This window comes from Phaeobacter sp. G2, assembly GCA_025163595.1.
Classification (GTDB): Bacteria; Pseudomonadota; Alphaproteobacteria; order Rhodobacterales; family Rhodobacteraceae; genus Pseudophaeobacter.
Window position 1 is genome coordinate 1 of the sequence record CP104104.1, and the last position, 56459, is coordinate 56459.

The following is a 56459-nucleotide window of genomic DNA, read 5'->3' on the forward strand; positions in this document are numbered from 1 at the left end:
GAAATGAAGTGAAATAGCCGCCCTTCGGGTTTGACGGATTTTCCCGCTGGACGCGTCACATCTGATTGAAATAGTACCACTATTCCTGCGCAGATGCTCCTAACCAGCGAAAAAATCTGTCAAACTGAGCACGTAAGATTTATGGGCCCAGAGCCTAGGCATCCAAAGATCGCGTGTCAGATCAGAGGACCGGGCGGGCCACAGGTGGCTGGCCTTCGGCCCCGTGGGACAAAAGGCCAGGGTGTTTTAGCCGACAATCATCTGCTTGAGTTGCAACGCTTCATATTCCAACTCATTCAGGCGGTAGTTCACCACATCGCCAATGGTCAGCATGCCACATAGCTTGCCATCCTCAACCACGGGCATGTGGCGGAAACGACCTTCGTTCATGCGGCGCAGGACAGTGACCAGAACATCAGAAGGAGCGCAGGTTTCTACCTTGGCGGTCATGTTCTCACCCACGGTCTGTGGCAGGGTTTGCCCCGGCGTTTCCGCCAGTTTGCGCACGATGTCGCGCTCTGACAGAATGCCTTCCAGCTGGCCATCTGTTCCAGTGACCAGCAGGGCGCCAATGCGTCGGTCGCGCAACACCGAGACAGCGGTGCTGAGCGTATCGGAGGACGAGATCGTATAGGTGGTGCCACCCTTTTTGCTGATCAGCTGTTCGACTGTTGCTGTCTCATGCGAGATATTGCTTTCAACGGACTGGCTGTGGCTTGTCTTTTTGGCCTGATCCCCGCGACTGGGGGACTGATACGAACTTGGCATGTTGAAATGCTCCCTGTTGTTGCTGCGCCTGGTTGTCTATTGGTCCTGTGCTGTGTCATGCAGATCGACAGACGATATGCCTTAGGGCAGCTTAGACGACAAATTGCCTTTGGGGGAATACCTTGCTTGCCTCGCAGATCACACTGACGCCGCTGAGCGCCACGATTTTGATTTTTCTGGCGGTGCTGGCGGGCAACCGCTATCGCCGGGTCTGGAAGGCTGAGGGGCCGCGCTGGCAGCTGTGGCTATTTGGCCTGATTGCGGCGGCGGCGCTGCTGACACTGGGTTTTGTCCCGATGGCGCCGGGCTAAGCGGCGCATCAGGCACAACAAAAGGGCGACCGATTGGGCCGCCCGCGTCCTGACTGTCTTAGATCTGCTGTCTGTTTGAAGGCTCAGCTGCCGGTCTGACCATCTGCGCGCATCTCGGCTTCCATCTGTTCGACCATTTTGCGGGCGCGTTTACACTGCAGCTTGTCGCGCAGCGGGCTGTTGGGGTCGATGTCCTTGCTGCAGACCACACATTTGTCAGCGCCGGAAATGGCGTTCAACCCACCGCAGCTGCCCTTGATGGTTTTGCCCATCAGCAGAACGCCCAGTGACATGCCCAGCATGATCAGTGCCAAAAGCCCAAAGGTAAAAAGGAATGTGGCCATCAAGATCTGCCCTTATTGCTTGGCTTGCAGCTTGGAAAACTGCGAGCTGGTGGTGGTTGCGAACCCTGTCTCACCGGAATCGGCTCGGCGTGCAATGAACAAAACCGCGAGGCCTTCGGTTTCGGCGATCTTGAGCCCGCGGTCCTGACCCAGTGCCAGCAGTGCGGTGGCCCAGCCATCGGCCATCATGGCGTTTTCTGCCAGCACCGTCACCGAGGCGGTGCCATGGGTGATGGGGCGGCCGGTGACACCGTCAATGATGTGGGAATAGCGGATGCCATCCTGTTCAAAATAGTTGCGGTAATCCCCCGAGGTGGCCATGCCAAGCCCCGAGACATCGACAATTTCCTCAATGGTCTGGCTGGCGGCATCGGGGCGTTCGATGCCAATGCGCCAGGCTTCGCCATTGGGGTTCAGCCCGGCAGTGACCAGATCGCCGCCAATTTCCACCATATAGTCGGTGATACCAGCCTCGGCCAAAACGGCGGCAACCTGATCGACGCCGTAGCCCTTGGCAATGGCGGCCAGATAGACCGAGGTCTGCGGCAGGCTTTTGCGCAGGGTCAGGGGATCCTGCGACAGCGACAGGATTTTGGCCTGCCCGACCTGTTGCATGGCTGCGGCAATGGCCGTTTCTGTGGGCACCGGGCTGTCGGGGGTGCGGGCACCAAAGCCCCAGATTTCGATCAGCGGGCCAAGGGTCACATCAAACAAGCCCTCGCTTTTCTGGTGGATCGCATTTGCCGCGGCCACAACGTTGGCCAGTTCGGGCGAGATCGCAATGGGATCGGTGGAGGGCTCTGCGTTGAACCGGGAAATCTCGGAGTTTGGATCCCAGTTCGACATCTGGCTGTTCACTTTTGTCAGTGCCGCGGTGATGCTGGTTTGCAGCGCATCCGACGACAGATCCGCCGTTTTGTCGATTGCCACGATGGTGTAGGTTGTGCCCATGGTCTCGCCGCTGAAGGTCAGCGTGACGGGATCTGATTTGCAGGCTGCTACAAAAAACATCATAGCGACAAGAAAGAGACGTGCCATTTATCCACCTACCCTTGAAACGCCCTTCTATTGTACGCTATTCGCGGCCCTGTCAATCAAGGTTGGATATGGTCTGAAATGGTACGGAAACGCGCTTTTTCATTTTTCCCGGTGGGAACTTGGTCCAGATCAGACTATTTGCAGGTCGAATCCGAACAAACGGCCCAGAGATGTTGGTTCTGACCGACAGCACAAGAAGAAGAGATAGAGTTGCGGCATTACAAGCTACGAAAAGGACTCGAACTTCCGGTAGCGGGCGCCCCCGCGCAGGAAATTCACGATGGTCCCGCAGTCAGGACCGTTGCCTTGCTGGGCAGCGACTACCTAGGTTTGAAACCCCGTCTCGCGGTGCAGGAAGGCGATGTGATCGCTGCCGGCGCCCCGGTCTTTGCCCATAAGGATACGCCTGATGTGCAGGTGGTCTCACCTGTGTCGGGTCGGGTCAAAGCGGTGAACCGTGGCGCCCGCCGGGTGCTGGTCAGCGTCGAGATCGAAGTGGACGCCACTGCGGCAGAGCCAGTCGATTTCTCATCGGTGGGAGATGTCTCCACCGCTGAAGGCCTGGCTGAGCGCCTGTGTGCGGCGGGTCTGTGGACTTCGTTCCGCACCCGGCCCTATTCCAAGGTGCCCGCATCCGATAGCCGCCCGGCGGCGATCTATGTGACGGCGATGGAATCAGAACCCCTGGCGGCGGATGCCAGCGTCATCATCAATCAGGCGGCGGATGACTTTGCGGCGGGGCTCAAGGCCATTGCCATGCTGAGCGAAGGCAACTCCTATCTTTGCCAATCTGGCGATGCGTCTATCCCCAGCGCCGATGGGGTTGAGGTTGTTGGCTTTGACGGACCGCATCCTGCGGGTCTGGCTGGCACCCATATGCATTTCATCGAGCCCCCCACCTCCACCAAAACCGTCTGGAGCATTGGCTATCAGGATGTGATTGCCATTGGCCGTTTGCTGAACACAGCTGTGGTGAGTGCCGAACGCATTGTTGCCCTGTCGGGACCGCTGGTGAGCAAGCCACGTCTGGTGCGGACCACTGTTGGTGCCTCGATGGCGGATCTGCTGGCCGGTGAGCTGGACAGCTCGGTGGCGCCACGGGTGATTTCCGGGTCGATCCTGTCGGGTCGTGCGGGCCAGGGGGCCGATGGCTATCTGGGTCGCTACGCGCGTCAGATCACCGTGATCGAAGAAGATCACAAACAGATCCCCATGGGCTGGATTCGCCCGATGGCGAGCAAATATGCGGTGCAGCCAGTGCTGGGATCGCTGTTCTCGAACAAGCTCTATGCGCTGACATCGAACCTCAATGGCGGACGTCGCGCCATGGTGCCCACCGGCACCTTTGAGCAGCTGATGCCGCAGGACTATCTGCCAACGCAGCTTTTGCGTGCGCTTTTGGTGATGGATACCGACCAGGCCCAGGCGCTGGGAGCGCTGGAACTGGACGAAGAAGATCTCGGGCTGGTCGGCTTTGCCTGCCCGGCAAAATACGAATACGGACTGGCGCTGCGCGACAGTCTGACGAAGATCGAAAAGGAGGGATAGTCTCTTGGGTCTCCGTAACTTTTTTGACCGCATCGAGCCGAACTTTACCAAGGGCGGCAAGTGGGAGAAACTGTTCCCCATCTATGAGATGGTGGAAAGCTTCCTCTACACACCAAAGACGGTCACCACCGCAGCACCCCATGCGCGGTCGTATATCGATATGAAGCGGATCATGACCTATGTGGTCATCGCAACGATCCCCTGCATTCTGTTTGGCCTTTATAACACTGGCCTGCAGGTCAACACCGCGCTTGGCGCCTACGAGGCCACGGGCTGGCGCGTCGCCGTTCTGGAATTCCTTGGCATCGGCTTTGATCCCAGCAATCCGCTGGTCAATATGGCGCATGGTCTGCTGTATTTCCTGCCGATCTATATCACCACACTGGTGGTTGGCGGCATCTGGGAAGTGATCTTTGCCACGGTGCGCGGCCATGAGGTCAACGAAGGCTTCCTGGTGACCTCGATGCTTTATGCTCTGATTGTGCCGGCCAGCATTCCGCTGTGGCAGGTGGCCTTGGGCATTTCCTTTGGCGTTGTGATCGGCAAAGAGGTCTTTGGCGGCACGGGTAAGAACTTCCTCAACCCGGCACTGACCGGGCGGGCCTTTCTGTATTTTGCCTATCCGGCCTATATGTCCGGTGACAGCATCTGGACGCCTGTTGACGGATTTTCCGGCGCCACTGCGCTGTCGGTGTCTGCCTCGTCCGGGTTTGACCAGCTGGCGGCCAACGGGGTTGAGTGGATGGATGCCTTTATCGGCACTATTCAGGGCTCCTTTGGGGAAACCTCAACCCTGGCTTGCCTGATCGGTCTGGCCTTCCTCTTGGTGACCAAGATCGCCAACTGGCGTCTGATCATTGGTTGCATGGCGGGCATGGTGGGTTTCTCGCTGCTGCTGAATGCGATTGGGTCTGACAGCAATCCGATGTTTGCCATGCCCTGGTACTGGCATCTGGTCACCGGTGGTTTTGCCTTTGGCATGGTCTTTATGGTCACCGAGCCGGTTTCGGCCAGCCACACCAATATGGGTCGCTATATCTATGGCGCGCTGATTGGCTTCATGGTGGTGATGATCCGGGTGATCAACCCGGCCTTCCCCGAAGGCATGATGCTGGCCATCCTGTTCGGCAACGTCTTTGCGCCGCTGATCGACTACTTTGTCGTGCAGGCCAATATCAAACGGAGAGCGAAGCGTCATGTCTGAGCAAACCAAAAAAGGCGCGATCCAGCGCTTCCTTGAGGCCTCGCCTGATTCAACCGGAAAAACCCTGTTTGTCGCTGTGGCGCTCTGCCTCTGTGCCTCGATGATCGTTTCGGCGGCGGCGGTGGCTCTGCGCCCGACGCAGGAAGCCAACAAGCTGAAAGACAAGCAGATCAATATTCTGCAGGTCGCGGGCCTGTATCAGCCCGGCGTTAATGTGACAGAGGCCTTTGGCGCCTCCTTTGAACCGCATGTTCTGGAGCTGGCCACTGGCCGGTTTACCGAAGACTTCGATGTGGCGACTTTTGATGACCGCGCCGCGGCGGATGATCCGGCGACCTCGATTGCGTTGGAGGAGGATCCGGCCTCGATCGGGCGGCAGTCCAAATACATGACTGTCTACCTGCTGAAGGATGACGCGGGCGAGATCGACAAGGTGATCCTGCCGCTGCATGGCTATGGTCTGTGGTCGACGCTCTATGGCTTTATCGCGGTGGAAGAAAACGGCAATGACATCTTTGGCCTGCAGTTCTATAGCCACGCCGAAACCCCCGGTCTGGGCGCCGAGGTGGACAACCCCCGCTGGAAGGCTCTGTGGAAGGGCAAACAGCTGACGGATGAGTCGGGTGAGCTGCAAATCACCGTGGCCAAAACCGCGCCCGCCGCTGGCAAAGAGTTCCATGTGGACGCCCTGTCCGGTGCAACGCTGACCTCGGCTGGTGTCGACAATCTGGTGCGTTTCTGGATGGGCGAAACCGGGTATGCGCCGTTCCTTGCCAATCTCAAAGCAGGAGATATCTGATGTCCCAGACACGTAGGGAAATGCTGCTCGACCCATTGGTCGACAATAACCCGATCACCCTGCAGGTGCTTGGCATCTGTTCCGCCCTGGCGGTGACCTCCTCGCTCAAGGTGGCGCTGGTGATGACCCTCGCGGTGACGCTGGTGACGGCGTTTTCGTCCATGTTCATTTCGGTGCTGCGTAACCAGATCCCCAGCTCGATCCGCATTATTGTGCAGATGGTGATTATCGCGTCCTTGGTGATCCTGGTGGATCAGGTGCTCAAGGCCTATGCCTTTGAGATCTCCAAAACCCTGTCGGTTTTTGTGGGTCTGATCATCACCAACTGTATCGTCATGGGCCGGGCCGAAGCCTTTGCCATGAAGAACCCGCCAGTCGCCTCCTTTATCGACGGCATCGGCAACGGTTTGGGCTATGGTCTGATCCTGATGCTGGTCGGCTTTTTCCGCGAGCTGTTTGGCTCTGGCTCGCTGTTTGGGGTCACCATTCTGGAAACCGTGAACAACGGTGGCTGGTATGTGCCAAACGGGATGCTGTTGCTGCCGCCTTCGGCCTTTTTCATCATCGGTCTTTTGATCTGGGCCTTCCGCACCTGGAAGCCGGAACAGGTGGAAGAGCGTGAACATAAAATTCAAGTCGTAGAGGCCCACTGATGGAAGCGCTCCTCTCTCTCGCGGTCAAGGCGATCTTTGTTGAGAACCTGGCCCTCTCTTTCTTTCTCGGCATGTGTACCTTCATCGCCGTTTCCAAGAAAATCTCCACCGCCATTGGTCTGGGGATTTCGGTGATGATCGTGCAGGCCATTACCGTGCCGGCCAACAACCTGATCCTGACCTACCTGCTGGCGCCCGGCGCCCTGGGCTGGGCCGGATTTCCCGATGTGGATCTGACCTTTCTGGGGCTGATTTCCTATATCGGCGTCATCGCCGCACTGGTGCAGATCCTAGAGATGGTTTTGGACAAATACTTCCCGCCGCTCTACAACGCGCTGGGGATCTTCCTGCCGCTGATCACCGTGAACTGCGCCATCCTGGGTGGTTCGCTCTTCATGGTGGAACGCGACTACGGCTTTGCCGAGGCGGCGACCTATGGCATCTCCTCCGGGTTTGGCTGGGCACTGGCGATCACCGCCATGGCTGGTGTGCGCGAAAAGCTGAAATATTCTGACATTCCTGATGGTCTGCAGGGTCTTGGCATCACCTTCATCACTGCGGGACTGATGGCTATGGCCTTCATGTCCTTCAGTGGCGTGAAACTGTAAGGGGCTGGCACAATGGCTACTTTTGGACTTGGCATTGTCCTTTTTACCCTGATCGTTCTGGCGCTTGTCAGCATCATCATCGCGGCCCGTTCCAAGCTGGTTTCCACCGGCAATGTGAACATCACCATCAACGGCGAGAAAACCATCTCAGTCCCGGCCGGCGGTAAGCTGCTGCAAACCCTGGCGGCGGAAAAACTGTTTGTGCCTTCGGCCTGTGGCGGTGGTGGCACCTGTGCCCAGTGTCGGGTGCGCGTGCATTCCGGGGGCGGGTCGATCCTGCCAACCGAGGAAGGTCATATCACCAAGCGTGAGGCCGGTTGTGGTGACCGTCTGTCCTGTCAGGTTGCGGTCAAGCAGGACATGGAAGTGGAAGTGCCCGAAGAGGTCTTTGGTGTCAAAAAATGGGAATGCACCGTGCGTTCCAATGAAAATGTCGCCACCTTCATCAAGGCGCTTATTCTGGATCTGCCCGAAGGCGAGGATGTGAATTTCCGCGCGGGGGGCTACATCCAGATCGAAGCCCCGGCCCATGCGCTGAAGTACACCGACTTTGACATCGAAGAAGACTACCGCGCCGATTGGGATCGCTTTAACCTCTGGCAGTATGAATCGGTTGTGTCTGAGCCGGTTGAGCGCGCCTATTCCATGGCCAACTACCCGGATGAAAAGGGCATGATCATGCTCAATGTCCGGGTTGCCTCACCACCCCCCGGGTCTGAGGGCATCCCTGCGGGCATGATGTCGAGCTACATCTTCAACCTCAAGCCCGGCGACAAGGTCACCATCTCTGGTCCCTTTGGCGAATTCTTTGCCCGCGACACGCAAAAAGAGATGGTCTTTATCGGTGGCGGTGCCGGTATGGCGCCCATGCGCAGCCATATCTTTGACCAGCTCAAACGGCTGGAAAACCGCGATCGCAAGATCAGCTTCTGGTATGGTGCACGCTCCAAGAAAGAGATGTTCTTTGTTGAGGACTTCGACACCCTGGCAGCGGAGTTTGACAACTTTGATTGGCACGTGGCCCTGTCGGATGCGATGCCAGAGGATGAATGGACCGGCTACACCGGGTTTATCCATAACGTGCTGTTTGAAGAGTACCTGAAAAACCACCCAGCGCCAGAAGACTGCGAGTTCTACATGTGTGGTCCGCCGATCATGAACCAGTCGGTGATCAACATGCTGCTCGACCTTGGTGTCGACCGTGAAGACATCATGCTGGATGATTTTGGCGGCTAAGCTGCCTAGGAAAGTAATTAAAAAGCGGCTCCCGTATCGGGGGCCGTTTTTGTTTGGCGATGGACCAGGGGCACAGGGCAACGTGGGGCCCTAGGGTAAATCAGGGGCTGATTTGCCTAGCGCCTTGCGCGCCAGATCCAGAAAGGCCGCGTGCTCTTGTGGTGTCAGCGCCTGCAGCATTTCTCCCTGCATCTGTTCCACCAGCGGCAGAACCTCTTCAAATAGCCCCTGGCCTTTTTCGGTGAGCCGCACCTCGCGGGCGCGCCGGTCGCGCGCGCTGACGCTGCGGGTGACATAGCCTTTTTGATCCAATCGGTCGATCACCCCGCCAATGGTGGCACGGTCATAGGCGATCTTGGCCGCGACGCCTGCCTGGTCGATGCCGGGGCAGGAGGCAATGGCATCCATGGCCGCAAACTGAACCGGTGTCAGGTCGTAGCCGGTCGCCTGCATCTGTTTTGCAAAGATATGGGTGGAGACCTGGTTCAGCCTGCGGATCAGGTGGCCCGCCATATTCTGTACTCGCATCGCCTGTTCCTTCTGCTCTCAAGCGCTCTTTCCTGTGTAATACAGCTGAGGTCTGGATGATAGGAAGTGTACATACTAATTTCTTGACTCAATATAGTAAGCATAGATACTAATTGCAGCAACGCCAGGAGGCGTGGGTTCATATTGAAGGAGCATGGCAATGCAGTTTTACAAAGAAGGCTTTCGAGGCGGCAATCCGGATGTAAAACCCACGGCAGCTGATCTGCGCGCGCGGGGGGCCTATGAGGCGCTGCCGGACCGGGTCGATGTGCTGATTGCCGGCTGCGGTCCGGCGGGGCTGTGCCTGGCGGCGCAGTTGGCGCAGGCGCCCGAAATCAAAACCATGATTGTAGATCCCAAACCCGGTCCCATCGAAAAGGGACAGGCCGATGGGGTCAATACCCGCACCATGGAGATGTTTCAGGCCTTTGGCTTTGCCGAAACGGTCAAGCGGGAAAGCTACTGGGTCAACCAGACGGCTTTCTGGTCGCCGGACCCCAGGAACCCGGCGCATATCAGCCGTATTGGCCGGGTGCAGGATGTGCCCGAGGGCTCATCGGAGATGCCACATACCCTGATCAACCAGGCGCGGGTACATGAATTGTTCCTGGAGGTGATGAAAAACGCCCCAACCCGGCTGGAGCCTGATTATTCCTGGGCGGTCCGCGATCTGGAGATTGACCCAACGACCAGCGATCATCCGGTTACGGTTACGCTGGAAAACACCGGTATCAACGCCGGTGAGACCAAAACGGTCCGGGCCAATTATGTGGTGGGCTGTGATGGGGCGCGCTCGAAGGTGCGCCGTGCGATTGGGGGCGAGCTGCACGGCGATGCGGCCCATCAGGCCTGGGGCGTGATGGACATTCTGGCCAATACCGACTTTCCGGATGTGCGGCAGAAATGCCTGATCACCTCGGCGACAGAGGGCAATATCCTGATCCTGCCCCGCGAGGGCGGCTATCTGTTTCGCATGTATGTGGAGCTGGACAAGCTGAACCCGGATGAACGTGTTTCCAGCCGCAACTTTACCGCCGATCACATGATCGAAGCGGCGAACAGGATCATGCAGCCCTACAGTATCGACGTGAAAGAGGTGGTCTGGTGGTCCATTTACGAGATCGGCCACCGGCTGACCGACCGGTTTGACGATGTGCCTGCGGGGCAGGACCGGAACCCACGGGTCTTTACCGCCGGGGATGCCTGCCACACCCATAGCCCCAAGGCCGGGCAGGGGATGAACGTCTCGATGCAGGACAGTTTTAACCTCGGCTGGAAACTGATGCAGGTCTTCAAGGGGCGCTCGGATCCCAGCCTGTTGCGCAGCTATTCGGCTGAACGTTGGGTCGAGGCAAAGCGGCTGATCGAGACGGATCATCAATGGGCGCGGATCATGTCGGCGCCTGCCGGAGAGTCCGAGCTCGACAGTGGCGACATGCCACGGTTTCAGAAACAGTTCGTCGAGAACCTGGAGTTCACCGGCGGGTTGGCGGTGAAATATGATGCCTCAGCGCTGACAGGGCATGAGACTCATCAGGCTCTGGCAACGGGGTTTGAGATCGGACGCCGCTTTCACTCTGCCCCGGTGGTTCGGGTGGCTGATGCCATGCAGATGCAGCTGGGCCACGTGGCGGAGGCCGATGGCCGCTGGCGGATCTATGCCTTTGCGGGCCAGGACAGCGCCGCAGGGTCCGATCTGTATCGGCTGTGTGAGTGGTTGATGAATGACCCTGACTCGGCTGCGCAAAAGTACCGCCGCCCGGAGGAGGACATTGATGCAGTGATCGACCTGCGCGCCATCTTCCAGCAGGGCTTTGATGCGCTACTGGACCAGCAGATGCCCGAGATCCTGAAACCCTGCACGGGCAAGCTGGGCCTACAGGACCACGAGAAGATCTTTTGTGTCGATCACAAAGACGCCGGGGATATATTCGAGATGCGCGGTGTTGATCGCGAGGCGGGCTGCATGGTTGTGGTACGGCCAGATCAGTATGTCGCCCATGTGCTGCCGCTTGATGCACATGCCCAGCTGAGCAGCTTCTTTGATGGGGTGTTCCGCTCCCCCAGCACTTAGGCTGGGCGCGTCCCGTCGGCTGTTCAGGTTGAGTTCCCAGTTTGAGGCTCTTCTCAATGTTTGACTATAATGATTATGATGTATAATCATTATGGAGACTCACGTTGAGTGCAGGGAGCGTTTGACCCTTAGGGGTTAGCAGGGAGGCGATAAATGCGGATTGACGGACAAATTGCGTTAGTGACAGGTGGCGGCAGCGGTCTTGGGGCGGCGACGGCGCGGCTGTTGGCGGGGCAGGGGGCCAAGGTGGCGATCCTGGATTATGATCTCACCCGGGCCCAAGCGGTCGCCGCTGAAATTGGCGGCGTTGCGGTGCAGGCGGATGTTAGCGATGAGGCGGCGGTAAGTACCGCCATGGACAGCGCTATAGATCAGCTGGGCGGCGTGCCCCGGATTGCGATCAGCTGTGCCGGCGTTGGCATGGCGGCGCGGATTGTCGGGCGCGAAGGCAAACTGTCCTTTGACGTGTTTGAAAAGACCCTGCGGGTCAATTTGTTTGGCACTTACAATGTGATGAGCCACGCGGCGCGCCGTATGGCCGAGCTGGAGCCGCTGGGTGATGGCGAACGCGGCGTGGTGATCAATACCGCATCTGTTGCCTTTGAAGATGGTCAACTGGGGCAGGCGGCCTATGCGGCGTCAAAAGGGGCTATTGCCTCCATGTGTCTGCCTGCCGCGCGAGAATTTGCCCAGTCTGGCATTCGCGTCATGGCCATCGCACCGGGGCTGTTTCAGACCCCGATGATGGAGGGGCTGCCGCCGGAAATCGCCGAAAAGATCACCGCAAATATTCCCTTCCCCGCGCGGTTGGGGGCCCCGGAAGAATATGCCCTTTTGGCCCAGCAGATCATTTCGAACCCGTTTTTGAACGGGACCACAATTCGTCTGGACGGGGCCGTGCGCCTGCCGCCACGCTGAGGAAACGACAATGAGCGACCCAATTCTGAAGATCGAGATCGCCGATACAATCGCGACGCTGACCATGAACCGCCCCGACAAGCGCAACGCCATGTGCGAAGAGCTGTTGATGGCCCTGGACGCATTCTTTTCCGCGCCGCCCAAAGAGGTGCGGGTGGTGATCCTGACCGGTACTGCGGGGCATTTCTGCTCGGGGTTGGATCTGTCGGAACATGTTCACCGCTCCGCCGAAGAAAACCTGTATCACTCGCGCCACTGGCATGCGGTGATGGAGAAAATCCAGTTTGGCGGGCTTGCCGTGGTGTCGGCCATCTTTGGTGCAGCCATCGGCGGCGGGCTGGAGCTTGCCTCATCGACCCATGTGCGTATCGCCGAAGACTCGACAATTTTCCAACTGCCCGAAGGGCGACGGGGCATTTTTGTCGGCGGTGGCGCAACGGCGCGTGTTGGTCGCTTGTTAGGGCCGGATCGCATGACCGAAATGATGCTGACGGGTCGCAAATACAATGCCGCAGAAGGCCTGGCTTTGGGGCTGACCCATTATGCCGTGGGCGAGGGTGAAGCCCTGCCACTGGCGCAGCAGCTTGCAGGTAAGATTGCCCGCAATGCGCCGCTGTCCAACTATCTGATGATCCAGTCGATTGCGCGGATCAATGACATGTCGCAAAGCGATGGATTGTTCACGGAATCCCTGGCCGCTGCCCTGTCCCAGACAACCCCCGACGCCGAAGAAGGCCTGAAAGCCTTTCTTGAAAAACGCGCGCCAAAGTTTCGGTGAGGATATGAAAAAGCTTGAAGGAAAAGCGAGCGGATCCTCCGATGTGGTTACATCGGACGTGACCCATGTCAGCGATGCCACCCTGCGCCAGTTCATGGGCTATCACATGAAGCGGGCGTTCAACATCATTCAGAGCGATCTGGGGCGCACGCTCAAACCCTTTGATTTGCGTATGTTGACCTATACGGCGCTGGTTCTGATTGTGGACAACCCCGGTCTGCGGCAGTCGCAGCTGGCGGATGCCATGGATGTGGAACGCCCCAATCTGGTGGTGATAATCGACGAGCTGGAGCGCCGCGAGCTGATTGTTCGCGACCGGGTCCCAACGGACCGGCGCGCCTATGCCCTGAAGGTGACGCTCACCGGGCGGCAGCTGTATGAGAAAGCCGTGGCTGCGGTTACCGCCCACGAAGAGCAGCTTTTACAGCAGCTTGACGGTGATACGCGTCAGATCGTTATCGCCGCATTGAAAACAATCGAGACCAATAGAGGGAAAGCTTAGCTTATGAAACGCACGTCGCAATTTCTCAGTCACTCGATTTCCCGTGAAGACCGCGCCGATGGCGCCATTCTGTTGCGCTCAAACCATGGCCTGGGACCAGTTGTCGACAAGACCTCTGATTGGTTGCACCGCTGGGCCAAGGAGGCACCGGATCGGGTGTTCCTGGCAGAGCGCAGCGGTGCCGGCTGGCGCGAGGAAAGTTATAGCACCACTTTGCAAAAGGTGCGGCAGATCGCACAGTCGCTGCTGGCACGGGGGATGGGCGCAGGTACGCCGATCCTGATCATGTCCGGCAATGGGGTGGATCACGGGCTTTTGGCCCTGGCGGCGCAGTATATCGGCGTGCCTGTGGCCCCGGTGGCTGAACAATATTCGCTGATTCACGGCGCCCATGGGCGGTTGCGTCAGGCGATCGAGCTGCTGCAACCGACCATGGCCTATGTGGTGGATGCGGATCAGTATGGCGAGGCCCTGAAACTGGACGCCCTGGACGGTGTCGAGATCGTCGCCAGCCGTTCTGGCAGCATTGAAACGGTCACGACATTTGATGCCTTGTTGCAGGGCGATGCCGGCGTTGACCTGGATGCAGCCAATGGGCAGGTCGGCCCGGATACCGTGGCAAAGATCCTGATGACATCGGGCTCAACCTCGGCGCCCAAAGGGGTGCTGACGACCCATCGTATGATGTGCGTCAACCAGACCCAACTGGCAGACGGGCTGCCGTTTTTACGTGACCGCCCCCCGCGGGTGGTGGACTGGCTGCCGTGGAACCATGTCTTTGGCGGCTCGCATAACTTCAACATGATGCTGGCCAACGGCGGCAGCTTTTACATCGACGACGGCAAGCCGGTCAAAGGCCTGTTTGACCGTACGCTGGAAAACCTGTCGATGGTGACAGGCAGCCTGGTGTTCAACGTGCCGGTTGGCTTTGCCATGCTGCGTGACGCGCTGGAAAAGGACGCGGCTTTGCGTCAGCGGTTCTTTGAAAACCTGGACCTGCTGTTTTACGCCGGGGCCTCGCTGCCGCAGGATGTTTGGCAAAGCTTTGAGAAGATGGCGGTAGAGATCAAAGGCGAAGTGCCGTTGATGACATCCTCCTGGGGGCTGACCGAAACCGCCCCCGCCACCATGATGCAGCAAGAACCCATTGGCCGGTCTGGCGTTGTTGGGGTGCCGATGAACGGTGTCACCGCCAAGCTGATCCCGGATGCCGACATGCGCTGCGAAGTGCGGGTCAAAGGCCCCAATATCATGCCGGGCTATTATCAAGATCCGCAAAAGACCAAAGAAGCCTTTGATGATGAAGGCTATTTCATCACCGGCGACGCCATGGTTTTTGTCGATCCTGACGATGTGAACAAGGGCATGAAGTTTGATGGACGTATTTCCGAAGACTTCAAACTGTTGACCGGGACCTGGGTGCGCGCGGCAGGGCTGCGGATCGAAATGCTCGCCTGCCTGGCACCGCTGGCAGCGGATCTGGTGATCACCGGGCAGGATCGCGATGAGATTGGCTTGATGATCTTCCCGGACCGGGATGCGCTGGCAGCGGCTGGGTTCACACTGGAAGAGGAAGACGGCGCTCTGACCTGCCCGAAACTGCTGTCCGAGATCCATCACCGCCTGAACGAACGTTCAGGTCGTGTGTCTGGCTCATCGACGCGGGTGGTGCGGGCGATTGTGCTGGCAGAGCCTGCCTCACTGACCGAGGGTGAAGTCACCGCCAAGGGCAACCTGAATTTCCGCAAGGTGCTGACGGGACGCGCCAATCTGCTGAAACGGCTTTATGATGACGCGGCTAGCGGCATCGCAAAACTCTAAAGGAAACAAAATGGTAGATATTTCCAAAGTCCGTGCAATCGACTTTCATACCCATGCTGAGGAATCCTGTGGGTGCCATGCGGATGACGGCTATGACGAATTGCAAAGCACCATGGCCAAGTATTTTGGCGCGCCATGGCAGCACCCGCCCACCATCCCGGAAACCGCCGCACATTACCGCAAGCAAAACATCGCGGCGGTGATTTTTCCGGTCGATGCCGAACGCGAGACTGGCTATCGCCGGTATTCCAACGATGAGGTGATCGAGCTGGTCAAGCAGAACGATGACGTGCTGATCCCCTTTGCCTCGATTGATCCCTGGAAGGGCAAGATGGCGGTGCGCGAAGCCCGCCGCCTGATCGAGGAACACGGCATCAAGGGCTTTAAATTCCACCCCACCATGCAGGGGTTCTACCCCAATGATCGCATGGCCTATCCGTTCTATGAGGTGCTGGCCGAGCACGGCTGTATCGCCCTGTTTCACACCGGCCAGACCGGTGTTGGCTCGGGCATGCCCGGTGGCAATGGCATGCGGCTGAAATACTCCAACCCGATGTATATGGATGATGTGGCGGTTGATTTCCCGGATATGAAAATCATCCTGGCGCACCCCTCCTTCCCCTGGCAAGAAGAGGCGCTGTCGGTGGCCCAGCATAAGCCAAATGTCTACATCGACCTGTCGGGCTGGTCGCCAAAATACTTCCCGCCAATCCTGGTGCGCTACTGCAATTCCATCCTCAAGAAGAAGGTGTTGTTTGGCTCGGACTGGCCGATGATCAGCCCCGAGCGCTGGCTGAACGCCTTTGAGCAGATCGACATCAAGGACGAGCTGCGCGAAGACATCATCAAAAACAACGGCGCACGGCTGTTGGGATTGATGTAAATGACTGTTCCAATCCCGGCGCTCGTAACGCTGGGATTGGTCGGTCTTTGCCGGTGATCGTGACCCCTTAATTTGGGACTGTTGCATTAGTTCGTTGGTGGCGAGTGTCTGCCTGAGTGACCCATTTGGTTACGCGACATCGAACAGGTCGGCCATGAAGGTGATCTCACCTCTGACGCTTGGCTCATTGTGACGGATGTGACCCCGCTTGATAGTTCTGATTGTCTCGATCCCGCTCAAGGTAGCTTTGGCAGTTCATCCCATTAGCTCAGTGGGTGGTTGTAAATGCGTTCCAATTCTTGTGAAAACAGCCACCTCTCGGTACCGTAAATCGAGTTGCGCCGAAAAATATGCTTCAGATTTTTCGCTCAATCTCACCAGCACCATATCGAAGGCAAGAGATGTACCCTCTGTCGCGCGGATGCCAACTCTTGGGGAATTTGTGTCGCACAGAGCAAGCCTTTCACGCAACAACAATGGAAACACAAAGTGACATATACACCCGGCTGCACATACGATCAGATGTATTCTGATGCTCCATCTCAAGCGGAGCTTGATGAAACCCGCATGCTGATCCTAAAAGATTTGCGGGTGGCAGGCAGCCAACGCATCGAGATGCACTATTCCGTGACGAAGATACGGCGCACTTTCAGAGCCTGAGTTTTAGATCTGCTGCAGCTGTGACCACAAAACACTTGAGCGATGGTGTTGCAGTTTTTAGTTTGGACTTTACCGATTCCGTTAATCTTGGGTGCAATCACGGGTTGAACAACCACGGAATTCTCATTTGGGATCTACCAACCGACCGCATCGATAGTTTCCAAGTGAGACGTACATCAGCGTCGATAGCGTAACTCACCACGGACTGTAGTCTGGCAGTTTAGCGTCGAAATGTAACATAATCCAGATTATTGGATTAAAGTGTGTAGTCGGGTGCACGCTACCACCAACTACGACTCTTGTTAGAAAACAGCATCTTACCTAACGCGAGGAATCGGCACGGGCGCCGTCTACACACAACTGAGTATCACAGAACGACGCAAGATTGAGCGCTGGATGCAGGCAAAGGTCCAGCCCTTTGCAGAAAGGCACAGTCGAGAACACAAACCAACGCCTTCAAAGGTGGCTGCCCTGCAAGCGCGACATCCGGCATTGCACAGATCACGATATGAAGGTGATCTGTGATCGCTTCAACTACACACGGCAGAAGTGTCTTGGGTGGAAGACCCCTGCCGAGGTCTTCCGCGAAAAGAATGTGGGGGAAACGCGATGACACCCCTAACCTGACACCGACACGAGTCGCGGATCAAGTATCGCTCACCTCGAGGGTTCGCTACTCCGACAGGATCAGGTGCACCTTCACCGACTTTGAACGATCCGTGGCGGTACGGAAGGCCTCCTGTGCCTGCTCCAGCGGGAAATTCTGGGTGATCATCGGGCGAACGTCGATCCGGCCCGTGACAATCGCTTCGACCGCTTCAGCGAATTCGGTGTCGAAACGGAAAGTGCCCAGCACGCGCAGCTCTTTTGCCACGATCGCGTTCAAAGGGAGCGGTGTGTCGCCTGCGACACCGACCTGCACTAGCGTCCCGCGCGGGCGCAAGGCCGCGATAGCGGATCGGATCGCGGGTTCGGCCGCAGAGCATTCAAAAACCACATCGAAGTGGCCCTTGTCTGCAGCGAACACGGTCATCGCTTCGGCGTCTTGCATCACGTTGATGCAGCGCGTCGCCCCCATTCGGGACGAGACCGCAAGAGCTTCGTCCTGAAGGTCGGTCACCACGATTTCAAACGCGCCTTCCTTTGCGGCGATTGCCGAGCACAAAACGCCGATGGGCCCCGCGCCGGTGATCAGGACCCGCTTGCCGGCGAGATCACCCGCAATACGGGCGGCGTGCAGGCACACAGCAAGGGGTTCGGCGCAGGCAACGGCCCCAAGATCTGCCCCGGGGGGGACCTTGACGCATTGCGCGGCACTCACGACTATTCGGGTGCGGAATAACCCCTGTTCGTGCGGTAGACGAATGGCCGATCCGTTGAACCGCATGTTCAGGCAGTGCATGGTCAGCCCATCGAGGCAATACGGGCACGTGCCGCAGGGGCGACTGGGGTTTACGGCGACACCGTCTCCTTCGGCCAAGCCGTCGACTCCCGGGCCCACGGCCAAAACGCGGCCAGACGCTTCGTGTCCCAGAATGATCGGTTCGCGCACGCGGATCGTGCCAATGCCGCCTTGTGACAGGTAGTGCATGTCCGACCCGCATATACCGCCTGACGCCATGGCCAGCAGGACTTGACCTTCGCTGGGTTCCTCGACGACGTCGGTTTCGATGCGCAGATCGTCCTGACCATGGAGGCGGCAAACTCGGGTTTCCATCGGGAACCTCACTTTATCAGAAGGGACGGCAACCATGTTGCCAGGGCAGGAATGTAGGACACCGCCAGAAGTACCGCGATGTTGGTCAGCAGGAACGGCAGGATTGCTTTGACCACCGGCATCAGCGGCAGCCGTGCGATCCCCGCGCAAACAAAAAGGCAGACACCGACGGGCGGGGTGGTCAGGCCGATCATCAGGTTCAGCACTGCAAAGGTAGCGAAGTGCAATGGTTCGATCCCGACGGCTTCAGCCAGGGACAGAAGCGGTACGAATAGGATGATAAGGGCGGCGATGGTTTCCATGAACATGCCAACAAACAGCAGCAGGAGGTTGATCAGCAGAATGACCAGGAAGCGATTGTCGGTGAAGCTGAGTACACCGTCCGCGATGGTCTGCGGGATGCGTTCCGACACCAGGATCCAGCCAAATACGTTGGCGAACCCGACGAGCGCCAAGATGCCTGCAGCGGAGGTGCCACTTTCGACGACGATGCCGGGGAGTTCTCGGACTGGCAATTCACGGTAGATGAACGCGCCGACGATGAAGGCATAGACCGACGCCACGATGGCGGTTTCGGTCGGCGTGGCAAGACCGGACAGCAAGCCGTAGATGATCAGGAACGTCATCGCCAACGCCCAGAACGCCCCGGCGAAGGATTTTGCGACCTCTTTGAACCCTTGCCACGGCTGGCGCGGGAAATTGCGGCGACGGGAGATGACGTAGGCCGTGACCATCATCGCCAGACCCATCAGGATGCCGGGAATGGCGCCGGCCAGAAACATCTGCCCCACGGATATGCCGGACAGCGCCCCCACGATGATCATCGGCACGGATGGCGGAATGATCGGCCCCACGGTAGAGGAGGCAGCCGTGACAGCGGCGGAGAAATCAGCCGGATAGCCGGCCTTCTTCATACCAGGGATCATGACGCCCCCGATCGAGGCGGCGTCGGCCACGGCCGTGCCGGTGATGCCGCCGAACAGCATGGAGGCCGCAATGTTGGTCAAACCCAGGCCGCCCCTGATCCAGCCGACCAGCGAATTGGCGAAGCGGATGATGCGCTGTGTGATTCCGCCGCGGTTCATCAGATTGCCTGCCAGGATGAAGCCCGGAATGGACAACAGCACGAAGACATCCATGCCGGCATACATCTTTTGCGGCATCACGACGGCGGGGATGCCCGACAAAAGCAAATAGGCAAGCGAAGAAATGCCCAGCGTGATGGCAACGGGGATTCCAACGATCAGGCCGCCGATGAAAACGAGGAACAGTACGGTGACGCCCATGTGTCAGAGGTCCTCTTCGGGTTTGACGGGAAGGCCGTTTTCCTTGCCAGTCACCATGCCCAGCACACGCAACGCAGCGAACACCAGAAGGAAGACCAGCAACAAGAAGACGGTAACGTGAACGAAATCCATGCGCAGACCCAGCGCAGGGGATGTCTGCATCGATCCGATGCTGGTATAGCGCCAAGCGTGCGGCAGCAGATACAGTGCCAGCCCACTTGTCGCCAAGGCCGCGATCAGCCGCAGGTTCCAGGGCGCGCGTCCGGGCAGGCTTTCGCAGATCACATCGACGTTGACCAGATCGCCCGAGCGGAAAGACAGCCCCGCCCCGAAGGCTACCATGAACAGCAAAGCATAGCGGGTGAGCTCCTCGGTCCAGACAAAGGCGATGCCGGTGAGGCGACCGGTGACTTGCACAAGGACGGCGACGATCAGAACCGCGAAGGACAATCCGGTGCCCCATTGGGCCAGCCGTGTCACAAGATGAATGATCGTATCGGGGGGTTTCATGAAACATCCTTGGCAAGTGAATGTGGCGGTTGCGGCGCCACCGAAGCGGCGCCGCGGGGAGGGATCACTCGGTAAAGAGGCCTTCGACGATGGGCCGGACTTCGTCGCTGACGTTCATCAAGACCGCATCCTTGGCTGCCGCCTGAAACGCGGCTCCGTCGACCTCGACGAAGGTCATGCCCTGCTCTTCGAGGTAGGCACGGTCGTCTGCGACGGACTGCTCGAACAATTCACGCTCGTACTCCTGTGCACGCGCGGCGGCTTCCATGACGTGGCCCTGATCTTCTTCGCTCAGTTGGTTCCATTTGGATTCAGCGATGGTCAGATAGATCCAGCTGCGTACGTGCTCTGTCAGGTTCACGTGGCTTTGCACCTCGGCGAAGCTGGCGGACCGGATCAGGGCAAGGGGGTTTTCCTGCGCTTCGATAGTGCCGTTCTGAAGCGAGGTGAACACCTCTGAGAACGCCATCGGACCGGGATTCGCGCCAAGCGCCTGCCAGGTGTCGACGAACAACGGCACATTCGGCACGCGCATCTTCAGGCCCTGAAGATCGTCGGGGCTGGCGATGGGGCGGTTCGACGTCAGGTTGCGCGGGCCGCGTGCGAAATAGGCGATGGGGCGGATCTGCGCGTTCGCGATGATCTCTGCCTTGATCTGGTCGCCGATGTCACCGGACGCCACTTCGTCCATATGCTCGATTGATCGGTAGGCGTAGGGCACGGCCAGCAGGGCGGCCATGGGTGACCAGTTTTGCAGGCTTTCGCCGGTGATCGTCATGTCGACGGTGCCCAATTGCATGCCGTTGATCAGGTCGATTTCCTTACCGAGGCTTTCGTTCGGGAACACCTCGACCGCGATACGGCCGTCGGTCAGCGCGGACAGTTCCTCGCCGAACTTGACGGAGGCCAGGTGCCACGGGTTGTCCTCGTTAGCGAGGTGGCCCAGTTGCAGTGTCATGTCCTGCGCGAAGGCCGGGATGGCCGACATTGCCGCGACGGATGCCGCTGCGAAGGTTGTTTTCCAGTTGAATGTCATGTGTCGTCTCCTCCTTGGATGGGTGCGTTGACCGGTTCGGGAATGGGCCCGTCCGGCACGTCGAAAAAGTCGGGATTTGCCATTAGGATCTGCGGCAGGTCGTTGAGAATCTCGCGCAGGTGGCCCCGAATGGCCGCATTGGCCCCCGCGCAATCGCCGATCTCTATGCGGTCGACGACCGCTTTGTGTTGTTCGATCAGTTTCAGGACAGGCAAGTGACCCAGCGATAGGAATCGGACCCGATCCATCTGGGACTTCAGCCCCTCGATCAGGCGCCAGGCATCGGCCTTGCCGGCGGCGTCGGCCAAGGTGCGGTGAAAGCGGTCATCCATGCCGATGAAGTTGTGCGGATCGCCGTGCACCGCCGCCGCCTGCGCCTTAAGCTGGGCGCGAAGGTCCTGGACAACAGCGGGATCCGGGGTCGCAGCTAGGATCGCCACGATGTCCGCCTCAATCGCCTCGCGCAGGAACCGCGAACTCAGCACCGCGCCGTAGCCGATCTTCGTTATGACGGTACCGCGCTGCGGCCGAATAGCGACGAGACCTTCGCCGGACAGCTTGATGAACGCTTCGCGGACAGGTTGGCGGCTGACCGAACATGCCCGCGCGATTTCGCTTTCGGAAATGTTATCACCAGGAGAATAGCGATTGCGAATGATGGCCTCGCGCAAGCGGACATGGATCTGCGGTGAGATTGCCGCAGATGGATCCAGGTCATTCGCAATAGGGCTATGTGCCGTCATGATTCGTCTCCTCCCTCACAGCATCTACCATACTTCCATACTAGTCAGCAACAGTTGGTTATGTTAAGACCGTGCCAAGCGACTCGGGAGGATAAGAGATGAAACAGACATGGCGTTGGTTCGGGCCGAAGGATCTCGTGTCGATCGACGACACGCGACAAGCGGGGGTGACGGGGATCGTCTCGTCCTTGCACCACGTAGCGACAGGCGCGGTCTGGTCGCCGGACGAGATTGCCGCGCGCCAAAGCGACATCGCCACAATGAAGGACGGCAGCCCCTCTGGCATTGCGTGGGACGTTGTCGAAAGCCTGCCGGTGTCCGAGGATATAAAGAAACAGACGGGCCAATGGCGCGACCATATCGAGGCTTATAAACAAAGCCTTCATAATCTGGCAGACGCCGGCCTGTCGGTGATTTGCTACAATTTCATGCCTGTCCTCGACTGGACCCGCACGGATCTCGCATGGGCGCGGCCCTCTGGTGCCACATGCATGCGGTTCGACCTCGTCGATTTCGCGGCCTTCGATCTGCACGTGTTGAAACGTGACGGGGCCGCCGATGATTTCGACGATGCCCTGCGTGATGAGGCAACTGCACGTTTCGAGGCGATGAGCGAGGCACACCGCGAAGATCTTGCCAAGAATGTCGTGTTCGGCCTGCCCGGCGCGGCGGAAAGCTTCACGCTCGACGATGTTCGCCGGCATGTTGCCGAATACAGCGCTATCGACGAAGACCGTCTGCGTCGGCACCTGATCGATTTCCTTGAAGAAGTGGCCCCCGTTGCGCAAGCCAGAGGCCTGCGCCTGTGTTGCCATCCCGACGATCCGCCGGTGCCGCTGCTGGGCCTGCCGCGCATCATGTCCACCGAGGCGCAGTACAGGAAGGTCATGCAGGCCGTCGATCTGCCCGCCAACGGGATTACCTTGTGTTCCGGCTCGCTCGGGGCGCGGTCGGACAATGACCTGCCGGGGATGATGGAACGGTTGGGCGACCGTGTACACTTTCTGCATCTGCGCAACGTGAAACGCGAAAGCGATGCCCTGTTCGGATCATTCTTTGAGGATGAACACCTTGAGGGCGACACGGACATGGTGGCCCTGATCGCCGCTGCCTTGAACGAAGAGGACAAGCGCCGCGCGCAGGGTCGCGACGATTGGTCGATCCCGTTCCGTCCTGATCACGGCCAGGACATCCTTGATGACTTGCACCGCAAAGCGCAGCCAGGCTATCCGGCCATCGGTCGACTAAAGGGGCTGGCCGAATTGCGCGGTGTAATCGCAGGGCTGCAGCACGGGCGACCCCAAACATGATGACACGGCTGATGGCACTCGAAGGCATGCCGGACAGCGTGCGCGTTCCCGCATACCGGCGTGAAAATCATGGTGCGGGGATCGTCCATCTGGGTCTGGGCGCGTTCCACAAGGCACACCAAGCCGCCTATACTGACGACGCGATAGAGCATTCGGGCGGCGACTGGCGCATCGTCGGGGTCAGCCTGCGCAGCGAGGCACCATCGCGCGAACTGCAGCCGCAGAACGGGCTCTACACGGTCATCGAACGGGACTTTTCCGGCAGCCGCGCGCGTGTGATTGGGTCCATTGCAGCGACCCATTGTCTTAAGACCGACCGCGCCGCGATTGAGGGCGCGCTGCAGGACCCCGCCACACGGATCGTCTCGATCACAGTGACGGAAAAGGGCTACGGGCTGGACCGGGCGACGGGGGGCATAGCAATCGATCACCCGGCCATCGCGCATGACCTGTCCCATCCAGCCGAACCACAGGGTTTGGCGGGTCTTCTGGTCCGCGCGTTGGGTCAACGCCGCGCGGCGGGCGTGCCGCCCTTCACTGTTCTGTCTTGCGATAATCTTCCAGACAATGGTCCCGTGTTGCGCAGCCTGCTGATCGATTTTTGCCGCCATGCGGCACCCGAACTGGTCGATCACATCACGTTCGACGTGGCCTTTCCCGCGACCATGGTGGACAGGATCACCCCTGCCCCCACGCTCGAAACCCTCGCGCTTGCAAGCCGGATGACCGGCCATGCCGACGAAGCCGCTATCGAGACCGAAGGGTTCCACCAATGGGTGATCGAAGATTCGTTCCCGACGGGACGTCCGAAATGGGAGGCGGGCGGCGCGATCTTCACAGATGACGTGCGCCCTTACGAGGCGATGAAACTGCGGATGCTGAACGGTGCCCACTCGATGCTGGCCTACACCGGTTTTGCAGCAGGGCATCGCTACGTGCGCGATGTCATGGCCGATCCTGCCTTGTCGCGCCTCGTCTCGCGCCACCTCTACGCCGCCGCCGCGACGTTGCGGCCCTTGCCGGGTGTGGATTTCGCCGGTTACGCGGCCCAGCTCGAAGAGCGGTTTTGCAATCCGCATCTGGCGCATGAGACCTACCAGATCGCCATGGACGGGTCGGAGAAGATCACACAGCGTATCCTCGCCCCCGCGCAGTCCGCCAGCAGCACAGGTCAGGACCTTCGTCCGTTCGCCTTTGCCACGGTAGCCTGGATGCGCCATCTGACCGGGTCGACCCACGACTGTGCACCTTACGAGGTGCGCGACCCGCGCGCGAAAGACCTGGGTGCTATGACACGGGGTCAGCCCGCTTCACAGATCGTTTTCGCGCTGCGCGACGCATCCTTCGTGCCAACCGCGCTCACGCGGGACGACGCATTCTGGGCTCAGGTCGAAGAGCTGCTTCACGCAATGCTGACCCGTCCCATGGCGGATGTCATCGCACAGGAGGTTGCATGAAGCGCCTTGTCTCGATCGGGGAATGTATGCTGGAGCTGTCCGCTGCCAAAGGCGATCTTTGGCGTATGGGTATAGCCGGCGATACGCTGAACACCGCATGGTACGCGCGCGCCTGCCTGCCCGCCGATTGGGGCGTGGCCTATGGGACCTGCATCGGCACCGACGAGGTGTCGCAGCGCATTCCGACCTTTTTGGCCGAAAACGGGCTTGAGACCGATCGGGTGCTGACCCACCCGACCCGGTCCGTCGGCTTGTACATGATTTCGCTGCATGATGGGGAGCGCAGCTTTACCTACTGGCGCGACACCTCCGCTGCCCGAACCCTAGCGAGCGATCCGGACCGGCTTCTGGCGTTGACCGCAGACGCAAATGTTTTGCATGTCTCCGGGATAACCCTTGCGATCCTGCCGCCTGTGGGACGTGCCGCGCTCATCGAGGTCCTGCGCCAACGCCGCAGCGAGGGGTGCACGATCTCCTTCGATCCCAACTTGAGACCCCGACTATGGGAAAACCCGCAATCGGCCGTAGAGGCCCTGACCGAGATGGCGCGTGTCGCCACCATCGTCCTGCCGTCCTTTGACGACGAGCGGACGGCTTTCGGCGACGCGACGCCGGATGACACGGTCACGCGCTATGTCGCCCTGGGCGCCGACACGGTCGTGGTCAAGAACGGCGGCGGACGGATCGCGGCCTCGCACGGGGGTAGGAGAAGCGAGTTCGATGGCTTCGCGCGGGTGACACCGGTGGACACAACCGGGGCGGGCGACAGTTTCAACGGAGCTTTCCTGGCCGCGCTGGCAAGCGGCCAGCCGCTGAACCAGGCCGTCGCTTCAGGCCACTGTATTGCCCGGCAGGTCGTCGGTCACCGGGGCGGGCTGATGCCGAAGGATAAGATAAGCAAAACGCAGATGGACTGACCTGCGAACGTGTGCAACCTGGCTTGCTCCCGAGAAACAGGATGTGACTTGATCCACATACCGGCGGGGGTGGTGCCTGGATCGAGTTGTCGCGGTAGATCCAGCGTTCTTTCTGACGCGAGCGATGGTAGATGTTGAAGACCTGATGGCAGAGCGGGGCGTGGTTGTCAGCCGGGAAGCGATCAGGCCGTGGGTCACCCGCTTGCAGGGGGTGCCTGAACAAGGCTGCATAAAAACCTTGGTTTGGATCCTCTGTGCTTGTATCTGCATGCGGGAGGTGAGCGGGCTGTCTTTGGGCCGCCGTGGCCACAAAGGACCTATCTATGAGCACCACCCCTGCCCCGACCGATTCTGCTATTGGATTTTTTGAACGCTACCTGACCGTCTGGATTGCGCTTGCCATGGCCGCAGGCATTGCACTGGGGTCCTTTGCGCCGGGTGTGGTCAATGCCATTGCCGCAGCTGAGGTCTATTCGATCAATCTGGTTGTGGCGGTGCTGATCTGGGCCATGGTCTATCCGATGATGGTTGGTGTTGATTTTGGCGCGGTCTCTGGCGTTGCCCGCCAGCCCAAGGGCTTGCTGGTGACGCTTGTGGTCAATTGGCTGATCAAACCCTTTACCATGGCCTTTTTGGCGGTGTTGTTCTTTGACACCCTGTTTGCCCCCTGGATCGCGCCTGAGGATGCGGCGCAATATACCGCCGGGCTGATCCTGTTGGGGGCAGCGCCCTGTACTGCCATGGTTTTTGTCTGGTCGCAGCTCACCCGTGGGGATGCCACCTATACGCTGGTGCAGGTCTCGGTGAATGATCTGATCATGGTGGTGGCCTTTGCCCCAATCGTGGCCTTTTTGCTGGGGGTGACAGAGATCTCGGTGCCCTGGTCCACTCTGGTTCTGGCCACCCTGCTTTATGTGGTGCTGCCTTTGATTGCTGGCCTTATCACCCGGCGCATTCTGGGCGGGAAAGAGGCGATTGATGCCTTTAATGCCCGCGTCAAACCTTTGTCCATCATCGGTTTGATCGCCACAGTGGTGATCCTGTTTGGTCTGCAGGGAGAGGTAATCCTGGCCAAGCCCATGGTGATCGCGCTGATAGCTGTGCCCATCCTTATTCAAAGTTACGGCATGTTTGCGCTCGCCTATGGGGCTGCCCATGTGCTGAAGGTTCCCCACCGCATCGCAGCCCCCTGTGCAATGATCGCCACCTCAAATTTCTTTGAACTGGCCGTGGCGGTTGCGATCAGCCTGTTTGGCCTGCACTCTGGGGCCGCACTGGCCACCGTTGTCGGCGTGCTGGTCGAAGTGCCTGTCATGTTGTCGCTGGTGGCTTTTGCCAATCGGACCCGCAGCAGGTTCCCGTCCCATAGCTAACGCCTGATCGGCGGCAGCCCTGATCGGCAATCTTGATCAGAGCTGTGCCGAGGTGCCCCTTTCCTTACCGGTCCTGCGGTGTCCGTTCTTTTGGGACATAAAACCATTGCCACAGATTATCTATTTCGATAATACGTGAAATATGGAAGAACAGATTCCCCTCCGCTTGTCCATCCTAGGGCATCCCCAGCGCCTTGCGGTGTTTCGCCTGCTGATGCGGCGTTACCCCGATCACGTCGCCGCCGGCGAGATCAGCGCGGCTTTGGATATCAAGGCCAGCACATTATCGTCATATCTTTCTGCTTTGATGCAGGCGGATCTGGTGACCAAAACCCGCACCGGCACCTGGCTGCGGTATCAGGTCAACATTGACACGACACGTAAAACGCTCGACGCGCTATATCTGGACTGCTGTAGGGGCCGCCCGGATTTGTGCACATCCTTTCAGCAGTCTGCTGCGTCAGAGGAAAGACAAATGACTGACCGGAAATACAACGTTCTCTTTATTTGCACGGGCAATTCCGCCCGCTCCATTTTTGCCGAAGCCATCCTGAACGCAAAAGGCCAGGATCGGTTCCAGGTCTATTCAGCCGGCACCACGCCGCAGTCCAGCCTCAACCCTATTGCGGTCGAGATGCTTAAATCCAAAGGTCACGATGTGAGCGGTCTGCGGTCCAAGAACATCGAGGAGTTCATGGGCGAAGATGCGCCGCAGTTCGACTTTGTCTTTACCGTTTGTGACCAGGCCGCAAATGAGCAATGCCCCACCTGGGAGGGTCAGCCGATCAGCGCCCATTGGGGTATGCCCGACCCGGTCAAGGCCACAGGCACCGATGCCGAAAAGAGCCTCGCCTTCCATCAAGCCTACGGGGTGTTGTTGCACCGGCTGCAGGGGTTTGCTGCCCTGCCGATTGGCCAGTTGGATCGTATTTCCCTGCAAAACGCCGTCGATAAGATCGCGCTGACTTCCGAGTAGGACAAACCATGACCACCTATGCACTGAACGGCCTTGGCCGAATGGGCAAGCTTGCGCTGAAACCACTGCTGGAGAGCGGGGCTGAAATAGCTTGGATCAATGATGCAGTCGGCAGTCCTGAGATGCATGCGCATCTGCTGGAATTTGACTCGGTGCATGGTCGCTGGGACGCCGCGTTCAGCCATGATGCGACCTCCATCATCATCAATGGTACCCGCCTGCCAACCCATTGTGAACGCCGCCTTGAGGATTTGCCGCTGGAAGGTGTCGACGTGGTGATCGATTGCACCGGCGTATTCAAAACAGAGGCCAAGCTGGCACCCTATTTTGAAGCCGGCGTCAAAAAGGTCGTGGTCTCTGCCCCGGTCAAGGATGGCGATGCCGCCAATATCGTCGTTGGGGTAAATGATGACAGCTACCAACCCGATCGCCACCGGATCATCACCGCCGCCAGTTGCACCACCAATTGCCTGGCCCCGGTGGTCAAGGTGATCCACGAAACGCTTGGCATCAAACACGGCTCGATCACCACCATCCATGACGTGACCAACACCCAGACCATTGTGGACCGGCCCGCCAAAGACCTGCGCCGGGCGCGTTCTGCGCTGACCAATCTGATCCCGACCACCACCGGCAGCGCCACGGCGATCACGTTGATCTACCCCGAGCTGGCGGGCAAGCTGAACGGCCATGCGGTACGGGTGCCACTGCTGAATGCCTCGATCACCGATTGTGTGTTTGAGGTGGAGCGCGAAACCTCCGCAGAAGAGGTCAACGCCCTGTTCAAGGCAGCCTCCGAAGACGGCCCGCTCAAAGGGATTCTCGGCTATGAGACCCGTCCGCTGGTCTCTGCCGATTACACCAATGACCAGCGCTCCAGCATTGTGGACGCGCCGTCGACCATGGTGATCAATGGCACCCAGGTAAAGATCTACGCCTGGTATGACAATGAAATGGGTTATGCCTATCGGCTGGTGGATGTGGCCCGCATGGTTGGGGATCAGCTGTGACACAGAAAACCGGATTGGCGGCCTATATCGCGGTCACGGCCTCCTATTGGGCCTTTATGTTGACCGATGGCGCCTTGCGGATGTTGGTGCTGTTGCATTTTCACAGCCTCGGGTTTTCGCCGGTGCAGTTGGCCTATCTCTTTGTGCTCTATGAGATTGCCGGCATGGTGACCAATCTGTCAGCGGGCTGGATCGCGGCGCGGTTTGGGCTGGCGGCGACGCTTTATGCGGGGCTTTCCCTGCAGGTTGTTGCCCTGTTGCTGCTGACACAGCTGGACCCCAGCTGGCAGATCGGTGCCTCTGTCACCTTTGTGATGCTGGTTCAGGGCCTGTCAGGCGTGGCCAAAGATCTGGCAAAAATGTCGTCCAAATCCGCCGTCAAGCTGCTCGCCCCTACCCAGGGCGACGGGCTGTTTCGCTGGGTCGCGGTGCTGACCGGATCAAAAAACGCGGTCAAAGGTCTGGGCTTTTTGCTGGGGGCTGCGCTGCTTGCCTTTGCCGGGTTCACCTGGGCTGTCCTTGGCATGGCGGTGATCCTCGCGGTGATCCTTGCTGCGGCTCTGCTGGCCATGCCGCAGGGCTTGCCAGTGGGCCGTAAGGGGGCAAAATTCACCGAGGTCTTTTCAAAGTCGCGCAATGTGAACTGGCTGTCTGCCGCGCGGGTGTTTTTGTTTGGCGCACGTGACATCTGGTTTGTTGTCGGCATTCCGGTCTATTTCTACGCGGTGTTTTCGGATGGCAGCGAGGCGGGCAACCGGGCAGCGTTTTTCCTGATTGGCAGCTTCATGGCGGTCTGGACGATTTTGTACGGCGCCATTCAGGCCTCTGCTCCGCGTATTCTACAGGCGGCAACGCGCAGTGAAGCCGAGCTGATCGCAGCAGCCCGGACCTGGGCCATGGCGCTGGCCGTGGTGCCTGCAGGGCTTGCCCTGGCGGTGCTGCTGGCCGGGGAGCCGAGGCTGTGGCTCACAGTGACGCTGGTTGCAGGTTTGCTGGCATTTGGCGCTATTTTTGCGGTCAATTCTTCACTGCATTCCTATCTGATCCTCGCCTTCACCAAGGCCGAGCGGGTGACGATGGATGTGGGGTTCTACTATATGGCAAACGCCGCAGGACGATTGGCCGGCACTGTGCTGTCTGGGCTGACCTATCAGCTCGGCGGATTGGCAGCCTGCCTCGCCACTGCGGCGGCAATGGTTGTTCTCAGCGCTGTTGCAGCTGGTCAGTTGCAGGGTAGGATCCCTGACAGGCCAGCTGGCGCAGGGGCGTGAAACAGGCCGCGAACCCTGCAGCAGTACGTCCTGACAGGCTGTCGATCCTTGGTCGTCTGGACTGCTGCCCGGAGCTTAATGACCGGCATCTTTCCATGTGGTCGGGGTCAGATAAAGAATGGCATCATCAACACTCACCATTACCTCGCCGTCCTGAATATTCACCTGCAATTTCATGGAGCGGCTTGCAAGTTTTTCCAGCCCTTGGGTGTCCGCCTCCGACAGATTAATAACCGTCAGATTATCAAACCGGGTGGTGCTGTTCTTGATCTTGTCCCACCAGGTTTCCGCTGTTCTGCCACCGTAGCAATAGATAATCACCTCATTGGCTTTGCCGCAGGATTGACGCACCACCTTGTCGCTGGGCAGCCCCAGCGCCACCCATAATTCCAGCTCACCGCTGAGGCTTTTCTGCCAGATGTCCGGTTCGTCATCTGTGGACAGCCCCTTGGTCAGCTCCAAATGCTCATGTGCGTTCAAGGCAAAGGCAAGAAGGCGCACCATCAATCGTTCATCCGTCTCCGAAGGATGTTTGGCGACGGTCAGCTTGTGGGTCTCATAGTAGTGACGATCCATATCGGATACGGACAGTTCAACTTTGTAGATGGTGGATTTTTGCGCCATGGTTTGCCCCGATATAGCGAAGATAGGGATGCCTAGTGCGTCTGGCAGGGGGGTGAAAGGAAATAAAGGGATTTTGGGAAAAAAGCACACAGAGAGAAGCCTAGCCGGGCGAGGTAGGAGGCGGCCGTGATTTATGGCTCAGCGATCTGGTTCTTTAGGGCGCTGACCCTGGACGGCCTGCCCCTTTGGCGGCGCCGGGGCGGCGCAAAGTGCCATGGGGTGTTTTGTCCGATCAAAAAAATCTGGGATATGCAGAAGCGTCAAACCCCTTGAATTGGGGATTATTCACGTTTGTTCAGGTGCTTAACCCGAATTCTATAGGCGGATAGAAAACCCGCCATTTTAAAATTTTAGCCCTTGCGCAACTGCCAGTGACTAAGTAATACACCGACACCAACAGTGGCCCGTTCGTCTATCGGTTAGGACGTCAGGTTTTCAACCTGAAAAGAGGGGTTCGACTCCCCTACGGGCTGCCACTTTCCTTCCTTTCATCAGAATATTACCTGTTGGGCGAGACCACTTTCAGGGGTTTGAACCAGAGCGCATCTGGTGTTCGGTCACTGCGCTGCTTTGGGGCTGGAAAATCCACTGTTTCTGGCTAATACCTTGGGTATCTAGCGCAGCAGGAGACGCCATGACACTGCAGATCGGCATCGGCCCGAATACACGCAAATCTGTGTATTTTGACGCAACCCTTGCAGATGGGGTGGAAAGTTTTTCTGTCTATAATCATATGCTTATACCCGCTCATTTTGGAAATCCGCAGGCGGAATATGACAGCCTGATGACTGGGGTTTCGATGTGGGACGTGGCTGCGCAGCGGCAGATTGAAATTTCCGGGCCCGATGCCCGCGCCTTGATCCAATACCTCACCACCCGTGACATGGGCAAAACCAGGATCGGCCAAGGCCGCTATGTGCCAATCTGCGATCACGCAGGCACGCTGATTAACGATCCGGTGCTTCTGATGCTGGCGGAAAACCGCTATTGGCTGTCCATTGCTGACAGCGATATCGGGCTCTGGGCCAGCGCCATTGCTGCCGAACGCGGGCTGGATGTGAAGGTGCATGAACCGGATGTGTCGCCGCTGGCGATTCAGGGCCCCAGGGCTGAAGCGCTGGTGGCAGAGCTGTTTGGCGATTGGATCAAAGATCTTGCGTACTTCGGTTTCAAACAGACTGATCTACGGGGCATTCCCCTGATCCTGTCCCGATCCGGCTGGTCAAAACAGGGGGGATTTGAGCTCTACCTGCAAGACGGCAGTCGCGGGTCCGAGCTGTGGGCCATCGTGAAAGATGCCGGCGCAGCCTACGGCATTCGCCCTGGCGCTCCCAATGATCTGGAGCGTATCGAAAGCGGGTTGGTGTCCTATGGTGCAGATGGGCGCATCCAAGTAAATCCTTGTAATCCGTTTGAAATATCGCTGGGAAAACTGGTGGATCTGGACCGGCCGGATGACTTTGTTGGTAAAGCCGCGCTGCAAAAGATCAAAGCAGAGGGCGTCAAACGTCGCCGTGTGGGCTATATGATTTCCGGGGCTCCTCTAGAGAGCTTTGAACATTCCTTGCCGGTTCAGACATCTGATGGCCAGATTGTCGGCCTGCTCAGCGAAGCGATCCATTCGCCGCGATTTGAGGGAAATATCGGGGTTGGAATGATCGCCGCGGAAATATCGGATGATGCCGCAGACCTTGAGGTCATGCTGGATCACACACCGTGCAGTGTCACCATTCGCGCCTTGCCCTTCAAGTAATTCAGCGGACGCGTGAGTAGGGTTTGGCCGCCGCAGTCGAGGCCAAACCCGGTGCGGAAAAACTCTGGCTGCACAGGACCACCCAGGGCCGCTCAGGCTGGCTCAGCTTGTTCTTTGTGGTGGTTCAGGCCTGGCTTTGTGCGGCGACTTGCGGCTCGTCTTTTTGCATGCCCTGCTCAAAAAACAGATGCTGCGAGCGCCCTGCCCGTTTCGCGGCATAAAGCGCCATATCTGCCTGATGCAACATGGCGGCAGCCTCAATCGGGGCTGGATTCCAGGACGACAGTGTGGTGCCTGCACTGGCGGAAATCTTGCACAGCTTGCCGCCGTAGGGCACAGGCTCTTCCAGGCGACGGATCAAACGTTTTGACAGGGCCTCAAGGACTTTTGGCTCATTAACGCCTTCAAAAATGATGACAAATTCATCGCCGCCAACACGGGCCACCGTATCGGTATGGCGGGTGCAATCGACCATCACCTGAGCAACACTTTGTAAAACTGCATCCCCGGCTGCATGCCCGAGAGTGTCATTGACCTCTTTGAAATAATCAAGGTCCACATGCATCAGGGCAAAATCTGTGCCAGAGCCAATCAGGCGCGCCAAGATATGATCCATGGCCCGCCGGTTCTTGAGACCGGTCAGGGTATCGGTAAAGGCTTGTTCTTCTGCGGCAATCTTGGCCCCTTGCAGCCGCAGGTTCAACTGCCGCGATGCCTCCATGGCGGCCGATTTTGCCTCCACCAGATATAACATTTCGATTGTCAGGTCCGTAGGGGAAAAATCCGCGCTGGTCAGATCATAGTCGCGCACGGCCTCAAGCACGGAAATGCCAAACGAGAGGTTGATCAGCGCACCTTTGCCACCTGGCAGCGGTGCCAAGACGCCTTTTAGGCTGGTTTGCGGTGACTCGCGAAACTGCATGTGCAACTTGGCGCCTGCTGTCTTCAGAAGATCGTCCATGGAATTGACCCAACGGGGGCGCAGCAGGTCAAAAACCTCAAAGAACTTCACGCCCTTCCAACTCATGTCAGGGCGGAGTTTTTTCAACGTCGGTCCTGCAAAGTGAATGCGCCCGCCGGCGTCTACGACAAGGTACATCGGGCAAATTTGGTCAATGATACCGGTCAACTCATCCGCGGTCATCATAGGGCATGGGCTCCCAAGTCAAAAGTGCGTCCTTCGGCAAAATCCGTTTCAACCAGCGTGATCGAGATCACCTCTGCTCCGTCTTGGGTGCCGCGATGGTCCAGTATAACCAAGTCGCCATAATCATCTGCCATTGCCCGCAGAACGCCCATTAAAACATGGGCGAACCCCGGCAGGCCCGGTTGGCAGACCAGATCAAATTGCCCTGGTGAATTCTCAACCAGTTCAATCGCAGGTAGGTGCAGATCGGCCACGGCCAAACGGGCGCGGTCTGGCAGATCATCCAGCGAATGCAGGAATTCCACATAGTTGACGCCGCCAAATCGCAGCAGTCGCCGCAGTGCCTCCACTTGCGGGTTTGACACCAGGAAAGTACCGGTGTCCTCAAGAATTTCAGGCAGCGGGCGTTCAAGCTGTTTTTCCATAGCGGCGAGCATCTTGTTGGATTGCTCTTCTGTATAGAACAACATGGCTTCGAACTGAGCAAAGCCAAGATCCGCAGTATCCATAATATGACTCCACCGTTCTTCCCCGTAGGTACTGACGACGAATGCCTGAATCGCTCTGTTGATCAGACCATGCATAAATTGGCCCCTTGTTACACCTTACCCATATTTGGCTCCGGATCGTTAAGATACGCCGAACAAATAAAGTTTGACGGAATTTCAGATCCAGTTCCTGTTTTGGAGCGCCCCGTGTTCTGGTTTTTCAACAGTAACATTTTCCGGGCAGTCCTCAAAAAAAAGGCGCACCGCAAACAGTACTGACATTCGCTCCGTTGCTCAGCGCGAGCCCCCCTTCCGAGTCGCTCGACACATATTGCATGGGGGACATACCCTTTTACGCCGGAGCAGGGAAGAAAAACCACAGGTCAGCGGCCCAACTGTGGCAAGGAAGTCCCCAGAAAATAGGCTTTCAACAGGGGGCGCGTAACGGCGCTCAGCTGCTAAACATGCTAACTTACTAATTTCATTATTGAAAAATTGGGCTTTTTCGACAGAAGGCTCGTAGCTTCAATTGAGATAAGAAAGTACTATAAATCATAGGTTGAAAGCCATTGACCTGCAGGCTCTTCGCCCTACCCCAGAGATCCCAAAATCTGCTGTTAGCGCGCCCTTGGGACTGTGCCGAACAACAGCTCCTAAATTTTTGAGGTCGCCTACCTGTGGAATTTTAAAAATCAGTTGGCGCTCCGCCTTCTGATTTTCGACGCGCAACAAAATCCTTCAATTCCTCATGCAGGGCGTCGTCCAGCGGTGGCGGGGTGAACTCCTGCAGAATATCCTTGTAGATCTTGTTGGCCCGCTCCGGTGTCCAAACAGCGCCAGCCGCCTCCCAGGCCTCATAGTTGCGCCAATCGCTCAGGTAGGGCTGGTAAAAGGCGGTGGCATAGCGGTCCTGGGTGTGTTGGATGCCAAAGAAGTGCCCTTCGTTTCCAACCTCGCGCACGGCATCAAAGGCAATCTCATCCGGTCCGGTGGCGCAGATTTCCGGCTGCATATAGCGTTGAATCTGCTGCAGGACTTCGCAGTCCATAATGAATTTCTCCGGGCTGGCGATCAGCCCGCCTTCCAGCCAACCGGCTGCGTGGTACACCATATTGGTTCCCGACTGCACCGCCGCCCAGAGCGAATTTGAGGTCTCCCACATGGCCTGCCCGTCCGGCACATTGGCAGCACAAACCCCGGAAGAGCGCATCGGCAGGCCGTAATGGCGCGCCATCTGCCCGGTCATCTGGGTGGCGCGCATGTATTCAGGAGTGCCAAAGGCCGGGGCGCCGGATTTCATATCCACATTTGAGGTAAAGGTGCCAATGGCACAGGGAGTGCCGGGGCGGACATATTGAAACAGCGCAATGGCACAGAGCGCCTCGGCCAGGCTTTGCGCCACCGCCCCAGCCATGGTGACAGGCGCCATCGCCCCCGCCAGGGTAAAAGGCGTCACCACCACTGCCTGCCCCCGACGCACCAGCCGCAGGCAGCCGTCAATCATCGGATAGTCGTGCTTCAACGGCGAGGTGGAGTTGATATTGGTATACATCCGCGGCGTGGCTTCGAATTCTTCATCCGTCAGCCCCCCGGCGATGCGCACCATTTCCATCACATCTTCGACCCGCTCTTTGCCCAGCGAATAGGCATGCATGGCCTTGTCGGTCAGCGTCAGCTTGTCATAGAGCACGTCCAGATGGCGCACCGAGGCGTGGATATCCACCGGTTCCACCGGGTAGCCGCCGGCAAAGTGGATGCAGTTGAAATACTGGGTCAGCTTCAACAGGTTGCGGCACTGTTCGCGATTTCCTGCGACCTTCTTGCCAAGATCCAGATCCCAGTAGTTCGGCGGCGAGGAGACATTGCCAAAGAGCAGGTTGTTGCCGCCGATCGGGATTGTGCGGTCTGGATTGCGTGGGGTGATGGTGAACTGATCTGGTGCCTTGCCAACCATCTCCATGACAAACGCACGGTCCATCCGCACCAGATCGCCCTCGACCCGGCAGCCGGCCTGTTTCAAGATTTCCAGCGCTTCCGGGTTGAGAAAGACAATGCCGATCTCTTCCAGGATTCGCATGGCACCATCGTGGATTGCGGCAACACCTTCTTCGGTCAGGGGTTCAATGGGGCGGTCAATGTTTTGCGGAATACGCCAGGGCATCTGCTGCAAGGCTGCCGTGCCGCGCCGTGCTGCCGCGCCTGCACGTCCGCCCCCTCGTCTACCTTTATCCCGTGCCATGAGCCTCTCCTTGGTGGTTCTGAGCGAACGCCCCGACCTGTGCCGCGCGCCACCGGGCACCCCCCGGCTAGAGTCGCAGCAGGCCCAATCCCGGCGGGCAGCGGCTGCCAGTTCACGACATCTCCTGTCGTTTTTCCACCTCAGCCCAGTCGAAACACTCTTTTCTGTACAGATGTGCCCAGTTCTCCACAGCCCAATCCTAAACAGGGCCGTTCTAAACAGACTTGCCCGCCCCACAGCAGGCAGAGGTCGACAGCGCCGACCGCCGAAGTGCAAAAGCTTAGATAGGAAACGGCCTGCCGCGCGCCGTTAGCGGTCCAGCCATTCCGGGATATGACCGATATGCGGCAGCACCACATCCGCATGAGGCGCAAGATCGCCATGCGCTGCCATGCCGGTCAGCACGCCGATCCGGGTCATGCCGGCCGCCTTGCCGGCGATGAGATCGTGCAGACTGTCCCCCACCATGGCGGTCTGTTCTGGGGCCACGCCCGTTGCCGCACAAAAGGCCAGCAGAGGATCCGCATCCGGTTTGGCCCCATGGCCACTGTCAAAGCCGGCGACAAAGGCAAAACGATCCAGCACACCAGAGCGTTCAAGCTGGCTAATGGCAGAAACTTCTGCATCATTGGTCATCACCCCCAGCACCTTGCCACGGGCCAGCAGCCCATCCAGAAAGGCCGCCAATGGCACCGCCTCACTCAGCGCGGCGGTGGCTGCGCTCTGGGCCAGGAACCGCTCCAGCTCGGCCTCTTGCATCTGTGTCACAAAAGGTGCCAGCACAGCGGCCACCTCACCATTGGTGCCGGCAATGACCAGGCTGTCCGCCCGAAAAGCCTGCTGCGCCAGGTCAAAACTTACCGCATCGGCCATCTCCGCCGCCCGCGCCGGATCTCCCTGGCTCAGCTGCGCCAGCATATCCGCAGCCCAGGAATTCCAGGTGGCGGAGAAATCAAACAGGGTTCCGTCCTTGTCGAAGAGAAAAGCATCTACCGGCATGGGTTTTCCTTGCGCCTAGTCATCAGGGTCATCTGGCGCGGACCGTATCGGCAAAATTGGGTGGCGCAAGTTTTTTCTGGTCGGGCCTGTGGCCTCAGGTCCAATGCATCTGTGCGCCGCCCGGCAGCGCCATCCGCGCCAGCATCGGCAGCTCATAGGCGATTCCTGCCTGATCGCAGAATTCGACCACCCAGGCATCGTCCATCGTTAAGAAATCGAGCAGCGAGCCCAAAAACGCAGGATCAGCGGCATTTTCCCGCAGATCCGCCTCTGCTGCGCCAGTGGCGCCCATAAACACTGGTAACAACTCATCATTTGTCATCAGCCAGGCGAGCGCCTTAAGCGCGATCACCTCTGCCTGATCGGCGGAAACCTGCATGATGACCTCATTCCTGACATGTTGCGGACAAATTAGTAAAAACCCGAAACAGTTTATTAACCAGTCTGGCGGAAACTTCCAGTGTAACGATCAAAAGGTTCGAAAGGCGATCCGCGTGCAAGGAACAATCCTCGTCATAGATGGTATTTCTACCAACCGCATCATGCTGAAGGTTCAGCTTGCGGAGGCCTGCTATGGTGTGGAACAGGCCGATTGTGTCGCCGATGTGCTGGAGGCAGCGCGCTATTGCCGCCCGGATCTGGTGCTTAGCGCCATGAGCCTGCCGGATGGCACTGCCGCGGATGTGAAGACCGCCCTGCGTCAGGACGAGATGCTCGCGGATATTCCGGTTATCGCCATCACCCAGTCCAATGCCCCGGAACGCCGACTGCATGCACTTTCGGCCGGGATTGATGATGTGCTGCCGCAGCCCGTGGATGATGTCATCCTGCAGGCCCGTATTCGCAGCCTGCTGCGCGCCCGCAGCGCCAACGAAGAATTGCACTTGCAACGGGACGCCTCCCATGGGTTTGTGCTGCCGCTTTCCGACCGTGCCGGCCATGAAGAATGCAGCAGCGCCAGCGTTGCCCTGATTGCCCAGGATAGCAAGACCGCTCAGGCCTGGGCCAAACGGCTGGGTGATCATGTCCCCTACGCGCTGCGCTACCATGATCTGGATGACATCAAACTGATGATGAGCGCGCCGGTGGCAGATGTGTTTATCATCGAGCTGAACGAGATTTCCGCCGGCCCCGGCCTGCGGCTGTTGGCGGATCTGCGCGCCCGTGCCGCCACCCGGCAGTCGGTGGTGATTGCAGTGCCAAACCCAGCGGATCCAATGATCGCCGCCGAGGCGTTGGATCGCGGCGCCCATGATGTCTTGCAGGCTGGGTTTGACGTGGATGAGCTGGCCCTGCGCCTGACCACACAACTCCAATACAAATCACGCAATGACCGGCTGCGCGACAGCGTCCGCAATGGGCTGCGCGCCGCGGTAGAGGATCCGATGACCGGGCTGTACAATCGTCGCTACGCCAAGCCCTTTTTGGATCGCACCGCCAAACGCGCCGCCGAAAGCAACGACAGCTTTGCCCTGATGCTGGCCGATCTGGATCACTTCAAGCAGATCAACGACCAATATGGCCACCCCGCCGGGGATGCGGTGTTGGTCGAGGCCGCCCGGCGGCTACAAGCCCAGATGCGGCCCGTCGATCTGGTGGCGCGGGTGGGCGGCGAAGAATTCATGATCGTGCTGCCCGGCGCCGATGAAATCAGCGCCGGCATCGCCGCCGTGGAGCTGTGCAACGCCATCAACAGCAAGCCCTTTTATGTACCTGGCAGCTCCGAGCCAATCCAGGTGACCATAAGCATTGGCGCTGTGGTTGGCCACGATCTGAGCCGCAAAGAAGAACGCAGCGACTGGGCTGATGCCGCTGACAAACGCGGCCAGGACAGGGGCGCAAGCAATGTGACCGAGCTGATTTCGTTGGCGGATCGGGCGCTGTATGATGCCAAAAATTCCGGCCGCAATCAGGTGACGCTGGGCAAAAACTCAACCGCTGCCGCCTAGGGTCAGGACCCTAAAACAAACACCGGCTCAAAAGAAAAGGCGCCCCGGTTGGGGGCGCTTTTTTCCTTGCGGATTGCGTCAGGCCAACCGGAGAATGCCGATTTAGTGATCGGGGCCTTTGGGATGGCGGGGACGATTGTCCAATTGCTGTTGCATTCGGTCCGCCAGCCCGCGCCGCTCTTTCAGAGGCAACCCTTCAAGACGCCGTTCCCAGGCATCTGCGACACCGCGCATAAAGCTGTGGGTCTCAACAAGATGGGCGTCAACAATGGCACGGACTGCAGCGGTATCCAGCTCATCCGCTCGCATCTGTGCAATCATCTGCTCCATTTCATTGTGGCGGCGGTTGTGCAGGCCTCCGGTTTCACCGCCGTGGTCTTTGACCAGACGGCGGAGCTCTTGGCGCCCCATATCCTTAAAAATGAACCGGCTCAGCATCGGAGGCTTTCCCCTGTGATGATCCTCTTTGCCGTGGAACCGCCAGGCGGTCCCAGCAGCGATGCCGATCACCGCAAGGTTCAGAGCAAGCGACAGGGCCAGAACGACCTTTAGCCAAGGGCGCATGCCGCTCCGCTGGGGGGAGTTTTGGTCATTGCTCATTCGAACACCTCATCGCTCATCAAAAAGCTCACATCATAGTCTAGGTCGGACCCCAGCAGCGATCCGCTGGAATATGAGGCAAAGCTCTCTACCGGGTCGGGGAGGAAAGACGGCGGAGCCAGGCCAATCCAGAGCCCGGACAGACTGGCAACCGCCAGGCCCCCCAAGGCAGGCCAGCCACCAACTGCAGAAATAAATTGCTGCCAGAGCCGCGTGGACAGGCTCTGCGGGTTAAGCCCCGGTTCGCAGCCACCAGGCACCCTGGCATCGACCCTGTCTTGTTGCACTTGCTGCGCATCTGCCAGCATCGCGGCTTGCAACGCCTGTGGCAGCTGGGCGGGTTCACTGCGGGCAGCGGCAAAAAGATCCTCCAGGTGGTCCATATCGCTCAAAGACTTGTGTGTGTCAGTCATCGCTATACCCCAGTTCTTCTCGACGGTTGGCCAGGCATTTGGCCAGCGCCCGTTTGCCGCGCGCGGTCAGGCTTTCGACAGCCTCGACGCTAATCTCCATGATCCCGGAAATCTCCGGGTTTGTCAGTTCTTCCAAGTGGCGCAAGACCACGGCCTGGCGCTGCCGCTCTGGCAGCTGCATCAAGGCCTGTTGCAAGGCATCCTGCCGCGCCAAATCCTGCATCCGATCGGCGGCAGAGGACCCCGGATCCGGTGGTTCTGGTATCGCATCCAGATCCACATCTCTGCCCCGTTTGCGCCGTTTCACGTCGATACAAAGGTTCATCACCACACGGTACAGCCAGGTCGAGACCTTTGCCTTACCCGGCTGCCAATCCGGCGCCATGCGCCACAGGCGCATCATTGCCTCTTGGGTGACGTCTTCGGCCTCGGCTCTGTTGCCAAGAACACGGATCGCAACGCCCAGGGCGCGCGGCGCCAGGCGCTGCATCAATTCAGCAGCGGCAGAAGGGTCGCCATTGGCGTAGAGCACCAGCAGCGCATCATCGTTTGACCCGTTACTCGGCCGGTTACTTGGCCTGCTCGGGGTGCCCTCTGCAGAGGCCCCAGTCACCGAACACATATCCCGCGCTGGCAGCCCCTGGGACAGGGGCTGCGCTGGCAATATTTGGTCAAAGGATAACACAGGGGGTTAATCAGTTTTGCTCCATTTTGCCGCCACGGTCACATGCACCGTCTGGGCCACTACGGTGTTTGCCTCGGCGATGCTGTCTGGCCTGTTCGAACTCTTCTTTGGAGATCGTGCCATTGCCATCGCTGTCGGCGCGTTTGAACATATCCCCGTGGCGACCGCCGCGATTGGCCATTTCGTCCTGGCTCAGCATGCCGTCGCCATCCTTATCAAGATGGTTGATCATGCGTTCAACCCGTTTGGCGGCGCGTTTTTGCGCCCTGACGAGCAGCTCTTCCGTTGAGAGTTTGCCATCTCCATTGCTGTCAGAGGCGCCGAACCGGGTGGCCTTGTGGGCCTGCATCTCGGCCTTGGTGATTTCACCATTACCATCAGTATCAAGCGCTTCGAACGACATCATTGGCCGCATAGCACCGCCACCCGACTGGGCCGTAGCTGTGGTTGCTGCCACTGCGCCCGCGGTTGCAAGGATCACGGCGAGGATTTTGGTCTGTGTCATGTCTGCTCTCCTATGCGTTCCTAAAGCAGCTTTTTGCTGCCGGATACACAGAGTAAACGACGCGATACGGCGTTTCCGTCGCTGCCTGTCGTAAAAAAAATGGTGCCGCAACATTGCGGCATCGGGCCGCAGAGTTTTCCTTTGGCTTTTCTTTACGCCCAAGACCGAAGATCATTGCGGCAAAACCATAGGATTTCCCATGACCCAGTCCCCGGCCTCCGATGCACTTTCAGGCACCCTCGCGAGTGAGACCCGCGCAGAGCGTCCCACCTGGCCTGCGCTTGCCAAAGGCTGGCGGCGCAAATGCCCCTGCTGCGGCAAGGGGGCAGTGCTGCATTCCTACCTTAAACTCAACGACAGGTGCTCGCAATGCGACCTCGACTTTACCCAGGCGCGCGCCGATGATGGGCCTGCCTATCTGACAATCCTGCTGGTTGGCCACCTGATGGCGCCGCTCCTGCATGTGGTCTATTTCACCTGGCGACCAGAACCTCTCGTAACGTTTTCTGTTTTCTCGATTGGCTGTATTGTCTCTTCTCTCTATCTTTTGCCAAGACTAAAAGGGGTTGTGGTCGCCTATCAATGGGCCCGCCGGATGTATGGCTTTGATACAAAAAGCTGACATCCCGCATTAGCAACACACGCGGCCCCAATAACAACATACGGGAGAGGCCAGTCTATGAGCGATACAGCAATTCAGGGCGTGACATCCGAGGACCGCAGCGCGATCCGCAATGCGGCAACAATTATTGCCCTGCGGGACCGGATGGGGGACAATCCAAAGGTCTTGATGGGACAGCGCGGTGCCAAGGCCGCCTTTATGCCCAACAAATTTGTCTTTCCCGGCGGCGCTGTTGATCTGGCTGATGCCACTGTGCCCCTGGCCCAGCCCCTGCCCGAGGTCTGCCGCCTGCGCCTGGCGGAACAGGCCAGCGGCGGGCTGGATCACACCCTGGCCATTGCTGCCATTCGTGAGCTTTGGGAAGAAACCGGGCTGGTCCTGGGGCATCCCGGCGACTGGCCGGACGATGTTGCCGAGGATTGGCAGGACTTTGCTGCCACCGGCCATCTGCCCTCGGCGCGCGCCCTGCAGTTTGTCTTTCGCGCCCTTACGCCTCCCGGTCGCCCCCGGCGTTTTGATGCGCGGTTCTTTTTGATTGATGCCGATGAAATCAGCGGTGATCTGGATGATTTTTCCCGCGCCTCGGACGAGCTGTCGCACCTGCAATGGATCCCGCTGAGCAAGGTGCGCAGCTTTGATTTGCCCTTTATCACCGAGGTGGTTCTGGCCGAAGTTACCGGACGCCTGAAGGATCGCACCCCACCAACAAGCGTGCCCTATTTCTGCAACAACGACGAAGAGAGCCTGTTTTTGCGCCTCAAGGGACAGCCGATGCCCAGCGAGGGCTGAGACAGACCCAGAGGGCCTGCAGTCTAAAGCGCCAATCCCAGCGCCAGAATTGACAACACCAGCAGGCCCATACCAACCACTTCGCGGCGGCTGATCTTTTCTTTGAAGAACAACAGCGAGGCCAGGATGGACAACAGAAGCTCCACCTGCCCCAGCGCTTTTACATAGGCGGCATTCTGCAGGGTAAAGGCCCAGAACCAGCAGAACGATCCCCCCAGGCTGGTCAGACCCACCCAGATCGCCACCCGCCGCGCCTGCCAGACGCGGGTGATCTCGCCCTTTTCGCGCCAGGCCAGCCAGATCACCATCAGCAAGGTCTGCAAGCTGACCACCGAAGCCAGGGTCACAGCCGCCCGGAACACCGGCGCCAGATCCCCCAGCTGCAACGAGGCCCCACGATAGCTAACGGCCGAGAAAGCAAACAGAATCCCGGCCCCAAGCCCCAGTTTTGAGGCCGTGTTGGTGAGGTGGCTCCACCAGGCTCCGGTGGCATCTGGTGGCTTGGACAGCACCAGAACTGCGCTCAGCCCCAACAGGATGGCAACCCAGCCCCAGGCACTGATCGCATCCCCCAGAACGACCAATCCGACAATCGCGGTCTGGATGACCTCGGTCTTTTTGAAGGTGATGCCAACGGCAAAATTGCGCTGTTTGAACAGGGAAACCACGCAGATCGTTGCCAGAATTTGCGACACGCTGCCGATCAGGGCAAACCCCCAGAATTGCCCACTTAGGTGCGGCAGGCTCTGGCCGCTGGCATAAAGGTAAACTGCCAGGCCGCTCAGGATAAAAGGCGCGGAATAGGCAAAGCGGGCAAAGGTTGCGCCGCCGGGGGACAGGGTGACCGCGCTCAGCACCTTCTGCAGCATAAAGCGGAAGGTCTGAAAGGTTGCGGCGGCAATTGTTACGGGTATCCAGGTCAACATAACCGCTCTTATGCAGAGCTAGTCTTTGGAAGACCAGAGCGGATGTGGCACCGGGTCTTTGCTGCGTAGCAGATACCGGGCAAAGACCTCGCCATAGCTGTGGTAGTGATAGCCCTGGTTTGACTGCAGATAGCTGTCGCGGTTTTTGCGGTACAGCCGTGGCAGCGCATGCCAGGGAACGCCCGGATGCAGGTGATGCACCACGTGCAGATTATTGTGCAAAAACAGCCAGGCCAGCGGTCCGCGATCCTCAATCACCACGGTGCGACCGTGGCAATCCTGATGGGCGCGATGCTCCAAAAAGGTGCGGATCTTCACCAGCCCCAGCCCGATATAGGCCCCCAGACAGAGCGCCCAGATTGGTGTTGCCGTTGCCAGGGTGATCCAGACCACCAGCGCCAGGCCCAGCCCATGCAGCGCCCAATCGCGCATCACGCCTGCCTCCCCTGCCCGCGCCAGCCGCCAGTCTTCTGCGATAAAACAGATCTGCCCCAAAAGCGGCCCCAGCAGCACCCGCCCCAACAGGGTGTTGTTGAGCCGCAAAACTCCCCGCCGCCAGCCAGGCATCTGCGCCCAGATTTCGGGATCCTGAAAGTTGCTTTCGGGGTCATCATAGGGGTCTGTCAGCCGCTCGTCGCGGTGATGCGCCAGATGGGTGTCGCGGAACCTGCCATAGGGAATGAACAGGGTCAGCGGCAAAAACAGCAGCGCCTCGTTCAGCAGCCGATTGCGAAACGGATGCCCATGCAGCGCTTCATGGGTCAGCGACGAATGCAGCGCTGCCAATATGCCAAGACACAGCACCGTCAGGCTGAGGCTCAGATCTGGCAGCAGGGTCAACACCAACAGCCACAGAGCATAACACGCAAGGATCAGCCCCAGAGTACCCCACTCCACACCGCGCGGCATCATCATACCACAGTCGATTTCTTGTTGCGGATCAGACATTGGCGCGCGCTCCACCCGGACCTGCTAGCGGACGGGCAACCGCGCTGTGACGTCCCCAGTTGATCCGGGTCCAAACCCGCTCGTAGATCAGATAACTGCCAAACCCCAGTGCGCTATTGATCAAGGCCATGGCGCCACCCAGACTGGCAGAGCCCGTCGCCAGAAACCCAACCAGCGCCATGGAGACCAGACCAATTGCATTCCAGATCAACGCCTTCACAAGGGATCGTTTGCCAGTTTCCATTTGGGTGGTGCTCCTACTGATGCGGTTGAACAAGCAGTAGGGCGACAAGGCGCTTTGCAGAATTCTGAATGTGGTTAACTTTTTTCAGCATTGGTGATATTTATCACCACATGCCGCAAAAAATTGACAAACGCCTTCGAGCCGAACAGTTCCGCCGCCGCCTCATCCGGGCACTCAGCGAAAGCGGGCTGAGCCAAAGTGCCCTGGCGCGGGGCACCGGCGTTGACCGCTCCACCATATCGCAGCTGCTCAAGGATGATGGCGCCCGCCTGCCCAACGCCCATGTTGTTGGCGCCTGCGCTTCTGTGCTTGGCGTTTCGGCCGACTGGCTGTTGTCGCTGTCGGACCGGCCCGAAAGCGCGGCAGAGCTGATGGCCTCCAGCCTGTCATTGAGCGAGGCGCCCAGGGCGCTGGTGGATCAGCGGATCTTTGACTGGCACCGCGAGGCCGCAGGCTACAAAATCCGCCATGTGCCTGCGGCGCTGCCCGATATGCTCAAGACCCGGGCGCTGCTGGAATGGGAATATGCGCCGCATCTGGGGCGCACCGCGGATCAGGCCATTGGCGCCTCCGAGGATCGCCTGTCCTGGATGCGTCAGTCGCAGTCGGACTATGAGATCGCCATGCCGATCTACGAGCTTGAAAGCTTTGCCCATGCCACCGGCTATTATTCCGGTCTGCCGCTGGACATTCGGCTGGAGCAGCTGGACCAGTTCGAACGGCTCACCACTCAGCTCTATCCACGGCTGCGGATCTACCTGTTTGATGCCAAGCGGCTGTTTTCCTCGCCGCTGACCCTCTTTGGCCCCCTGCTCTGCGTGCTCTATGGCGGCAGCCACTATATCGCCTTTCGCGATCGCGATCGGATCGAGGCCTTTACTGGCCATTTTGATCAGCTGATCCGCGAAGCTGATATCACCGCGCGGCAGGTCTCTGGTCGCTTTCGCGCCCTGCGGGCGGCGATCAACGCCTGACTCTTTTCCTGATTCTTTTGCGGTGCCTCGCGCGCTGTGCGTTCTGCTGTGATCCCGTTTCTGGCGTCAGGCGCGCTACGCGCGCCGCTCAGGCTCAAGCCGTAGCAACGGTTTGAGCCTGAGCAGAAAACACTGCGCTCACACTTTGGGGTCCGGGTTTTCCGTATGACCATCCACGGCAATCACCTGTCCGGACACCAGACGCGCCGCATCCGAGCCCAGGAAAACCGCCATATTGGCGATATCCGCCGCCTCGACAAAACTGCGCATCGAGGTGCCGGCCGCATAGCCATCATAGACCTGATCGCGGGTCATGCCCTTGGCGACGGCTTCGCGGTGCAAAACCCCCTCCATACGCGGGCCTTCGACAGCGCCGGGACAGATCACATTGGCGCGAATGCCATAGGGTCCCAGTTCCATCGCCAGGGTTTTGGTCAGCCCGATCATGGCCCATTTGGCCGCCGCATAGGGTGCCCGGTTGGGATAGCCATATTGCCCGGCGGTGGACGAGGTCACAATGATCGACCCTGACTTGGCCGCTTTCATCATCGGGGTGGCGTATTTGGCTGCCAGAAAGGCCCCCTCCAGATTAGTGCTGACGCAGGCGCGCCAGTCCTCCAATGCCACATCCTCGACCAGGGCCGTTGGCCCGGCGATGCCGGCATTGGCACAGAGCACATCTATCCCGCCCCAAACGCTGGCGATCTCAGTAAACAGCGCCTGCACCGAGGCTTCATCCGCGGCATCTGTAACACTGCCGCGCCAACCCGCAGGCAGGTTGGCCACCGTGTCGGGATTAAGGTCGGTGATCCAGACCTCAAACCCGGCCGCAGCAAAGCCCTCTGCCATGGCGCGGCCGATCCCGGCCCCGCCTGCGGTGATCAGCACCCGTTGTTTTGACAGGGCGCTCACCGAGGTGCCCCAATGGCGCGGCCCAGCCCATCGGGCGCTGCAAGCGCGGCATGTGCCGCCGCAAGCTTCACCAGATTGGCCTCGATATGGGCCGCAGGCGGCGCCGAGCGCCGGGTTTTCAGATCCACATGCAGCAACATATGCTCGCCAGTGGCCAGCAGCCGGTCGCCCTCATACATTTCATGCCACAGATGCATCTTCTTGCCTGCCCCCATGATCACCCGGGTTTTAATCTGAATCGGATGACCCGCATGCACCTCGTCGATGTGACGGATATGGGTTTCGGCGGTGAAATAGCTGCCACCATTTGCGATATACTCCGCATCGCAGCCAATGATTGCCATCAGCCGGTCGGTGGACTGCGCAAAGGCATCCAGATAGCGGCTCTCGGTCATATGGCCGTTGTAATCGGTCCAATCCAGCGGCACCACGCGGCTTTGGGTCAGCACTGGCTGGCTCAGGTCGGCAATGTCATCAATGGAATTGACCAGCCCGGCCTCACCTTCCAGCGATTTGTCATGGGCGTTTTGCAACGCCCCTGTGCCCCAGTCATTGGCGCCAAGTGCACGCATCATGCCCACCAGGTTATCGTCACGAATGCGCTCCATCTCGCGGATCGACATGTGGCCTGATTGCGCGTCCGACTGGCCCGCAATCAGATCCACCAGCTCATCGGTGAACTCCGGCACATCCATCAGCTTGGTCCATGGAGAGGTCAGACAGGGGCCAAACTGCGCCATGAAATGTTTCATGCCCGCTTCGCCACCAGCAACACGGTAGGTGTCAAACAGACCCATCTGTGCCCAGCGAATGCCAAAGCCATAGCGAATGGCATTGTCGATTTCCTCGGTGGTGGCGATGCCATCCTTGACCAGCCACAGCGCCTCGCGCCAGACCGCCTCGAGGAAACGATCCGCCACATGGGCGTCGATCTCTTTCTTCAGATGCAAGGGGTACATCCCAATGGAGGAGATGACCTCCTTGGCCCGCGCGATCACCTGCTGCGAATTGGCAGCGGTGGTGACCACTTCGGCCAGCGGCAGCAGGTAGACCGGGTTAAAGGGATGCGCCACCACGATCTGGCCGCCATTGCCGCGCCCCTGTTGCAGCTCGGAGGGTTTGAACCCCGAGGTAGAGGAGCCGATCACCGCATCCGCGTCACAGTGTTTTTCCAGCTCGGCATAGACTTTCTGCTTCAGATCCAGCCGCTCTGGTACGCTTTCCTGGATCCAATCCGCGCCAGACACCGCTTCGGCTAGTTCCGCATGAAAACTCAGGCGGCCCTCATCCGGCAGCGCCACATTGCCGAGCCCCGGCAAGGAGCGGCGCGCATTGTCCAGCACTTCGCCAATTTTGCGCTCGGCCTCGGGGTCCGGGTCAAACACCCGCACATCCCAGCCATTGAGCAAGAACCGCGCGGCCCAGCCGCCGCCAATTACACCACCACCAATGATTGCTGCTATTTTGGTCATTTGATTTTCCTATTTAACGCCTCAAGCGTTATCCAGCCCTCTAGTCAGGGCACAAAACTTCTAGCCGCTCACCCTTTTCAAGCACCGGCTCACAAATCCAGGCATTTACAACGGGCGCACAGGTACCGGTCTCGGCCAAGCAAGATCCCGCTTCACACTGGCTACCATCCGTACACATTTGCCCAGCATCAACAGCCGCTCGCTTTGGCATTTGGCAAAACGTAATCTGCGCATAGATGCCTGTCCGTGCAAACTTTCCACCCTTGGCTGAGCACTCTTTGGCCATTGCCCGCTCTTCTTTGGTTCGAGGCCCCCGTTCGTGATCGGATATGCATGCCGCCATGAAAAAAAGCATCGCTCCGGAAATAAAATAGCGCATCAAAAGTTCCTTTTTGAAACAATGCTGAGACGCTATTCCCTTTGCTGCTGTTGTCAATTCAGCCTTTAGGCGCCCGCTTCACCAGCCCCAGCTGTTCGCGCACCTCTGCCGGTCCCATCAGCTTGCCGCCCATGTTCTCGATAATGGTGCCTGCGCGCTCTACCAGCTGGTAGTTCTCCGCCAGCACGCCCTTGTCGAGCCAAAGATTGTCTTCCAACCCAACCCGCACATTGCCACCCGCCAGCACAGAAGCCGCCACATAGGCCATCTGATCCCGCCCCAGCGAGAAGGCCGACCAGTTCCAGCTCTCAGGTATATTGTTGACCATGGCCATGAATGTGTTCAGATCATTGGGCGCGCCCCATGGCACCCCCATACAAAGCTGAACCAAAGCGGGGCTTTGCAGGATACCTTCTTTCTCCAGCTCTTTGGCAAACCACAGATGGCCGGTGTCAAAGGCTTCGATCTCGGGCTTTACACCCAGATCCGCCATCATCTGACCCATGGCCCGCAGCATGCCCGGCGTGTTGGTCATCACGTAATCCGCCTCGGCAAAGTTCATGGTGCCGCAGTCCAGGGTGCAGATCTCGGGCAGGCATTCAGCGATATGTGCCATGCGGGCGGTGGCGCCAATCATATCGGTGCCAGCCGCATTGACCGGCAGCGGGTTTTCAACATCGCCAAAGGTGATGTCGCCGCCCATGCCGGCGGTGAGGTTCAGCACCACATCGGTGTCGCTGTCGCGAATGCGGTCGGTGACTTCGCGGTAAAGTCCCAGATCACGGCTCGGCACCCCGGTTTCGGGATCGCGCACATGGCAATGCACCACAGCGGCGCCGGCCTTGGCGGCGGCAATGGCGCTGTCGGCGATCTGCTGGGGGGAACGCGGCACATGCGGACTGCGATCCTGGCTGCTGCCAGAGCCGGTCACCGCGCAGGTAATAAAGACGTTTTTGTTCATATTCAGAGGCATTTTGGTTTTCCCGGCAATGTACAGGGTTGTGCCTAGAGTTATCCCCAGGCTCTTCCCCAGATTCCTATTTGCGTCACGGCCTACTGTGCCTCAGCCTTTGCAGAGACAGTTTACACTAAGCGAATCGAAGTTGATGAAATCCGCAAAAAACATCCTGCAACCCGAACATCGCCCGCTGAAAACAGCGGTGCTGGTGCTTGATGAATGCAACACGCTCTCTTTTGCGGCCGCCGTCGATCCGATGCGCGCCGCCAACCGGCTGGCCGGGCGCTGCGTCTTTGACTGGGACTATGTCAGTGCCACCGAAGACCAGCCAATGCTGACCAGTGGCCTTTCGGTGCCCAGCTTTCCCCTGGCCCGGCTCGAAGACTGCGAGCTGCTGATTGTCGTGGCCGGCTTCCAACTGGCCCAGCAAGCCACCCCCAGTCTGCTGGCCGGTCTGCGGCGCATCGCAGCGCAAGGCACGACGATTGCCGGCATTGATGGCGGCCCCTGGCTGATGGCTGAGGCCGGCCTGCTGCAGGGCCATCCCGCCACCACCCACTGGGAAGATCTGGAGAATTTTGCCAGCCGCTTTCCCGAGGTGGACTGCCGCAATGACCGCTTCACCGTCTCGGACGAACGCCTGACCTCCGGCGGTGCCACCCCGGCGATTGAAATGATGCTGCATATCATAAGCACCCGCCATGGCGCCGGCTTTGCCGCCCGTGTGGCCGGCCTGTTCCTCTATGATGGCCCCGCAGTTCCGACCCGCCCGCAAAGCCGCTTGGGTGGGCACAAACACAACGCCCTCACCGCCAAGGCCAACGCATTGATGGAAGCCGCCCTGGATGAGCCCCTGACCCTGACCAAAATTGCCGAACGCCTGGGCACCAGCCCGCGCAGCCTGCAACAGCAGTTTCGCCTGCGGCTCAATACCACGCCGCAGGACCACTACCTGCACCTGCGCCTGGCAGAGGCCCGCCGTCTGGTCAGCGACACCGATCTGTCACTGATGGAGGTGGCTCTGGCCACCGGCTTTACCTCGCCCTCCAGCTTTGCCCGCGCCTTTCGTGTGGCCCATGGCACCTCGGCGCGAGAGCTGCGCCAAATGCGCAATACGCCTGAAAAGGCCAGCTTTGGTGGTTCAGGCCAGTCCCGCCCGGAATCGCCCCGGCCCACCACTCATTGACCTTTTGTCCCCACAGGTTCCGGGTCAAGGGCCGCTCTGCGGCCCTGCGCAGCAGGGTTCACCCTTGAGGCGGTGCCTGTGGCAATAGACTCGTTATGGCCTCTCAGGGGCACACCTGCTCCTGAGAGGTATCTCAGCAAATTTACTGCCTGTTTCCGCCGCGCAAAGCGCGGCGCCCGGCCCAACTGCAAAGAGGCATATTAATGCCTCTGGCGCAGGCGGGAGCGCCCCCTTGCCGGGTTAGTACGGCATGGGATGGGCGCGGTGGGCCTGGTTGATGTCTTCCAGCACCTCCGCCGACAGCTCCAGCGCCACTGATTTGAGCGCATGTTCCAGCTGTGCTTGCGTTGTGGCGCCAAAGATGGCGCTGGCCATAAAGGGCCGGGTGCGGCACCAGGCCAGGGCCATATGCACCGGGTCCAGCCCGTGCCGCGCGGCGATGTCCAGATAGGCCGCAACCGCAGTGTAAACCCGTGGCGAATGCCGCCCGCCCAGCTCTGGCACGATGGATTTGCGCGACCCCTCCGGCACCACGCCCTCCTGATACTTGCCCGTCAACAGCCCGGTGCCCAGAGGTGAAAAGGCCAATAGCCCCACATCCTCATTGACGCTCAGCTCGGCCAGATCGGTGTCATACATCCGACAAATCAGCGAATACTCATTCTGGATAGAGGCTACCCTTGGCCCCAGCCCCTCCTCTGCAAGCCGCAGCCACTGCGCGGTGCCCCAGGCGCTTTCATTGCTCAGTCCAAAGGCGCGGATATTGCCCTTGTCCACCTGCCCCTGCAGCGCCTCCAGACAGTCGCGCATATTGTCCAGGGTCTCTTCACGGTTCTGGGTTGAGGGATCAAAATTCCAGTTCTTGCGAAACATGTAACTGCCGCGATTGGGCCAGTGAAACTGGTAGAGGTCGATATACTCCGTCTGCAGCCGCTTCAGGGATCCCTCAACGGTGCTGGCGATGGTCTTGGACGAAATCGGCGCGCCGTCCCGCACCGCTGCCAGGCCCTCGCCGGAATGTTTGGTGGCCAGAATATAGTCACCCCGCCGTCCGGTCTTTTTGTTCCAGGTCCCCAGGATCTCTTCGCTGCGCCCTGTGGTTTCCGCCCGCACCGGGTTGACCGGATACATCTCAGCGGTGTCGATGAAATTCACCCCGGCCGCCAGCGCGGTTTCGATCTGCCTATGCGCGTCATCTTCCGGTGTCTGGGTGCCATAGGTCATCGTACCCAGGCAGAGTTCTGAGACGACCATCCCGGTGGTTCCAAGTGGGTTCATTTTCATCGCGCGTTCATCCAATGTTCAATATCAACGCCAGATTATGCAACTGAAGAACCAATTCAAGCAGATACCTCGCGGCCCTCTATGTTAACAATCTTTATGTTAACTATCTTTTAAATTGGTCGTATTCCGAACGCGCATACAATGGTATGCAAAGATATACCGAGACACAAATGGAGACGCGCAATGAACGTTATTTCACCCAAACGCCTTAGCCAGATCCTGTCCGAAGCAGAGGCTGTGATCACTCAAATCTCAGTGACAGACGCACGCAACCTTCTGGACGATCCTGACACTTTGTTTGTTGATCTGCGCGACGTCCGTGAAATTGAACGTCTCGGTGGCATCCAAGGGGCGCATTGCTGCGCACGTGGACTGCTTGAATTCGCAATGGACCCCGAGAGCCCCTATTTCCGGGAGGTGTTCACACAATACAAAAATTACATCTTCTACTGTGACAACGGCCTGCGTTCCACCCTTGCGGCGCAACTGGCAATGCAGTTCGGCCTGCAGAACGTGCTCTGCCTCTCTGGTGGGCTTGAGGCTTGGCTTGAGGCCGGACGTCGGCTCGAACCCCTGCGTTGGACCGCCACCGCAGACTAAGCCTCCCTTGTAGATCCCGCCGAAATGGATCACCCTTACAGCGACCTATAGGAACTGGAGGGCGCCGGATTGGCACAAAACATCACCAAGGGCGTCAAGGCCCTGCTGGCCGAGGCCAATGAGACCGTCACCACCATGTCGATCTCTGAAGCCAAGGAAAAGGCGCAAGACCCCGCCTATGTCTTTGTCGATCTGCGCGACATACGCGAACTGCAACGCTCTGGCCTGATCCCCGGTGCCTTTTCCTGCCCCCGCGGCATGCTGGAGTTCTGGATCGATCCCGACAGCCCCTATCACAAGCCGGTGTTCAATCAGGACAAGACCTATGTGTTTTACTGCGCCAGCGCCTGGCGGTCCGCCCTGAGTGCCAAGATCGCCATGGAAATGGGGCTGAAACCTGTGATGCATCTCGAAGGCGGCTTTACCGCCTGGGAGAAGGCCGGCGGGCCTATCGTGCCACGGACAACCTGATGTCCCAGCCATCCCGGCAATTACACCCGGCCGCACGCGGCTGCTAGCACTGGTGGCAGAACCTGCTATGGGTTCAAGGAGGGGTTTATTTCAAACTGAACCACGGCCACCGCGGCCCGGACAGAGCAGGGACCATATCATGCCGTCACGCCGACAAATCCTTCTGGCCTTGGTGAGCCTGGCTGCAGGCACCGGGCTCTCCACGGTGCCGGGTCGGCTCGTGGCGGCCAACCAGACCCAAACCCAGACGCGGGCCCAGACTCCGGGTTATGCCCTGGATCTTGCCACCACAAAGGTAACATTTGGTTTTCGCCTCAATGGCAGTTGGCAAAACGGCACGATGCCTATTTCCAGCTCACAGGTGGCGCTGGACCCCAAACAGCTGACCGACACCCGGGTTGCGGTTTCGCTGGATGCAAGGGCCGCCAGAACTGGTCTGATCTTTGCCACCAAGGCCATGACCGGCCCCAAAATTCTGGATGTCGCGCATTTTCCGACCATCCGCTTTGTCACCCGCCGCGTCCTGCTCGGCCCCGAAGGGCGCCTGTCCAATGGCGCCGAACTCATCGGCGACCTCACCCTGCGCGGGATAACCCTGCCGCTTTCGCTGCAGATCGCCCTGTTTCGTCGCACCGGTAGCGCAGTGGATGATCTCAGCCGTCTGGATGTCACCCTCCAGGGCAGCCTGAGCCGTGCCGCCTATGGCGCATCGGGCTATGCGGGGCTGGTTGGCGACACTGTGCGTCTGGACATTCGCGCCGGTCTGCATCAGCTGGCATAAAGTGTCGCCAACAGGCTGGATACGACATTTGCGGCGAAAAACCTCTTGCAACACCCCCGGCATACAGCATTGAGTGCCTGTTATGCGTATGATCATTTCCTTTGCTGCCTTGTTCCTGTCGGTCGTGCTGTTGCAGTTTGCAACCGGAGGCGTCGGGCCGCTTGATGCGCTGTCCGGGTTTGCCCTGGGGTTTGACAAAGAACAGATCGGCCTGTTGGGCTCGGCGCATTTTCTGGGCTTTTTTGTGGGCTGCTGGTGGGCGCCACGCCTGCTGGGCAGCATCGGCCATTCGCGCAGCTTTGCCGTTTGCACCGCGCTGGGAGCCATGGGGCTGATTGGCCATACGCTGACCAACGACCCCTATGCCTGGGCCGCCATGCGGATCGCCTCCGGGGTCTGTGTGGCTGGCAGCTATACGGTGATCGAAGCCTGGCTCAACGCCAAGGTCACCAATGAAACCCGCGGCCGCGCCATGGGCACCTACCGGCTGGTGGACATGGGCGGGTCACTGGGGGCGCAGCTGTTCATCGCGGTTCTGCCGCCAGCCTATTATGTCTCTTACAACCTGTTGGCGCTGCTGTGCTGTGCCGCTCTGCTGCCGCTCACCCTGACACGCGCCAGCCAGCCCGAAACCCCCAAGGCCCCACGCCTGCGGCCTAAACTGGCCTGGCAGTGCTCACCGCTGGCGGTCGCCGGGGTGATTGTCGCGGCGCTCAGCTCGGCCTCCTTTCGGATGGTAGGACCGATTTATGGACAAGAGGTCGGGCTGGAAATCGACCAGATTGCCTTTTTCCTGGCCTCATTCGTTTTGGGTGGTGCGGTAGCGCAGTATCCAATGGGTTGGCTGGCCGATAAATACGATCGGCGCTGGGTGCTGATCTGGCTGTCGGCGGCGGCGGTGATCAGCTGCCTCATCACCATGATGGCCAGTCAAACCGGCACCCTTGGAGTGATGCTGGCAGCAGGGTTCTTTGGCCTCACCACCTTTCCGATTTTCTCGCTCTCCTCGGCGCATGCCAATGATTTTGCCACCTCTGAACAACGGGTTGAGCTCTCGGCGGCCTTGATGTTCTTTTTTGCCCTGGGCGCGATTGCGGCCCCCTATGTGGCCTCCAGCCTGATCAGCAACTATGGGCCATCAGCCTTGTTTGCCTTTGTCGCTGTGGGTCATATTCTGCTGATGATATTTGGCCTGACACGAATGCAAGCGCGGCCTGCGCCAAATGTCGAAGACCGGACCCGCTATGTCTATGCGCCGCGCACCTCTTTCACCATTGGGCGATTGCTGAAACGGGCGCGGGAGCGCAAATAAAAAGGGGCCGGAAACTCCCGGCCCTCTTTCCAAAATCTGTTTGATTGATCAGGCGGCGGAGCCCGGCTCCACCTCTGATGCCTCAGCCGCTCCTTCAGATGGTTCATCAGCAGAGGAGGGTTTCGGCGCCTCAACCCCAAGTGCCGTACTGGCGATTCCGCTGACGCCATCTTCCATCGACAGGCCCAGCTCTTCGCCCAGCTTTTTCAGCGCCGGCATCTGCACCGCCATCCCCATGATCGAGTCCAGCGCCTGGTTCACCACCGGCTTTTCACCGCTACCCCCCTGCACGACCTGGCCAGTGCCGCCAGCGCCGCCCATTGGGCCAATACCGCCAACCTGATGGATCTTGATCGAGTCGATCTTTTCAGCAGGTTTCACCATCTCAGCGACGATCAAAGGCATCGCCTCCAGACGGGCCAGATCAATCTTCATGCCGATCAGCTCAGCCGAGAGCGCATTTTCAGCGTCAACGATGGCGCGCTTCCCTTCGGCCTCGGCCAACATGTCGTTCTTTTTCGCCTCAGCGCGAATGTTGAGCGCATCTGCTTCGGCCTGGGCTTCCTCGCGGCGAGCCTCCGCCCGGTCGGCGGCGGCGTCTTTTTCTGCCTGAGCCGCAAGCCGGATGCCTGTGGCCTGGCGCTCAGCCTCGCGGGTGGCCTGGATCAGCACGATCTGCTTTTCACGTTCGGCTTCGGCCACCTGACGGGCGGTTGCCACGGCTTCGGTCGCCTTGGTCGCTTCGGCGCGGGCCAGATCGGCAGAGGCACGAGCGCGGCTTTCTTCTTCCGATTTTTGCTGAATGATAATCTGGCGTTCCTGCTCGGTCACTTCCAGCTCGCGCTCTTTGGTGATCTCAGCGACGCGGATCTTGCGCTCACGCTCAATATCGGCGGAACGAATGGCCTCTTCCCGCGCAA

General features: G+C 59.1%; 58 protein-coding genes, 1 tRNA gene and 2 pseudogenes (1 of these 61 running past the window's edge). 33 read left to right on the top strand and 28 right to left on the bottom strand.

Annotation, left to right across the window (positions count from 1 at the left end):
• Positions 1 to 246: 246 nt before the first annotated feature.
• Positions 247 to 768, bottom strand: a complete 522-nt coding sequence (locus tag N1037_21865; protein ID UWS81882.1) for a CBS domain-containing protein — start codon at positions 766 to 768, stop codon at positions 247 to 249.
• Positions 769 to 890: 122 nt separating this feature from the next.
• On the opposite strand from N1037_21865, the gene N1037_21870 reads away from it, so the two are divergent.
• Complete coding sequence (locus N1037_21870; GenBank protein ID UWS81883.1) at positions 891 to 1079, top strand: hypothetical protein; 189 nt, start codon at positions 891 to 893, stop codon at positions 1077 to 1079.
• 83 nt (positions 1080 to 1162) lie between these two features.
• On the opposite strand, the gene nqrM is transcribed toward N1037_21870, so the two are convergent.
• Together nqrM and N1037_21880 are read right to left on the bottom strand one after the other, a co-directional pair.
• Positions 1163 to 1423 carry a (Na+)-NQR maturation NqrM gene (gene nqrM / locus N1037_21875; protein UWS81884.1) on the bottom strand — a complete coding sequence of 87 codons (261 nt, stop codon included), beginning with the start codon at positions 1421 to 1423 and terminating at the stop codon, positions 1163 to 1165.
• A gap of 12 nt (positions 1424 to 1435) precedes the next feature.
• Positions 1436 to 2461, bottom strand: a complete 1026-nt coding sequence (locus N1037_21880) for an FAD:protein FMN transferase (protein UWS81885.1) — start codon at positions 2459 to 2461, stop codon at positions 1436 to 1438.
• A 210-nt stretch (positions 2462 to 2671) separates the two neighbouring features.
• Between N1037_21880 and N1037_21885 the strand changes: the two genes are divergently transcribed.
• Genes N1037_21885 through nqrF form a run of 6 tightly spaced genes read left to right on the top strand, consistent with a single transcriptional unit; the run spans position 2672 to position 8509 of the window.
• Positions 2672 to 4009: a Na(+)-translocating NADH-quinone reductase subunit A gene (locus N1037_21885; protein ID UWS81886.1), complete on the top strand. Its 1338-nt coding sequence runs from the start codon at positions 2672 to 2674 to the stop codon at positions 4007 to 4009.
• A gap of 4 nt (positions 4010 to 4013) precedes the next feature.
• Entirely contained in the window at positions 4014 to 5213 is a 1200-nt protein-coding gene (locus N1037_21890; GenBank protein ID UWS81887.1) for an NADH:ubiquinone reductase (Na(+)-transporting) subunit B, read from the top strand.
• Positions 5206 to 6012 (top strand): Na(+)-translocating NADH-quinone reductase subunit C, encoded by an 807-nt coding sequence (locus N1037_21895; protein UWS81888.1) that lies wholly within the window; start codon positions 5206 to 5208, stop codon positions 6010 to 6012. The genes N1037_21890 and N1037_21895 overlap by 8 nt, the downstream gene beginning before the upstream one ends.
• The gene (locus N1037_21900; protein UWS81889.1) at positions 6012 to 6665 is read left to right on the top strand and encodes an NADH:ubiquinone reductase (Na(+)-transporting) subunit D; all 654 of its coding nucleotides are present in this window, start codon (positions 6012 to 6014) and stop codon (positions 6663 to 6665) included. The genes N1037_21895 and N1037_21900 overlap by 1 nt, the downstream gene beginning before the upstream one ends.
• Positions 6665 to 7273, top strand: a complete 609-nt coding sequence (gene nqrE, locus N1037_21905) for an NADH:ubiquinone reductase (Na(+)-transporting) subunit E (protein ID UWS81890.1) — start codon at positions 6665 to 6667, stop codon at positions 7271 to 7273. Before N1037_21900 ends, nqrE begins: the two co-directional genes overlap by 1 nt.
• Positions 7274 to 7285: 12 nt before the next feature.
• Positions 7286 to 8509, top strand: coding sequence for an NADH:ubiquinone reductase (Na(+)-transporting) subunit F (gene nqrF / locus N1037_21910; protein ID UWS81891.1), 1224 nt, complete (start codon positions 7286 to 7288; stop codon positions 8507 to 8509).
• Between the two features lie 90 nt (positions 8510 to 8599).
• On the opposite strand, the gene N1037_21915 is transcribed toward nqrF, so the two are convergent.
• Positions 8600 to 9037, bottom strand: a complete 438-nt coding sequence (locus tag N1037_21915; protein ID UWS81892.1) for a MarR family transcriptional regulator — start codon at positions 9035 to 9037, stop codon at positions 8600 to 8602.
• A 160-nt stretch (positions 9038 to 9197) separates the two neighbouring features.
• On the opposite strand from N1037_21915, the gene N1037_21920 reads away from it, so the two are divergent.
• From N1037_21920 to N1037_21950, 7 genes and pseudogenes are all read left to right on the top strand, one after another.
• A complete protein-coding gene (locus N1037_21920; GenBank protein UWS81893.1) occupies positions 9198 to 11111 on the top strand; it encodes an FAD-dependent monooxygenase in 1914 nt (637 codons plus the stop codon).
• 153 nt (positions 11112 to 11264) lie between these two features.
• Complete coding sequence (locus tag N1037_21925; GenBank protein ID UWS81894.1) at positions 11265 to 12029, top strand: SDR family NAD(P)-dependent oxidoreductase; 765 nt, start codon at positions 11265 to 11267, stop codon at positions 12027 to 12029.
• Between the two features lie 10 nt (positions 12030 to 12039).
• Entirely contained in the window at positions 12040 to 12807 is a 768-nt protein-coding gene (locus N1037_21930) for a crotonase/enoyl-CoA hydratase family protein (protein UWS81895.1), read from the top strand.
• 4 nt (positions 12808 to 12811) lie between these two features.
• Positions 12812 to 13309 carry a MarR family transcriptional regulator gene (locus N1037_21935; protein ID UWS81896.1) on the top strand — a complete coding sequence of 166 codons (498 nt, stop codon included), beginning with the start codon at positions 12812 to 12814 and terminating at the stop codon, positions 13307 to 13309.
• Between the two features lie 3 nt (positions 13310 to 13312).
• Positions 13313 to 15130, top strand: a complete 1818-nt coding sequence (locus tag N1037_21940) for a feruloyl-CoA synthase (GenBank protein ID UWS81897.1) — start codon at positions 13313 to 13315, stop codon at positions 15128 to 15130.
• A gap of 10 nt (positions 15131 to 15140) precedes the next feature.
• Positions 15141 to 16013, top strand: a complete 873-nt coding sequence (locus tag N1037_21945; GenBank protein ID UWS81898.1) for an amidohydrolase family protein — start codon at positions 15141 to 15143, stop codon at positions 16011 to 16013.
• A 1072-nt stretch (positions 16014 to 17085) separates the two neighbouring features.
• A pseudogene (locus N1037_21950) lies at positions 17086 to 17286 on the top strand (IS30 family transposase).
• Between the two features lie 60 nt (positions 17287 to 17346).
• Here the strand turns inward: N1037_21950 and N1037_21955 are convergent.
• The 5 genes from N1037_21955 to N1037_21975 form a co-directional block, all read right to left on the bottom strand.
• Entirely contained in the window at positions 17347 to 18390 is a 1044-nt protein-coding gene (locus tag N1037_21955) for an L-idonate 5-dehydrogenase (protein UWS81899.1), read from the bottom strand.
• Positions 18391 to 18398: 8 nt separating this feature from the next.
• Positions 18399 to 19676 (bottom strand): TRAP transporter large permease, encoded by a 1278-nt coding sequence (locus N1037_21960; protein UWS81900.1) that lies wholly within the window; start codon positions 19674 to 19676, stop codon positions 18399 to 18401.
• A 3-nt stretch (positions 19677 to 19679) separates the two neighbouring features.
• Positions 19680 to 20186 carry a TRAP transporter small permease gene (locus tag N1037_21965; protein UWS81901.1) on the bottom strand — a complete coding sequence of 169 codons (507 nt, stop codon included), beginning with the start codon at positions 20184 to 20186 and terminating at the stop codon, positions 19680 to 19682.
• Between the two features lie 64 nt (positions 20187 to 20250).
• Complete coding sequence (locus tag N1037_21970; protein UWS81902.1) at positions 20251 to 21222, bottom strand: TRAP transporter substrate-binding protein; 972 nt, start codon at positions 21220 to 21222, stop codon at positions 20251 to 20253.
• A complete protein-coding gene (locus N1037_21975; GenBank protein UWS81903.1) occupies positions 21219 to 21965 on the bottom strand; it encodes a GntR family transcriptional regulator in 747 nt (248 codons plus the stop codon). Before N1037_21975 ends, N1037_21970 begins: the two co-directional genes overlap by 4 nt.
• Positions 21966 to 22063: 98 nt before the next feature.
• Here N1037_21975 and uxuA point away from each other — a divergent pair, with 98 nt between their 5' ends.
• The 8 genes and pseudogenes from uxuA (at position 22064) to arsJ (ending at position 30279) form a co-directional block, all read left to right on the top strand.
• Positions 22064 to 23275, top strand: coding sequence for a mannonate dehydratase (gene uxuA / locus N1037_21980; GenBank protein ID UWS81904.1), 1212 nt, complete (start codon positions 22064 to 22066; stop codon positions 23273 to 23275).
• Positions 23276 to 23286: 11 nt separating this feature from the next.
• Positions 23287 to 24732, top strand: a complete 1446-nt coding sequence (locus tag N1037_21985) for a mannitol dehydrogenase family protein (protein UWS81905.1) — start codon at positions 23287 to 23289, stop codon at positions 24730 to 24732.
• Entirely contained in the window at positions 24729 to 25649 is a 921-nt protein-coding gene (locus N1037_21990) for a sugar kinase (GenBank protein ID UWS81906.1), read from the top strand. Before N1037_21985 ends, N1037_21990 begins: the two co-directional genes overlap by 4 nt.
• A 106-nt stretch (positions 25650 to 25755) precedes the next feature.
• Positions 25756 to 25851: pseudogene (locus tag N1037_21995) on the top strand (IS6 family transposase).
• A 121-nt stretch (positions 25852 to 25972) separates the two neighbouring features.
• Entirely contained in the window at positions 25973 to 27022 is a 1050-nt protein-coding gene (gene arsB, locus N1037_22000) for an ACR3 family arsenite efflux transporter (protein ID UWS81907.1), read from the top strand.
• Positions 27023 to 27164: 142 nt separating this feature from the next.
• Positions 27165 to 27998, top strand: a complete 834-nt coding sequence (locus N1037_22005; protein UWS81908.1) for a helix-turn-helix domain-containing protein — start codon at positions 27165 to 27167, stop codon at positions 27996 to 27998.
• Positions 27999 to 28006: 8 nt separating this feature from the next.
• The gene (locus tag N1037_22010) at positions 28007 to 29008 is read left to right on the top strand and encodes an ArsJ-associated glyceraldehyde-3-phosphate dehydrogenase (GenBank protein ID UWS81909.1); all 1002 of its coding nucleotides are present in this window, start codon (positions 28007 to 28009) and stop codon (positions 29006 to 29008) included.
• Positions 29005 to 30279 carry an organoarsenical effux MFS transporter ArsJ gene (gene arsJ / locus N1037_22015; GenBank protein ID UWS81910.1) on the top strand — a complete coding sequence of 425 codons (1275 nt, stop codon included), beginning with the start codon at positions 29005 to 29007 and terminating at the stop codon, positions 30277 to 30279. Before N1037_22010 ends, arsJ begins: the two co-directional genes overlap by 4 nt.
• A gap of 75 nt (positions 30280 to 30354) precedes the next feature.
• Here arsJ and N1037_22020 read toward each other — a convergent pair whose 3' ends face one another.
• On the bottom strand, positions 30355 to 30903 hold the full coding sequence (locus N1037_22020; protein ID UWS81911.1) for a YaeQ family protein: 549 nt from the start codon (positions 30901 to 30903) through the stop codon (positions 30355 to 30357).
• Positions 30904 to 31304: 401 nt separating this feature from the next.
• Between N1037_22020 and N1037_22025 the strand changes: the two genes are divergently transcribed.
• Together N1037_22025 and N1037_22030 are read left to right on the top strand one after the other, a co-directional pair.
• Positions 31305 to 31379: transfer RNA gene (locus tag N1037_22025), tRNA-Glu, on the top strand.
• A 158-nt stretch (positions 31380 to 31537) separates the two neighbouring features.
• Positions 31538 to 32656 carry a glycine cleavage system protein T gene (locus N1037_22030; protein ID UWS81912.1) on the top strand — a complete coding sequence of 373 codons (1119 nt, stop codon included), beginning with the start codon at positions 31538 to 31540 and terminating at the stop codon, positions 32654 to 32656.
• A 124-nt stretch (positions 32657 to 32780) separates the two neighbouring features.
• Here N1037_22030 and N1037_22035 read toward each other — a convergent pair whose 3' ends face one another.
• The 5 genes from N1037_22035 to N1037_22055 all read right to left on the bottom strand — a co-directional run bounded on the left by N1037_22035 (position 32781) and on the right by N1037_22055 (position 37908).
• Complete coding sequence (locus N1037_22035) at positions 32781 to 33803, bottom strand: GGDEF domain-containing protein (protein UWS81913.1); 1023 nt, start codon at positions 33801 to 33803, stop codon at positions 32781 to 32783.
• On the bottom strand, positions 33800 to 34387 hold the full coding sequence (locus N1037_22040) for a heme NO-binding domain-containing protein (GenBank protein UWS81914.1): 588 nt from the start codon (positions 34385 to 34387) through the stop codon (positions 33800 to 33802). The genes N1037_22035 and N1037_22040 overlap by 4 nt, the downstream gene beginning before the upstream one ends.
• A 589-nt stretch (positions 34388 to 34976) precedes the next feature.
• Positions 34977 to 36530 (bottom strand): trimethylamine methyltransferase family protein, encoded by a 1554-nt coding sequence (locus N1037_22045; protein ID UWS81915.1) that lies wholly within the window; start codon positions 36528 to 36530, stop codon positions 34977 to 34979.
• 309 nt (positions 36531 to 36839) lie between these two features.
• Positions 36840 to 37529, bottom strand: a complete 690-nt coding sequence (locus N1037_22050) for an HAD family hydrolase (GenBank protein ID UWS81916.1) — start codon at positions 37527 to 37529, stop codon at positions 36840 to 36842.
• A 94-nt stretch (positions 37530 to 37623) separates the two neighbouring features.
• Positions 37624 to 37908: a DUF3572 domain-containing protein gene (locus N1037_22055; GenBank protein UWS81917.1), complete on the bottom strand. Its 285-nt coding sequence runs from the start codon at positions 37906 to 37908 to the stop codon at positions 37624 to 37626.
• Positions 37909 to 38023: 115 nt separating this feature from the next.
• On the opposite strand from N1037_22055, the gene N1037_22060 reads away from it, so the two are divergent.
• Positions 38024 to 39478, top strand: a complete 1455-nt coding sequence (locus tag N1037_22060) for a diguanylate cyclase (protein UWS81918.1) — start codon at positions 38024 to 38026, stop codon at positions 39476 to 39478.
• Positions 39479 to 39580: 102 nt separating this feature from the next.
• Here N1037_22060 and N1037_22065 read toward each other — a convergent pair whose 3' ends face one another.
• The 4 genes from N1037_22065 to N1037_22080 form a co-directional block, all read right to left on the bottom strand.
• A complete protein-coding gene (locus N1037_22065) occupies positions 39581 to 40078 on the bottom strand; it encodes a periplasmic heavy metal sensor (protein ID UWS81919.1) in 498 nt (165 codons plus the stop codon).
• On the bottom strand, positions 40075 to 40491 hold the full coding sequence (locus tag N1037_22070) for a hypothetical protein (protein ID UWS81920.1): 417 nt from the start codon (positions 40489 to 40491) through the stop codon (positions 40075 to 40077). The genes N1037_22065 and N1037_22070 overlap by 4 nt, the downstream gene beginning before the upstream one ends.
• Entirely contained in the window at positions 40484 to 41029 is a 546-nt protein-coding gene (locus N1037_22075) for an RNA polymerase sigma factor (GenBank protein ID UWS81943.1), read from the bottom strand. Before N1037_22075 ends, N1037_22070 begins: the two co-directional genes overlap by 8 nt.
• A gap of 157 nt (positions 41030 to 41186) precedes the next feature.
• Entirely contained in the window at positions 41187 to 41681 is a 495-nt protein-coding gene (locus tag N1037_22080) for an EF-hand domain-containing protein (GenBank protein ID UWS81921.1), read from the bottom strand.
• A gap of 199 nt (positions 41682 to 41880) precedes the next feature.
• On the opposite strand from N1037_22080, the gene N1037_22085 reads away from it, so the two are divergent.
• Both N1037_22085 and N1037_22090 read left to right on the top strand, forming a co-directional pair.
• Positions 41881 to 42303 carry a DUF983 domain-containing protein gene (locus tag N1037_22085; GenBank protein ID UWS81922.1) on the top strand — a complete coding sequence of 141 codons (423 nt, stop codon included), beginning with the start codon at positions 41881 to 41883 and terminating at the stop codon, positions 42301 to 42303.
• 57 nt (positions 42304 to 42360) lie between these two features.
• Positions 42361 to 43092, top strand: a complete 732-nt coding sequence (locus N1037_22090; protein ID UWS81923.1) for an NUDIX hydrolase — start codon at positions 42361 to 42363, stop codon at positions 43090 to 43092.
• A 23-nt stretch (positions 43093 to 43115) separates the two neighbouring features.
• Here N1037_22090 and N1037_22095 read toward each other — a convergent pair whose 3' ends face one another.
• Genes N1037_22095 through N1037_22105 form a run of 3 tightly spaced genes read right to left on the bottom strand, consistent with a single transcriptional unit; the run spans position 43116 to position 45210 of the window.
• Positions 43116 to 44018: a DMT family transporter gene (locus N1037_22095; GenBank protein UWS81924.1), complete on the bottom strand. Its 903-nt coding sequence runs from the start codon at positions 44016 to 44018 to the stop codon at positions 43116 to 43118.
• A gap of 18 nt (positions 44019 to 44036) precedes the next feature.
• Positions 44037 to 44966 carry a fatty acid desaturase gene (locus N1037_22100; protein UWS81925.1) on the bottom strand — a complete coding sequence of 310 codons (930 nt, stop codon included), beginning with the start codon at positions 44964 to 44966 and terminating at the stop codon, positions 44037 to 44039.
• A complete protein-coding gene (locus N1037_22105; protein ID UWS81926.1) occupies positions 44959 to 45210 on the bottom strand; it encodes a DUF2061 domain-containing protein in 252 nt (83 codons plus the stop codon). Before N1037_22105 ends, N1037_22100 begins: the two co-directional genes overlap by 8 nt.
• A gap of 110 nt (positions 45211 to 45320) precedes the next feature.
• Here N1037_22105 and N1037_22110 point away from each other — a divergent pair, with 110 nt between their 5' ends.
• Complete coding sequence (locus tag N1037_22110) at positions 45321 to 46184, top strand: helix-turn-helix domain-containing protein (protein ID UWS81927.1); 864 nt, start codon at positions 45321 to 45323, stop codon at positions 46182 to 46184.
• Between the two features lie 138 nt (positions 46185 to 46322).
• On the opposite strand, the gene N1037_22115 is transcribed toward N1037_22110, so the two are convergent.
• From N1037_22115 to N1037_22130, 4 genes are read right to left on the bottom strand one after another with little or no spacing between them, the layout of a single operon-like run.
• Positions 46323 to 47096 (bottom strand): SDR family oxidoreductase, encoded by a 774-nt coding sequence (locus tag N1037_22115; GenBank protein UWS81928.1) that lies wholly within the window; start codon positions 47094 to 47096, stop codon positions 46323 to 46325.
• Positions 47093 to 48568, bottom strand: coding sequence for a carnitine 3-dehydrogenase (locus N1037_22120; GenBank protein UWS81929.1), 1476 nt, complete (start codon positions 48566 to 48568; stop codon positions 47093 to 47095). Before N1037_22120 ends, N1037_22115 begins: the two co-directional genes overlap by 4 nt.
• Positions 48569 to 48608: 40 nt before the next feature.
• Positions 48609 to 48947, bottom strand: a complete 339-nt coding sequence (locus N1037_22125) for a hypothetical protein (GenBank protein UWS81930.1) — start codon at positions 48945 to 48947, stop codon at positions 48609 to 48611.
• 58 nt (positions 48948 to 49005) lie between these two features.
• Positions 49006 to 49920, bottom strand: coding sequence for a 3-keto-5-aminohexanoate cleavage protein (locus N1037_22130; protein ID UWS81931.1), 915 nt, complete (start codon positions 49918 to 49920; stop codon positions 49006 to 49008).
• A gap of 133 nt (positions 49921 to 50053) precedes the next feature.
• Between N1037_22130 and N1037_22135 the strand changes: the two genes are divergently transcribed.
• The gene (locus N1037_22135; protein ID UWS81932.1) at positions 50054 to 51091 is read left to right on the top strand and encodes a GlxA family transcriptional regulator; all 1038 of its coding nucleotides are present in this window, start codon (positions 50054 to 50056) and stop codon (positions 51089 to 51091) included.
• 240 nt (positions 51092 to 51331) lie between these two features.
• On the opposite strand, the gene N1037_22140 is transcribed toward N1037_22135, so the two are convergent.
• Positions 51332 to 52375: an aldo/keto reductase gene (locus tag N1037_22140; GenBank protein ID UWS81933.1), complete on the bottom strand. Its 1044-nt coding sequence runs from the start codon at positions 52373 to 52375 to the stop codon at positions 51332 to 51334.
• A 183-nt stretch (positions 52376 to 52558) separates the two neighbouring features.
• On the opposite strand from N1037_22140, the gene N1037_22145 reads away from it, so the two are divergent.
• The 4 genes from N1037_22145 (at position 52559) to N1037_22160 (ending at position 55539) form a co-directional block, all read left to right on the top strand.
• Positions 52559 to 52975, top strand: a complete 417-nt coding sequence (locus N1037_22145) for a rhodanese-like domain-containing protein (protein ID UWS81934.1) — start codon at positions 52559 to 52561, stop codon at positions 52973 to 52975.
• A 69-nt stretch (positions 52976 to 53044) separates the two neighbouring features.
• Entirely contained in the window at positions 53045 to 53446 is a 402-nt protein-coding gene (locus tag N1037_22150) for a rhodanese-like domain-containing protein (GenBank protein UWS81935.1), read from the top strand.
• Between the two features lie 139 nt (positions 53447 to 53585).
• Positions 53586 to 54227: a YceI family protein gene (locus N1037_22155; protein UWS81936.1), complete on the top strand. Its 642-nt coding sequence runs from the start codon at positions 53586 to 53588 to the stop codon at positions 54225 to 54227.
• Between the two features lie 82 nt (positions 54228 to 54309).
• Positions 54310 to 55539, top strand: coding sequence for an MFS transporter (locus tag N1037_22160; GenBank protein UWS81937.1), 1230 nt, complete (start codon positions 54310 to 54312; stop codon positions 55537 to 55539).
• 48 nt (positions 55540 to 55587) lie between these two features.
• Here the strand turns inward: N1037_22160 and N1037_22165 are convergent, their stop codons facing one another.
• A protein-coding gene (locus N1037_22165; GenBank protein ID UWS81938.1) for an SPFH domain-containing protein crosses the window boundary here: on the bottom strand, positions 55588 to 56459 show its 3' portion. It continues 838 nt past the right edge of the window; the window shows 872 of its 1710 coding nt (coding positions 839-1710); its start codon lies off the right edge, out of view; the stop codon is at positions 55588 to 55590.

Coding starts and splice junctions, on each gene's coding strand:
- N1037_21920 (UWS81893.1), top strand. CDS start 9,198: ATGCAGTTTTACAAAGAAGGCTTTCGAGGCGGCAATCCGGATGTAAAA.
- N1037_22120 (UWS81929.1), bottom strand. CDS start 48,568: ATGACCAAAATAGCAGCAATCATTGGTGGTGGTGTAATTGGCGGCGGC.
- N1037_21935 (UWS81896.1), top strand. CDS start 12,812: ATGAAAAAGCTTGAAGGAAAAGCGAGCGGATCCTCCGATGTGGTTACA.
- N1037_21865 (UWS81882.1), bottom strand. CDS start 768: ATGCCAAGTTCGTATCAGTCCCCCAGTCGCGGGGATCAGGCCAAAAAG.
- N1037_22105 (UWS81926.1), bottom strand. CDS start 45,210: ATGGAAACTGGCAAACGATCCCTTGTGAAGGCGTTGATCTGGAATGCA.
- N1037_21940 (UWS81897.1), top strand. CDS start 13,313: ATGAAACGCACGTCGCAATTTCTCAGTCACTCGATTTCCCGTGAAGAC.
- N1037_22030 (UWS81912.1), top strand. CDS start 31,538: ATGACACTGCAGATCGGCATCGGCCCGAATACACGCAAATCTGTGTAT.
- N1037_22160 (UWS81937.1), top strand. CDS start 54,310: ATGCGTATGATCATTTCCTTTGCTGCCTTGTTCCTGTCGGTCGTGCTG.
- nqrF (UWS81891.1), top strand. CDS start 7,286: ATGGCTACTTTTGGACTTGGCATTGTCCTTTTTACCCTGATCGTTCTG.
- N1037_22070 (UWS81920.1), bottom strand. CDS start 40,491: ATGACTGACACACACAAGTCTTTGAGCGATATGGACCACCTGGAGGAT.
- N1037_22145 (UWS81934.1), top strand. CDS start 52,559: ATGAACGTTATTTCACCCAAACGCCTTAGCCAGATCCTGTCCGAAGCA.
- N1037_21990 (UWS81906.1), top strand. CDS start 24,729: ATGAAGCGCCTTGTCTCGATCGGGGAATGTATGCTGGAGCTGTCCGCT.
- N1037_21970 (UWS81902.1), bottom strand. CDS start 21,222: ATGACATTCAACTGGAAAACAACCTTCGCAGCGGCATCCGTCGCGGCA.
- N1037_21880 (UWS81885.1), bottom strand. CDS start 2,461: ATGGCACGTCTCTTTCTTGTCGCTATGATGTTTTTTGTAGCAGCCTGC.
- N1037_21915 (UWS81892.1), bottom strand. CDS start 9,037: ATGCGAGTACAGAATATGGCGGGCCACCTGATCCGCAGGCTGAACCAG.
- N1037_21925 (UWS81894.1), top strand. CDS start 11,265: ATGCGGATTGACGGACAAATTGCGTTAGTGACAGGTGGCGGCAGCGGT.
- N1037_22020 (UWS81911.1), bottom strand. CDS start 30,903: ATGGCGCAAAAATCCACCATCTACAAAGTTGAACTGTCCGTATCCGAT.
- N1037_22140 (UWS81933.1), bottom strand. CDS start 52,375: ATGAAAATGAACCCACTTGGAACCACCGGGATGGTCGTCTCAGAACTC.
- N1037_22110 (UWS81927.1), top strand. CDS start 45,321: ATGCCGCAAAAAATTGACAAACGCCTTCGAGCCGAACAGTTCCGCCGC.
- N1037_22090 (UWS81923.1), top strand. CDS start 42,361: ATGAGCGATACAGCAATTCAGGGCGTGACATCCGAGGACCGCAGCGCG.
- N1037_21960 (UWS81900.1), bottom strand. CDS start 19,676: ATGGGCGTCACCGTACTGTTCCTCGTTTTCATCGGCGGCCTGATCGTT.
- N1037_22005 (UWS81908.1), top strand. CDS start 27,165: ATGGAAGAACAGATTCCCCTCCGCTTGTCCATCCTAGGGCATCCCCAG.
- N1037_22125 (UWS81930.1), bottom strand. CDS start 48,947: ATGCGCTATTTTATTTCCGGAGCGATGCTTTTTTTCATGGCGGCATGC.
- N1037_22050 (UWS81916.1), bottom strand. CDS start 37,529: ATGCCGGTAGATGCTTTTCTCTTCGACAAGGACGGAACCCTGTTTGAT.
- N1037_21895 (UWS81888.1), top strand. CDS start 5,206: ATGTCTGAGCAAACCAAAAAAGGCGCGATCCAGCGCTTCCTTGAGGCC.
- N1037_22085 (UWS81922.1), top strand. CDS start 41,881: ATGACCCAGTCCCCGGCCTCCGATGCACTTTCAGGCACCCTCGCGAGT.
- N1037_21945 (UWS81898.1), top strand. CDS start 15,141: ATGGTAGATATTTCCAAAGTCCGTGCAATCGACTTTCATACCCATGCT.
- N1037_22035 (UWS81913.1), bottom strand. CDS start 33,803: ATGATGACCGCGGATGAGTTGACCGGTATCATTGACCAAATTTGCCCG.
- N1037_21955 (UWS81899.1), bottom strand. CDS start 18,390: ATGGAAACCCGAGTTTGCCGCCTCCATGGTCAGGACGATCTGCGCATC.
- N1037_21975 (UWS81903.1), bottom strand. CDS start 21,965: ATGACGGCACATAGCCCTATTGCGAATGACCTGGATCCATCTGCGGCA.
- N1037_22080 (UWS81921.1), bottom strand. CDS start 41,681: ATGACACAGACCAAAATCCTCGCCGTGATCCTTGCAACCGCGGGCGCA.
- N1037_22040 (UWS81914.1), bottom strand. CDS start 34,387: ATGCATGGTCTGATCAACAGAGCGATTCAGGCATTCGTCGTCAGTACC.
- nqrE (UWS81890.1), top strand. CDS start 6,665: ATGGAAGCGCTCCTCTCTCTCGCGGTCAAGGCGATCTTTGTTGAGAAC.
- nqrM (UWS81884.1), bottom strand. CDS start 1,423: ATGGCCACATTCCTTTTTACCTTTGGGCTTTTGGCACTGATCATGCTG.
- uxuA (UWS81904.1), top strand. CDS start 22,064: ATGAAACAGACATGGCGTTGGTTCGGGCCGAAGGATCTCGTGTCGATC.
- N1037_22100 (UWS81925.1), bottom strand. CDS start 44,966: ATGTCTGATCCGCAACAAGAAATCGACTGTGGTATGATGATGCCGCGC.
- arsB (UWS81907.1), top strand. CDS start 25,973: ATGAGCACCACCCCTGCCCCGACCGATTCTGCTATTGGATTTTTTGAA.
- N1037_22045 (UWS81915.1), bottom strand. CDS start 36,530: ATGGCACGGGATAAAGGTAGACGAGGGGGCGGACGTGCAGGCGCGGCA.
- N1037_21985 (UWS81905.1), top strand. CDS start 23,287: ATGGCACTCGAAGGCATGCCGGACAGCGTGCGCGTTCCCGCATACCGG.
- N1037_22095 (UWS81924.1), bottom strand. CDS start 44,018: ATGTTGACCTGGATACCCGTAACAATTGCCGCCGCAACCTTTCAGACC.
- N1037_22055 (UWS81917.1), bottom strand. CDS start 37,908: ATGCAGGTTTCCGCCGATCAGGCAGAGGTGATCGCGCTTAAGGCGCTC.
- N1037_22135 (UWS81932.1), top strand. CDS start 50,054: ATGAAATCCGCAAAAAACATCCTGCAACCCGAACATCGCCCGCTGAAA.
- N1037_21930 (UWS81895.1), top strand. CDS start 12,040: ATGAGCGACCCAATTCTGAAGATCGAGATCGCCGATACAATCGCGACG.
- N1037_21900 (UWS81889.1), top strand. CDS start 6,012: ATGTCCCAGACACGTAGGGAAATGCTGCTCGACCCATTGGTCGACAAT.
- N1037_22130 (UWS81931.1), bottom strand. CDS start 49,920: ATGCCTCTGAATATGAACAAAAACGTCTTTATTACCTGCGCGGTGACC.
- N1037_22155 (UWS81936.1), top strand. CDS start 53,586: ATGCCGTCACGCCGACAAATCCTTCTGGCCTTGGTGAGCCTGGCTGCA.
- N1037_21965 (UWS81901.1), bottom strand. CDS start 20,186: ATGAAACCCCCCGATACGATCATTCATCTTGTGACACGGCTGGCCCAA.
- N1037_22010 (UWS81909.1), top strand. CDS start 28,007: ATGACCACCTATGCACTGAACGGCCTTGGCCGAATGGGCAAGCTTGCG.
- N1037_22065 (UWS81919.1), bottom strand. CDS start 40,078: ATGAGCAATGACCAAAACTCCCCCCAGCGGAGCGGCATGCGCCCTTGG.